Annotated in this window: 56 protein-coding genes (2 of these 56 running past the window's edge); 15 read left to right on the forward strand and 41 right to left on the reverse strand. The window is 71.9% G+C overall.

Annotated elements, in window-relative coordinates; genetic code table 11:
* Positions 1-630, reverse strand: partial view of a DUF11 domain-containing protein gene (locus DEI81_RS06880; RefSeq protein ID WP_181435339.1) — the 5' portion only. The gene continues 1,314 nt to the left of window position 1, outside the view; only the first 630 of its 1,944 coding nucleotides appear in the window; the start codon lies at positions 628-630; the stop codon falls past the left edge of the window.
* A 137-nt stretch (positions 631-767) separates the two neighbouring features.
* Positions 768-2,420, reverse strand: coding sequence for a glycoside hydrolase family 13 protein (locus DEI81_RS06885; protein WP_111009785.1), 1,653 nt, complete (start codon positions 2,418-2,420; stop codon positions 768-770).
* Positions 2,421-2,637: 217 nt separating this feature from the next.
* On the opposite strand from DEI81_RS06885, the gene DEI81_RS06890 reads away from it, so the two are divergent.
* From DEI81_RS06890 to DEI81_RS06905, 4 genes are all read left to right on the forward strand, one after another.
* On the forward strand, positions 2,638-3,147 hold the full coding sequence (locus tag DEI81_RS06890) for a MarR family winged helix-turn-helix transcriptional regulator (protein WP_111009786.1): 510 nt from the start codon (positions 2,638-2,640) through the stop codon (positions 3,145-3,147).
* 110 nt (positions 3,148-3,257) lie between these two features.
* The gene (locus tag DEI81_RS06895) at positions 3,258-3,782 is read left to right on the forward strand and encodes a Dps family protein (RefSeq protein ID WP_111009787.1); all 525 of its coding nucleotides are present in this window, start codon (positions 3,258-3,260) and stop codon (positions 3,780-3,782) included.
* 159 nt (positions 3,783-3,941) lie between these two features.
* Positions 3,942-4,742, forward strand: coding sequence for an SDR family NAD(P)-dependent oxidoreductase (locus DEI81_RS06900; RefSeq protein ID WP_111009788.1), 801 nt, complete (start codon positions 3,942-3,944; stop codon positions 4,740-4,742).
* A 14-nt stretch (positions 4,743-4,756) separates the two neighbouring features.
* Positions 4,757-5,950, forward strand: a complete 1,194-nt coding sequence (locus tag DEI81_RS06905; protein ID WP_111009789.1) for an NAD(P)/FAD-dependent oxidoreductase — start codon at positions 4,757-4,759, stop codon at positions 5,948-5,950.
* Between the two features lie 28 nt (positions 5,951-5,978).
* On the opposite strand, the gene DEI81_RS06910 is transcribed toward DEI81_RS06905, so the two are convergent.
* Entirely contained in the window at positions 5,979-7,073 is a 1,095-nt protein-coding gene (locus DEI81_RS06910; protein ID WP_146244037.1) for an alpha/beta fold hydrolase, read from the reverse strand.
* Positions 7,074-7,197: 124 nt separating this feature from the next.
* A complete protein-coding gene (locus DEI81_RS06915; RefSeq protein ID WP_111009791.1) occupies positions 7,198-8,067 on the reverse strand; it encodes an SMP-30/gluconolactonase/LRE family protein in 870 nt (289 codons plus the stop codon).
* Between the two features lie 68 nt (positions 8,068-8,135).
* Between DEI81_RS06915 and DEI81_RS06920 the strand changes: the two genes are divergently transcribed.
* Positions 8,136-8,762, forward strand: a complete 627-nt coding sequence (locus DEI81_RS06920) for a TMEM175 family protein (protein ID WP_181434591.1) — start codon at positions 8,136-8,138, stop codon at positions 8,760-8,762.
* 21 nt (positions 8,763-8,783) lie between these two features.
* Here the strand turns inward: DEI81_RS06920 and DEI81_RS06925 are convergent, their stop codons facing one another.
* Entirely contained in the window at positions 8,784-9,950 is a 1,167-nt protein-coding gene (locus tag DEI81_RS06925) for an RtcB family protein (protein ID WP_111009793.1), read from the reverse strand.
* A gap of 447 nt (positions 9,951-10,397) precedes the next feature.
* On the opposite strand from DEI81_RS06925, the gene DEI81_RS06930 reads away from it, so the two are divergent.
* Both DEI81_RS06930 and DEI81_RS06935 read left to right on the forward strand, forming a co-directional pair.
* A complete protein-coding gene (locus tag DEI81_RS06930; RefSeq protein ID WP_111009794.1) occupies positions 10,398-12,215 on the forward strand; it encodes a glycoside hydrolase family 15 protein in 1,818 nt (605 codons plus the stop codon).
* Positions 12,212-12,850 carry a DUF1992 domain-containing protein gene (locus DEI81_RS06935; RefSeq protein WP_111009795.1) on the forward strand — a complete coding sequence of 213 codons (639 nt, stop codon included), beginning with the start codon at positions 12,212-12,214 and terminating at the stop codon, positions 12,848-12,850. Before DEI81_RS06930 ends, DEI81_RS06935 begins: the two co-directional genes overlap by 4 nt.
* Positions 12,851-12,856: 6 nt before the next feature.
* On the opposite strand, the gene DEI81_RS06940 is transcribed toward DEI81_RS06935, so the two are convergent.
* Positions 12,857-13,867: an aldo/keto reductase family protein gene (locus DEI81_RS06940; RefSeq protein WP_111009796.1), complete on the reverse strand. Its 1,011-nt coding sequence runs from the start codon at positions 13,865-13,867 to the stop codon at positions 12,857-12,859.
* Between the two features lie 162 nt (positions 13,868-14,029).
* On the opposite strand from DEI81_RS06940, the gene DEI81_RS06945 reads away from it, so the two are divergent.
* Together DEI81_RS06945 and DEI81_RS06950 are read left to right on the forward strand one after the other, a co-directional pair.
* Positions 14,030-16,480: a phosphoketolase gene (locus tag DEI81_RS06945; RefSeq protein WP_111009902.1), complete on the forward strand. Its 2,451-nt coding sequence runs from the start codon at positions 14,030-14,032 to the stop codon at positions 16,478-16,480.
* 11 nt (positions 16,481-16,491) lie between these two features.
* Complete coding sequence (locus tag DEI81_RS06950) at positions 16,492-16,779, forward strand: DUF3253 domain-containing protein (RefSeq protein ID WP_220035641.1); 288 nt, start codon at positions 16,492-16,494, stop codon at positions 16,777-16,779.
* A gap of 237 nt (positions 16,780-17,016) precedes the next feature.
* On the opposite strand, the gene DEI81_RS06955 is transcribed toward DEI81_RS06950, so the two are convergent.
* The 8 genes from DEI81_RS06955 to DEI81_RS06990 all read right to left on the reverse strand — a co-directional run bounded on the left by DEI81_RS06955 (position 17,017) and on the right by DEI81_RS06990 (position 26,496).
* Positions 17,017-17,817, reverse strand: coding sequence for an SDR family oxidoreductase (locus DEI81_RS06955; RefSeq protein ID WP_111009797.1), 801 nt, complete (start codon positions 17,815-17,817; stop codon positions 17,017-17,019).
* A gap of 98 nt (positions 17,818-17,915) precedes the next feature.
* Positions 17,916-19,256, reverse strand: coding sequence for an ABC transporter substrate-binding protein (locus tag DEI81_RS06960; RefSeq protein ID WP_111009798.1), 1,341 nt, complete (start codon positions 19,254-19,256; stop codon positions 17,916-17,918).
* A 256-nt stretch (positions 19,257-19,512) separates the two neighbouring features.
* Positions 19,513-20,475, reverse strand: a complete 963-nt coding sequence (gene rarD, locus DEI81_RS06965; RefSeq protein ID WP_258368541.1) for an EamA family transporter RarD — start codon at positions 20,473-20,475, stop codon at positions 19,513-19,515.
* A 194-nt stretch (positions 20,476-20,669) separates the two neighbouring features.
* Positions 20,670-20,966 carry a co-chaperone GroES gene (gene groES / locus DEI81_RS06970; RefSeq protein WP_111009800.1) on the reverse strand — a complete coding sequence of 99 codons (297 nt, stop codon included), beginning with the start codon at positions 20,964-20,966 and terminating at the stop codon, positions 20,670-20,672.
* A 118-nt stretch (positions 20,967-21,084) separates the two neighbouring features.
* Entirely contained in the window at positions 21,085-22,086 is a 1,002-nt protein-coding gene (locus DEI81_RS06975) for an NAD(P)-dependent oxidoreductase (protein WP_111009904.1), read from the reverse strand.
* 139 nt (positions 22,087-22,225) lie between these two features.
* Complete coding sequence (locus tag DEI81_RS06980) at positions 22,226-23,965, reverse strand: alkaline phosphatase family protein (protein ID WP_258368542.1); 1,740 nt, start codon at positions 23,963-23,965, stop codon at positions 22,226-22,228.
* Between the two features lie 36 nt (positions 23,966-24,001).
* Entirely contained in the window at positions 24,002-25,321 is a 1,320-nt protein-coding gene (gene efeB, locus DEI81_RS06985; protein ID WP_111009802.1) for an iron uptake transporter deferrochelatase/peroxidase subunit, read from the reverse strand.
* Positions 25,318-26,496: an EfeM/EfeO family lipoprotein gene (locus DEI81_RS06990; RefSeq protein ID WP_111009803.1), complete on the reverse strand. Its 1,179-nt coding sequence runs from the start codon at positions 26,494-26,496 to the stop codon at positions 25,318-25,320. Before DEI81_RS06990 ends, efeB begins: the two co-directional genes overlap by 4 nt.
* A gap of 213 nt (positions 26,497-26,709) precedes the next feature.
* On the opposite strand from DEI81_RS06990, the gene DEI81_RS06995 reads away from it, so the two are divergent.
* Positions 26,710-27,900: a class I SAM-dependent methyltransferase gene (locus DEI81_RS06995; RefSeq protein ID WP_111009804.1), complete on the forward strand. Its 1,191-nt coding sequence runs from the start codon at positions 26,710-26,712 to the stop codon at positions 27,898-27,900.
* A 124-nt stretch (positions 27,901-28,024) separates the two neighbouring features.
* Here DEI81_RS06995 and DEI81_RS16655 read toward each other — a convergent pair whose 3' ends face one another.
* The 10 genes from DEI81_RS16655 to glmS form a co-directional block, all read right to left on the reverse strand.
* Positions 28,025-28,564: a DUF4190 domain-containing protein gene (locus DEI81_RS16655; protein WP_111009805.1), complete on the reverse strand. Its 540-nt coding sequence runs from the start codon at positions 28,562-28,564 to the stop codon at positions 28,025-28,027.
* Between the two features lie 291 nt (positions 28,565-28,855).
* Positions 28,856-29,917 (reverse strand): tRNA (adenosine(37)-N6)-threonylcarbamoyltransferase complex transferase subunit TsaD, encoded by a 1,062-nt coding sequence (gene tsaD / locus DEI81_RS07005; RefSeq protein WP_111009806.1) that lies wholly within the window; start codon positions 29,915-29,917, stop codon positions 28,856-28,858.
* Positions 29,914-30,405 (reverse strand): ribosomal protein S18-alanine N-acetyltransferase, encoded by a 492-nt coding sequence (gene rimI, locus DEI81_RS07010; protein ID WP_258368543.1) that lies wholly within the window; start codon positions 30,403-30,405, stop codon positions 29,914-29,916. The genes tsaD and rimI overlap by 4 nt, the downstream gene beginning before the upstream one ends.
* Complete coding sequence (gene tsaB / locus DEI81_RS07015; RefSeq protein WP_111009807.1) at positions 30,402-31,070, reverse strand: tRNA (adenosine(37)-N6)-threonylcarbamoyltransferase complex dimerization subunit type 1 TsaB; 669 nt, start codon at positions 31,068-31,070, stop codon at positions 30,402-30,404. The genes rimI and tsaB overlap by 4 nt, the downstream gene beginning before the upstream one ends.
* A gap of 148 nt (positions 31,071-31,218) precedes the next feature.
* Entirely contained in the window at positions 31,219-31,905 is a 687-nt protein-coding gene (locus DEI81_RS07020) for an SGNH/GDSL hydrolase family protein (RefSeq protein ID WP_111009808.1), read from the reverse strand.
* Between the two features lie 84 nt (positions 31,906-31,989).
* Positions 31,990-32,466 (reverse strand): tRNA (adenosine(37)-N6)-threonylcarbamoyltransferase complex ATPase subunit type 1 TsaE, encoded by a 477-nt coding sequence (gene tsaE, locus DEI81_RS07025; protein WP_111009906.1) that lies wholly within the window; start codon positions 32,464-32,466, stop codon positions 31,990-31,992.
* 38 nt (positions 32,467-32,504) lie between these two features.
* A complete protein-coding gene (alr, locus tag DEI81_RS07030; RefSeq protein ID WP_111009809.1) occupies positions 32,505-33,683 on the reverse strand; it encodes an alanine racemase in 1,179 nt (392 codons plus the stop codon).
* On the reverse strand, positions 33,680-34,765 hold the full coding sequence (gene alr, locus DEI81_RS07035) for an alanine racemase (RefSeq protein ID WP_111009907.1): 1,086 nt from the start codon (positions 34,763-34,765) through the stop codon (positions 33,680-33,682). The genes alr (DEI81_RS07030) and alr (DEI81_RS07035) overlap by 4 nt, the downstream gene beginning before the upstream one ends.
* Before the next feature lie 96 nt (positions 34,766-34,861).
* Positions 34,862-35,230 (reverse strand): holo-ACP synthase, encoded by a 369-nt coding sequence (locus tag DEI81_RS07040; RefSeq protein WP_111009810.1) that lies wholly within the window; start codon positions 35,228-35,230, stop codon positions 34,862-34,864.
* A 4-nt stretch (positions 35,231-35,234) separates the two neighbouring features.
* Positions 35,235-37,082: a glutamine--fructose-6-phosphate transaminase (isomerizing) gene (glmS, locus tag DEI81_RS07045; protein ID WP_111009811.1), complete on the reverse strand. Its 1,848-nt coding sequence runs from the start codon at positions 37,080-37,082 to the stop codon at positions 35,235-35,237.
* 120 nt (positions 37,083-37,202) lie between these two features.
* Here glmS and DEI81_RS07050 point away from each other — a divergent pair, with 120 nt between their 5' ends.
* Positions 37,203-37,685 carry a glutathione peroxidase gene (locus DEI81_RS07050; protein WP_111009812.1) on the forward strand — a complete coding sequence of 161 codons (483 nt, stop codon included), beginning with the start codon at positions 37,203-37,205 and terminating at the stop codon, positions 37,683-37,685.
* 58 nt (positions 37,686-37,743) lie between these two features.
* On the opposite strand, the gene DEI81_RS07055 is transcribed toward DEI81_RS07050, so the two are convergent.
* Positions 37,744-38,802: an aldo/keto reductase gene (locus DEI81_RS07055; RefSeq protein WP_111009813.1), complete on the reverse strand. Its 1,059-nt coding sequence runs from the start codon at positions 38,800-38,802 to the stop codon at positions 37,744-37,746.
* A gap of 58 nt (positions 38,803-38,860) precedes the next feature.
* Positions 38,861-39,238 carry a DUF6338 family protein gene (locus tag DEI81_RS07060; protein WP_111009814.1) on the reverse strand — a complete coding sequence of 126 codons (378 nt, stop codon included), beginning with the start codon at positions 39,236-39,238 and terminating at the stop codon, positions 38,861-38,863.
* A gap of 74 nt (positions 39,239-39,312) precedes the next feature.
* Between DEI81_RS07060 and coaA the strand changes: the two genes are divergently transcribed.
* Positions 39,313-40,260 carry a type I pantothenate kinase gene (gene coaA / locus DEI81_RS07065; RefSeq protein WP_111009815.1) on the forward strand — a complete coding sequence of 316 codons (948 nt, stop codon included), beginning with the start codon at positions 39,313-39,315 and terminating at the stop codon, positions 40,258-40,260.
* An 18-nt stretch (positions 40,261-40,278) separates the two neighbouring features.
* Here the strand turns inward: coaA and glmM are convergent, their stop codons facing one another.
* The 5 genes from glmM to truA all read right to left on the reverse strand — a co-directional run bounded on the left by glmM (position 40,279) and on the right by truA (position 44,563).
* On the reverse strand, positions 40,279-41,652 hold the full coding sequence (gene glmM / locus DEI81_RS07070) for a phosphoglucosamine mutase (RefSeq protein WP_111009816.1): 1,374 nt from the start codon (positions 41,650-41,652) through the stop codon (positions 40,279-40,281).
* Between the two features lie 22 nt (positions 41,653-41,674).
* Complete coding sequence (rpsI, locus tag DEI81_RS07075; protein ID WP_111009817.1) at positions 41,675-42,160, reverse strand: 30S ribosomal protein S9; 486 nt, start codon at positions 42,158-42,160, stop codon at positions 41,675-41,677.
* Positions 42,161-42,198: 38 nt separating this feature from the next.
* Positions 42,199-42,645, reverse strand: a complete 447-nt coding sequence (rplM, locus tag DEI81_RS07080; protein ID WP_111009818.1) for a 50S ribosomal protein L13 — start codon at positions 42,643-42,645, stop codon at positions 42,199-42,201.
* A gap of 179 nt (positions 42,646-42,824) precedes the next feature.
* A complete protein-coding gene (locus DEI81_RS07085) occupies positions 42,825-43,571 on the reverse strand; it encodes an MBL fold metallo-hydrolase (protein WP_111009819.1) in 747 nt (248 codons plus the stop codon).
* Positions 43,568-44,563: a tRNA pseudouridine(38-40) synthase TruA gene (truA, locus tag DEI81_RS07090; RefSeq protein WP_258368544.1), complete on the reverse strand. Its 996-nt coding sequence runs from the start codon at positions 44,561-44,563 to the stop codon at positions 43,568-43,570. The genes DEI81_RS07085 and truA overlap by 4 nt, the downstream gene beginning before the upstream one ends.
* 87 nt (positions 44,564-44,650) lie before the next feature.
* Here truA and DEI81_RS07095 point away from each other — a divergent pair, with 87 nt between their 5' ends.
* Entirely contained in the window at positions 44,651-45,652 is a 1,002-nt protein-coding gene (locus DEI81_RS07095) for an ATP-binding cassette domain-containing protein (protein WP_111009821.1), read from the forward strand.
* Positions 45,649-46,470: an ABC transporter permease gene (locus tag DEI81_RS07100; protein WP_111009822.1), complete on the forward strand. Its 822-nt coding sequence runs from the start codon at positions 45,649-45,651 to the stop codon at positions 46,468-46,470. Before DEI81_RS07095 ends, DEI81_RS07100 begins: the two co-directional genes overlap by 4 nt.
* Here DEI81_RS07100 and DEI81_RS07105 read toward each other — a convergent pair.
* From DEI81_RS07105 to infA, 7 genes are all read right to left on the reverse strand, one after another.
* Positions 46,452-49,712 carry a BTAD domain-containing putative transcriptional regulator gene (locus DEI81_RS07105; protein ID WP_111009823.1) on the reverse strand — a complete coding sequence of 1,087 codons (3,261 nt, stop codon included), beginning with the start codon at positions 49,710-49,712 and terminating at the stop codon, positions 46,452-46,454. The two genes, DEI81_RS07100 and DEI81_RS07105, sit on opposite strands and share 19 nt — an antisense overlap.
* A 93-nt stretch (positions 49,713-49,805) precedes the next feature.
* The gene (gene rplQ, locus DEI81_RS07110) at positions 49,806-50,477 is read right to left on the reverse strand and encodes a 50S ribosomal protein L17 (protein ID WP_111009824.1); all 672 of its coding nucleotides are present in this window, start codon (positions 50,475-50,477) and stop codon (positions 49,806-49,808) included.
* A 62-nt stretch (positions 50,478-50,539) separates the two neighbouring features.
* Positions 50,540-51,532, reverse strand: coding sequence for a DNA-directed RNA polymerase subunit alpha (locus tag DEI81_RS07115; protein ID WP_111009825.1), 993 nt, complete (start codon positions 51,530-51,532; stop codon positions 50,540-50,542).
* A 187-nt stretch (positions 51,533-51,719) separates the two neighbouring features.
* Positions 51,720-52,118, reverse strand: coding sequence for a 30S ribosomal protein S11 (rpsK, locus tag DEI81_RS07120; RefSeq protein WP_055950867.1), 399 nt, complete (start codon positions 52,116-52,118; stop codon positions 51,720-51,722).
* 9 nt (positions 52,119-52,127) lie between these two features.
* Positions 52,128-52,502: a 30S ribosomal protein S13 gene (rpsM, locus tag DEI81_RS07125; RefSeq protein WP_111009826.1), complete on the reverse strand. Its 375-nt coding sequence runs from the start codon at positions 52,500-52,502 to the stop codon at positions 52,128-52,130.
* Between the two features lie 203 nt (positions 52,503-52,705).
* Positions 52,706-52,822, reverse strand: a complete 117-nt coding sequence (gene rpmJ / locus DEI81_RS07130) for a 50S ribosomal protein L36 (RefSeq protein WP_066517823.1) — start codon at positions 52,820-52,822, stop codon at positions 52,706-52,708.
* Positions 52,823-52,889: 67 nt separating this feature from the next.
* Positions 52,890-53,111 carry a translation initiation factor IF-1 gene (gene infA, locus DEI81_RS07135; protein ID WP_017885509.1) on the reverse strand — a complete coding sequence of 74 codons (222 nt, stop codon included), beginning with the start codon at positions 53,109-53,111 and terminating at the stop codon, positions 52,890-52,892.
* Between the two features lie 398 nt (positions 53,112-53,509).
* On the opposite strand from infA, the gene DEI81_RS07140 reads away from it, so the two are divergent.
* Positions 53,510-54,817 (forward strand): LCP family protein, encoded by a 1,308-nt coding sequence (locus DEI81_RS07140; RefSeq protein ID WP_258368546.1) that lies wholly within the window; start codon positions 53,510-53,512, stop codon positions 54,815-54,817.
* A 286-nt stretch (positions 54,818-55,103) separates the two neighbouring features.
* On the opposite strand, the gene map is transcribed toward DEI81_RS07140, so the two are convergent.
* The 3 genes in view from map to secY are tightly spaced (at most 2 nt apart) and all read right to left on the reverse strand, a layout consistent with a single transcriptional unit that may run on beyond the window.
* Positions 55,104-55,937 (reverse strand): type I methionyl aminopeptidase, encoded by an 834-nt coding sequence (gene map, locus DEI81_RS07145; protein ID WP_111009828.1) that lies wholly within the window; start codon positions 55,935-55,937, stop codon positions 55,104-55,106.
* Between the two features lie 2 nt (positions 55,938-55,939).
* Positions 55,940-56,533, reverse strand: a complete 594-nt coding sequence (locus DEI81_RS07150; protein ID WP_181435195.1) for an adenylate kinase — start codon at positions 56,531-56,533, stop codon at positions 55,940-55,942.
* Positions 56,530-57,249, reverse strand: partial view of a preprotein translocase subunit SecY gene (secY, locus tag DEI81_RS07155; RefSeq protein ID WP_111009829.1) — the 3' portion only. 603 nt of this gene lie beyond the right edge of the window; 720 of the gene's 1,323 nt are visible here — the last part of the coding sequence; the start codon falls outside the window, past its right edge — the gene reads right to left on this strand; the stop codon is at positions 56,530-56,532. The genes DEI81_RS07150 and secY overlap by 4 nt, the downstream gene beginning before the upstream one ends.

Genomic DNA, 57,249 nt, shown 5'->3' on the forward strand with positions numbered 1-57,249 from the left:
GTAGCCGTCCGTGCCATTCCCCGAGCCACGGAGCACGACGTGGTCGGGCTGGGGACCGGGGCCGGACCCGTTGAACGGACGTGAGAAGTTGCCGCGCAGGTCGAACCCGACGCCGACGAACGCCCCGGGCATGCCCGCGACGTCGCAGGTGCCGTAGTGGCCCGAGTCGTCGTAGCAGCTGTACCCGAGCGCCGCGCCGGGTCGCCCGACCCCCGGCGCGACGGCACCGTCCGACAGCGACATGAGCAGGCCGTCCGCCCCGGTGCCGCCGTGCATCGCGTACCGGAACTCGATCTCGAGCCCGAGGTCCGACGCGAACACGTCGTCGGTGGCCCAGGAGCCCGCCTCGCTCCGCACGGCGTCCGTGAGTCGCAGCCAGCCGTCCCCGACCTCGGCGTCGCCGGACAGCGTCCCGCCGTCGGCCGAGTCGAAGTCGGTGTGGAACGGGAACGCGAGCTCGGCTGCGTGGGCGCTCGTCACGGGGAGCATGGCCCCGGCGCTCAGCGCGGAGAGTGCCAGGGCTCCGCAGGCGATGCGCCGCAGTCGCCGCAGCGCCGCGGCGCGGGGTACGGCGCCCGGCGTCCCGGGTCGTGCTGGTGTCGGTGGATGTGCTCGTGGTGCTGATGTCATGCCGCCCATGCTGGGGACCGGAGTCGCTCCCCCGAGGCCGGAGCGGACCGGTTGTGGAGGCCGCGCCCGGGCCTCCCGGCTGTGGACGGCGGACCGACGGGCCGCCCACCGCACGCACTGGACGGTCCGCCGTCAGCTCACGCGGTGAGCCACACCGTGCTCTCGCCCGGCAACAGCCCGTCCTCGATCGGGCACGACGCCACGACGACGGCGCCCTCGGGCAGCGGCACGGGGTCGGTGCCGAAGTTCGTGACCGAGCGCCATCCGTCGGCGCGCGCGAACCCGACCACCCGGTCCGGCGTCTCGAGCCACGTCAGGTCCTCGCCGCCGCGGTGCGTCCGACGGAACGCGAGCGCCGCGCGGTACAGCTCCAATGTGCTGCCGTCGACGCCGTCCTCGGCCTCGACGCTCCACGTCCCGAAGTCGGCGGGCTGCGGCAGGTGTGCCCCGTCCGGCCCGAACCCGAACGAGGAGCCGGACCGGGTCCACGGGATCGGCACGCGGCAGCCGTCACGGCCCTTGTCCGTGTGCTCCGAGCGCGCCCACTTCGGGTCCTGCAGGCGGTCGTGCGGGATGTCCGCGACCTCGTGGAGGCCGAGCTCCTCGCCCTGGTACACGTACGCGGACCCGGGCAGCGCGAGCACGAGGAGGGACGCGGCACGGGCACGACGGAGCCCGCGGTCGCGGTCGAGCACCGGCTCCCTGCCGTCGCTCATGAGCCAGGCGCCCGAGTCCGCACCGTCCGGGAGCCCGTACCGCGTGGCGTGCCGCACGACGTCGTGGTTCGACAGCACCCAGGTGCTCGAGGCCCCGGACTGGCTCGCCTGCGCGAGGTTCTCGTCGATGATCGCGCGGAAGGCCTCGGGGTCGAACGGGGCCTCGAGCAGGTCGAAGTTGAACGCCTGCCCGAGTTCCGTCGGTCGGGCGTAGAGCACGCGACGGCGGGCGGGTACCCACGCCTCGGCGATCGCGCTCCGCGGCGGGTCGTACTCGTCGAGCACCCGTCGCCAGGACCCGAGGATCTCGTGCACCTCGTCGCGGTCGTAGAGCGGGTCGCTGCCGTCGAGGGGCAGGTGGTCCTGGTCGCTCGGCCGGAACGGCTCCGACAGGTCCTTGGCCATGGCGTGCGCGACGTCGACGCGGAAGCCGTCGACCCCGCGGTCCGACCAGAAGCGGAGCGTCTGCTCGAAGTCGGCGCGGACCTCCGGGTTCGACCAGTCGAGGTCGGGCTGCTCCCGCGCGAACAGGTGCAGGTACCACTGGCCGTCGGCGACCCGGGTCCACGCGGAGCCGCCGAAGTTCGAGACCCAGTCGGACGGCGGCTCCGCGCCGTCGGGACCGGAGCCGTCGCGGAACACGTAGCGGGCCCGGGCGGCGGAGCCCCGTGGGGACTCGAGTGCCTCCTGGAACCACACGTGCAGGTCGGAGGTGTGGTTCGGGACGACGTCGACGATGATCCGGATCCCGGCGGCGTGCGCGGCCGCGACCAGGGCGTCGAAGTCGGCGAGCGTCCCGAGCTTCGGGTCGACGTCGCGGTAGTCGGCCACGTCGTAGCCGCCGTCCGCGAGGGCGGACGGGTAGAACGGGCTGAGCCAGATCGCGTCGACGCCGAGCTCCCGCAGGTACGGCACCCGGTCGGTCACCCCGGCGATGTCACCGACGCCGTCGCCGTCGACGTCGGCGAAGCTCCGTGGGTACACCTGGTAGACGACGGCTTGGCGCCACCAGTCCGGGTCGTGGAGGGACGGGGTCGGCTGGTCGGTCCCGGGGACCGGTGGCTGGGTGGACACGGAAGCGTCGTTCCTCTCGCGGCGGGTTCGGTGCGTCCGTCACGCTACGCGGCGGTGGCTCGGAGGGATCGCGGACCCGAGAGAGGGCCGCATCCCGAGCGCGAGCTGGCCGTTGCCCGCCACGCCCAGCCACTGCGCGCACCACCGCCCGAGTGGTTCCTGTACGTCCCGGCGTTCGCTAGCCGGTCTAGCAAGTAGGCAGGTTAGGGTGGTGTGCATGAGCACGCAGGAGGTCACCGAGCCGTCCGGGTACTGGTACCCCGACGACGATGCGACCCAGCGGGGCGTCGATGTGCTGAACGCCCTGCGCCGCTACCGCGGGGCCGAGACGGCGATGCGTCGCCGGACCCGTGACGCGATGGGCATGGGCGAGACGGACCTCCTGGCCGTCCGGTTCCTGCTGCAGGCGCAGCGGGCGGACCGCACCATCAGCCCGAAGGACCTCGCCGCCTACCTCAAGATCTCGTCGGCGTCGACGACGATCCTGGTCGACCGCCTCGTCAGGAGCGGCCACGTCCGGCGTGAGCCGCACCCGACCGACCGTCGTGCACTCGTCATCGTCCCGACGACCAACACGGACACCGAGGTCCGCGCGACGCTCGGTCGCATGCACCGGCGGATGATGCACATCGCGGAGTCCCTCACGGCGGACGAGGCCCGGGTCGTCATGACCTTCCTCGAGGACGTCCGTGCGGCGGTCGACATGGTCGACCCGCACGAGGACTGACCGCCCGGCCGACCGGTCACGGGGGACGCTTGTCCGGACGTCGGCTGAGCGTCGACCATGCCGCACCGGGTAGACCGGGAACCGTCACCGAACCTCGGAACGGAGCCATCATGCACGCATCGGACAAGCTCGCCGGCAATCTCCAGAAGGTCCTCGTGGACCTCATCGACCTGCACGTCCAGGGCAAGCAGGCCCACTGGAACGTGCTCGGACACAACTTCCGGGACCTCCACCTCCAGCTCGACGAGATCGTCACGGAGGCACGTGAGTTCTCCGACACCGTGGCGGAGCGCATGCGCGCCCTCTACGCCACGCCCGACGGTCGCTCGAAGACCGTCGGCGCCACCTCGAGCCTCGACGAGTTCCCGGAGGGCGAGGTCTCGACCCACGACGTCGTCGACATGATCACCCTGCGCCTCTACCAGGCCGTGGGGACCATGCGCGACGTGCACGACGAGGTCGACGAGGAAGACCCGTCGACCGCGGACATCCTGCACGCGATCATCGACCGACTCGAGCAGCTCGCGTGGATGGTCAGCGCCGAGAACCGCACGCCGAAGCAGACGCTGTCGGCGGCGACGACCGCTCCGAACGCCGAGAGCGTCGAGAGCGCGCAGTCGACCAGCCTGAGCTGAGCCGACCCCTCTCCGGGTCACCCGCGCATCCGGGTCACCCGCCCATCCGGGCCACCCGCCCATCCGGGCCACGGCGCACCGGCGACCGGCCGCGGCGGCATCCGCCGACGCGGCCGTCGTCGTGCGCGCACGCAGAACGACAGACAGGAGCACCACCCCATGGACCTCGGCATCTCGGGCCGCATCGCGCTCGTCTTCGGCGCGGACTCCGGCATCGGCTGGCAGACGGCCAAGCTCCTGCTCAGCGAGGGCGCCACCGTCGTGATCACCGACCTCGACCAGGCCGCCCTCGACGACTCGGCCGCGAAGCTCGAGGCCCACCCGGGCCGGCTCTTCGCGTTCGCCGCGGACGTCACCGACAGCGCGAGCCTCACCCGCCTCCACGACCAGGTCCGCGAGTCCGTCGGCGTGATCGACATCCTCGTGCAGTCCTCGGGGGTCACGGGCGCCCAGGGCATGTTCCACGAGATCGACGAGCAGGGTTGGCTGTCGACCATCGACATCGATCTCATGGGCCCGGTGCGGATCACGCGCGAGTTCATCGGTGACCTGCGCGACGGTGGCTGGGGCCGGATCGTCTACGTGACGAGCGAGGACGCCCTCCAGCCCTACGACGACGAGCTGCCGTACTGCGCGGCGAAGGCCGGCGTGCTCTCGTTCGCCAAGGGACTGTCCCGGAGCTACGCGAAGGAGGGGCTGCTCGTCAACACGGTCTCCCCCGCCTTCATCCACACCCCGATGACGGACGCCATGATGACGAAGCGGGCCGAGCAGACGGGCCAGGGCTTCGACGAAGCGATCGAGTCGTTCCTCGACGAGGAGCGCCCCTACCTCGAGCTGCACCGCCGCGGCGAGCCCGACGAGGTCGCGAGCGTCATCGCGTTCCTCTGCAGCGACCGCGCCTCGTTCGTGAACGGGTCCAACTACCGGGTCGACGCCGGCTCGGTCGCCACCATCTGACCGGGAGACACACGATGACCGACCACCGCTACCTCGTGATCGGCGGGGGCATGGTCGCCGACGCCGCCGCCAAGGGCATCCGCGAGATCGACGAGCAGGGCTCGATCGGCATCCTCAGCACCGACGTGGACACCCCCTACGCCCGCCCCGCGCTGTCGAAGAAACTCTGGACCGATCCGGACTTCAGCTGGGACAAGGTCGACCTGCACACGGCCGACGCGACCGGCGCCGAGATCCACCTGCGCACGACGGTGGTCGCGATCGACCGTACGGCGAAGACGGTGACGACCGATGACGGACAGCGGTTCGGGTACGAGCGGCTGCTCATCGCGACCGGCGGAACACCCACGCCGCTGCCGATCGAGCACGACGACGGCGTGATCGACTACCGGAGCGCCGAGGACTACCGACGACTGCGGGGGTTCGCGGACCAGCACGCCCACGTCATCGTCGTCGGCGGCTCGTACATCGGCACGGAACTCGCCGCGGCGCTCGTGCAGAACGGCGCGACCGTGACGCTCGTGCACCCCGACGACGTGCTCGGCGGCTCCATGTTCCCGGCGGACCTCGCGGCGGCGTTCGAGCGCCGGTACCGCGACGCCGGTGTCGATCTCGTCGGCGGCCGCAGGGTCACCGACGGGCACGGGACCGACGACGGCGTGATCGTCACACTCGACGACGGCCGCGAGCTCCGCGCCGACGCGGTCGTCTCCGGGCTCGGGATCACGCCGAACGTCGACCTGGCACGGGATGCGGGCCTCCCGGTCGACGACGGCATCGTGGTCTCGGCGACGCTCGTGACGGAGGACCCGGACGTCTTCGCCGCGGGCGACGTGGCCGAGTACCCGGACCTGGTGCTCGGCCGCCGCCGCGTCGAGCACGTCGACAACGCGCAGGAACAGGGCCGGCAGGCGGGCCGGAACCTCGCGGGTGCCGACGAGCCGTACACCCACACGCCCTACTACTACTCGAACGTGTTCGACATCGGGTACGAGGCCGTCGGCCGCGTCCAGGCGACGCTCCGCACGGTCGAGGACTGGGCGGCCCCGCTCGAACAGGGCGTCGTGTACTACCTCGACGGGGACGTGACCCGCGGCGTGCTCCTGTGGAACGTGCAGGGGCAGCGTGACGCGGCGCGCCAGGTGCTCGCCGAGGCGGAAGCGCTCACCCCCGACATGCTGCCGGGCCGGATCCCCACCGGGGGCTGAGCCGGGAGGCCCAGCCTCCGTCCGTCGCTCAGGCCGCGTCCTCGACGCGCTCGGGCCCACGGACCGGCGTCGACCGCTCGTCGCCGTCGGCGCGGCGCTCGGCGCCGTCCTCCGACCCCGCGGCGAGCTCGCCGTCCGCGATCACCTGCTCGCCGTCGCCGACCGGTTCGTCGTCGTGGACGGTGGCGCGAGCGTCCTCGGTCTTCCCGGCCGCGACCAGGTCGTCCCCGCGGACCACGCCGACGAGTTCACGGAGGCGCGCGACGAGGACGTGCCACGCCTCCGCAGGGCGCAGTCGGTCGAGGTCCGACCTCGTGGTCGTGTCCGCCACCGCGGTGAGCGACGCCACCCCGCGGTCCGGCAGGTCCCCGCGCACGTGCGCCACGGCGAGCGCCGCGACGACGTCCGCCTGCGCGTGCACGACGGCGTGGGCGCCGCCCGTGACCTCACGGAGGACCGCGTACGGGAACACCCGCCCGAGCCGCCGCACCCAGTCGCGCGGGACGAGGGCGTCGTGCTCACCGCGGACGACGAGCACCCGGGCCTGCACGGCGTCCGCCCGACGCTCGATGGGGTACGCGAGCATGCGGGGCAGGACCGCCCGGAACCAGTGCCAGCCGCACAACGCGTACGCGGTGAGGGCGTGCCAGCGGATCGCGGCCGGCTCGTGGACGACCGAGCGGGCGAACCGCACCATCGACTCGCTCACCGTGCGCGCAGCGCTGTCGACGACCGGGCTGATCAGGACGACGTCGCCGAGGTCGGGCCGGCGGGCCGCCACCTCCGTGACGACCTGCGCCCCCATCGAGTGCCCGACGAGGACCGGGTCGACGAGCCCGAGCGCGTCGATGACGGCCTCGACCGCGTCGGCGTACCGCTCGATCGAGACGGTCCCGCGGAACCGTCGGACCCCGGCGAACCCGGGCAGGTCGAGGGCGTGCACCGGGCCGAACGCGTTGAGGTTCGAGGCGAGCCGCTCGCGGTGGGTCGCCGCGACGCCGAGGCCCGCGACGAGCACGAACGCACGGTCCCCGGGGGCGCCGATCGTGCTCACGCGGACGGTGGTGCCGTCGACCGGGACGCGACTGACGGTGACGGTGGCGTTCGGCAGGGCGTCGGACACGTGGACCTCCGGGTGCTCGCTCGGGCGGATGACCGACGATAACGGCCGCACCCCCGAACGGGTGGCGCGACGGGCCGGGAGGCGCGGGATGCGGCCGTCCCGTCCCTCCCGCCACCCTGCGCGGTCAGCCCGCGAAGCGGTGGGCCGGGATCCCGTGCACCCGCGTCGGCACCGCGAGGACGGCGCCGGAGAGCGGCGCCTGCTCGAGCTGCTCCTCCGTGAGGTTCTCGCGAGCGGTGCCGATGAACAGCGTGCTCATGTCCACGCCCCCGAACGCGACCGAGGTGACGTTCGGGGCGGGCAGGTCGACGACCTCCAGGCGTTCGCCGTCGGGCGAGTAGCGCTCCACGCGCCCCTCGCCGTAGATCGCGCCCCAGAAGCAGCCCTCGTCGTCGCGCACCAGGCCGTCGTGCGCGGCACCACTGACGAAGGGCTCCAGGTCGCCGAGTTCGCCGTCCGGCCCGTAGGAGCCGCGGAAGATCGTGGAGACCGCGGTGTCCGTGACGTACATGACGCTGCCGTCCGGCGACCACTCCATCCCGTTCGTCGTGCCGAACCCGCCTCGGAGCACGCGTACGGTGCCGTCCGGGTCGATCGCGTAGAGGGCCGCGTCGCCGTCGCCCTGGAGGTCCATGCTCCCCACGAGGAACCGGCCGAAGGGATCGCATTTGCCCTCGTTGAACCGCATGTCCGGTTTGGCGTGCTCGACGGTCGCGAGCTCACGGTCGATCGCACCGTCGGCGTCGGTCAGGACCACGCGGTCCCCGAGCGCCGCGACGAACCCCCCGGAGGCACGGGGCTGGAACGACGCGAGCGGCGGCGGCAGCGGGACCGAGGACACCACGACGCCGTCCGCGGTCGCGGTGTGCAGGGTGCCGAGCGGGATGTCGGTCCAGTGCAGGCGCTGGCCGTCCGGGTCCCAGACGATGCTCTCGACGAGCGCTGCCTTCGCATCGGTGAACACGCGGACGGGACCGGTCGTGGCGGTGGACATGCACCCCGGTCTACCCGGGCCGCGCTGAGGACGCACCCCGGACGTGACGCGTGCTCCATACTCATCCCGTGGATGCGCAGCGCGAGTCGGAGACCGAGCGACTCGTGGTGTTCACCGACGCGGTCGCGGCGATCGCGATCACGCTGCTCGTGCTGCCGCTCGTCGACATCGTGCCCGAGGCCGCGCACCGGGACGGCGACGTCGGCGCGCTGCTCCGCGAGCACGTGCCGCAGTTCGGCGGGTTCGTGCTCAGCTTCGCGGTCATCGCGCGGTTCTGGTGGTCCCACCACGAACTGTTCCGCACCGTCACACGCCTGAGCCGGGCGGTCGTGCGGTGGAACCTCGTGTGGACGTTCGCGATCGTCGCGCTGCCCCTGCCGACGGCGATCATCACCGCGTACCGGCCGAGCCCCCTCACCGTGGAGCTCTACGTCGGCACGCTCGTGCTCGCCACCGCGGCGCTCGCCGGGATCGCGCGGGCGTTCCTCCGCCGCGATGACCTGACCGACCGCGAGCGCACCGCCGCCCGCCAGCAGCTCCTCGGTTCGGCCGTGAGCGCCGGCCTGTTGCTCCTGGCCGCCGTGGTGGGGAGCCTCGTGCCCGCCGTCAACTTCTTCGCGCTCCTGCTGCTGTTCGCCTCCGGGCCGGTCGAGCGGGTGCTCCGCCGACGCTGGACGAGCGCCACGCCGGGGTGACCCGGCGCGGCGCTCGGGGCGTCAGTCGCCCTTGACGTTGACGAGCTGCCGCAGCGTGTGACGGATCGTCACGAGGTCGGCGGCGTCCGCCATCACCTGGTCGATCGGCTTGTAGGCCGCCGGGATCTCGTCGAGGAACGCATCCGTGTCCCGGAACTCGATCCCCGCCATCGCCGCGCGGAGCTGCTCGTGCGTGAAGGTGCGCCGAGCCGCGGACCGCGAGTAGGACCTCCCGGCTCCGTGCGGTGACGACGCGAGCGACTGCGCGTTGCCGCGCCCCTCGACCACGTACGAGGCCGTGCCCATGGACCCCGGCACGAGTCCGAGCTGCCCCTCGCGCGCCGAGATCGCACCCTTCCGCGACACCCACACGTCCTTGCCCCAGTGCCGCTCCTGCTGCGTGAAGTTGTGGTGGCAGTTGATGCGCTCCTGCTCGTCCACCACCACCCCCATGACCTCGCTGAGCTGGCGGACGACGCGGTCCATCATCTCCTCGCGGTTGAGCAGGGCGTAGTGCTGCGCCCACCGGAGCTCGGCGATGTACCGGTCGAACTCCGGCGTCCCCTCGACCAGGTACGCGAGGTCGGCATCGGGCAGCTGGATCCACCAGCGCTCCATGAGCCGCTTCGCGACCGCGATGTGCCGCTGGGCGATCTTGTTGCCGACACCACGGCTGCCCGAGTGCAGGAACAGCCAGACGCGGTCGGTCTCGTCGACGCTCACCTCGATGAAGTGGTTGCCGCTCCCGAGCGTGCCGAGCTGCTCGCGCCATCCGCCGAGGGCTCGCGCCGGGTCGAACCCCGCGGCGTCGGCGAGCGCCTCGAGCTCCGCGATGCGGGGCGCGGCCGTCGCGACGACCTTCCGGTTCGCGGCCCCGGCCGACAGCGGGACCGCCCGCTCGATCTGCTCGCGGAGCGGGCGCAGGTCGGTCGGCAGGTCGGCGCGGTCGAACTGGGTCCGGACGGCGATCATGCCGCAGCCGATGTCCACGCCGACGGCGGCGGGCATGACCGCGCGGAGCGTCGGGATGACGGAGCCCACGGTCGCGCCGAGCCCCAGGTGCGCGTCGGGCATGAGCGCCACGTGCGGGAACACGAAGGGCATCGCGGCCGTGGTCCGTGCCTGCTGCTCGGTCGTCTCCTCGAGGAGACTCGCCCACGAGAGCAATCGGTCGTTGATCTTCTGCATCGTTCCGCCTTCCGTCGGATCGGGATGGTGACGGTCCGGGGCGGACCGGCACCGTCCCTCCCGACCGACACGGTGGTCGGTGACCGATCTGGTCGACGGGAGACGGGTGCGCAAGACGCCCTGGGCCTGGTGGGCACGGGCGTCGGAGGACGACCGTGCCTACACGGGATAGCTGCTGGTGGGCCGCTGCTCGAGCGCACGCCACATGAGCGGCACGAGCTGCTGCTCGTTCCGCTTCCGGGGCTGCTGTTCGACGCGCACGGCGGTCCTCCAGTCGGGTGCCCAGGGCGGGCACGGAGCACCGACCATAGTGCGACACGCCCGAGCTGCACAACCGCGACACGCCCGGGAGGCCCGGCGCGGGTCGCACCGGTCGGTGTGGGCCCGTGGACCGGAGGTGGGAACGGCAGCCGGACTGCTCGCAGTCGAGGGGAGCAGAGTAGGAGGATGCCCGAGCGCACTCCGGACACCCCGGACTCCTCCGACAACGCCGAACGCACCGACGGCTACGCCCCCCTCCGCTCCTACGCGGCCATCGGCGACGGCCGCACCGTGGCGCTCGTCGGCCGCGACGGCCGGATCGACTGGTTGCCGGTGCCGTCCATGGACTCCCCCGCTCCCTTCGCGAGCATCCTCGATGCCGAGCACGGCGGGCACATCGCGTTGAAGCCGACCGGCCCGGCGCACATGGAGCGCCGCTATCTGCCCGGCACGAACGTGCTCTGCACGACGTGGACCACCGCCGACGGCGAGGCCACGGTCACGGATGCCATGGCCACCGGCGTGGCCGGACGACTGCCCTGGGCCCAACTCGGGCGCTGCGTGCAGGGCGTCCGCGGCGCGGTCGAGTTCGAGTGGGCGGTCCAGCCGGGCACGCTCCTCGGGCAGGCCCGACCGGAACGACTCGACACGGTGAACGGCTCGATCGTGGCGGTGGACGGCGTGAGCATCGCCATCGTCGAGCTCGGGTTCGAGCCCGTGCACGAGGACGGCCCGCGGTTCTCCGGACGGTTCCGGACGTCCGAGGGCTCGAAGTCGATCCTGTCGGTCATCGGGACGCTCGACGAGCCGCTGTTCATCCCGGACCCGCACGAGACGATGCGCGGTGTCGACCGCACCATCCACAACTGGGAGACCTGGTCGAAGGAGTTCGCGTACGACGGCCCCTGGGCGGACGCCGTGCACCGCAGTGCCCTCGCGCTCAAGCTGCTCATCTTCGCGCCGACGGGGTCGATCGCAGCCGCGGCCACCACGTCGCTGCCCGAGGACGACCGCGGCGACAAGAACTGGGACTACCGGTTCGCCTGGGTGCGCGACCTCGCCTACTCGGTCCGCGCACTGACGCGGTTCGGGCTCCGCGAGGAGACGCACGCCGCCGTCTCGTGGCTCATGCGGACCATCGCGGACAACGGCGACGGCATGCCGATCTTCTACCGGCTCTCCGGCGCGCGGTCGGACGGCGTCGTGGAACGTGACGTGCCCGGCTGGCGCGGCATCGGTCCAGTGACCGAGGGCAACCGCGCAGCGGACCAGCTCCAGCTCGGCGTCTGGGGCGACGTGTTCGACGTCATGCGGCAGTACGTCGCGCAGGGGAACGTCCTCGACCGGCAGACGGCGCACGTGCTCGAACGGCTCGCGGACGAGGCCTGCCACAAGTGGGTCGAGGAGGACTCCGGGATGTGGGAGCTCCAGGAGGCCCACCACTACACGACGAGCAAGATCGGCTGCTGGCAGGCACTCGACGCGGCGATCGAACTGCACGACAAGGGGCAGATCGGCGGCCCGCGCGACAAGTGGGTGGAGAACCGCGAGCTCATCGAGCAGTGGGTGGCTGAGCACGGCTGGAACGAGGAACTCGGTCACTACGTCATGCACCCCGACACCGATGCCCTCGACGCGTCGATCCTGCTGCACGCCTCGTCGTCGTTCGACCGGGGACCGCGGATGTCCGCGACGATCGACGCCATCCGGGAGCAGCTGTCGGTCGGACCGCTCGTCTACCGCTACTCCGGGCTCGAGGACGAGGAGTCGCCGTTCGTGGCCTGCTCGTTCTGGCTCGCGTCGGCGTTGGCCTGCGTGGGACGTGACGACGAAGCCAGGGCGCTCATGGACGACATGGTCGCGCAGGGGAACGACGTCGGGCTGTTCGCCGAGATGATCAGCGCCGACACGGGGGAGTTCATGGGGAACCTGCCGCAGGGCCTGTCCCACCTCGCGCTCATCAACGCGGCGATCACGATCGAGGAGATGGCCCGCGAAGGATGACGAACGACCCCGACGCCCGGATGGACCGGCTGCGGAAAGCGGCCCGGTACCGGTTCGCGCAGTACGCCGAGGAGCAGGCGCGCGAGACGGAGGCATCGGGCACGCCCGCATCGCGATCGCTCGACCCCGACGAGGTCCGTGCCGAGCGACGGCTCCGGGGTGCCCGGGACATGGTCGCGCACGCCAACGCGCTCATCGAGGAGGGTGACGAACGTGGGGTGTTCGAGCACAACCCGCTGCGCGGCAAGCCCCTGCCGGACAACGACGGCCGGCACGACCCCGACTGGTGGATCCGGCGCTACGTCGAACGCGAGGAGCTGACCGGCCTCGGACCGCCGGCGCTCGCCCTCCGGAAGGAGGACGCGGAACTCGACGCCCGGCTCGACGAGGAGTCGAGCGAGCGACGCGTCCGCGAGATCGTCGAGGACTTCGACGCGCGGGTCGTCGAGGCACGGCGGCAGCTCATGGGCGGCCCGCCGGTCGTCACGCCGGTCCGGGACGTCGACGTCGAGATCGAGCGGTGGCGCGACCGCCGGGAGGCCCGACACGCGGTCGAGCGCGCCGCAGCGGCCGAGCAGGCCGCCGCCGATGCGGAGGAACGGCAGCGGCGGCGTCGATGGTGGCGCCGCCGCTGACCGCTCCTAGGCCTCGCGCGTCTTCGGCGAGCTGTCGTTCGTCTTCGCCGGGTCGCGCTCGACGACGTCGCCGAGGACCTCGTCGATGCGGGCGAGGGCTTCTGCCGGGATCCGGACACCGGCCGCGCCGGCGTTGTCGTGCACCTGTTCGGGACGGGACGCCCCGATGATGGCGGACGCGACGTTGTCGTTCTGCAGGGTCCACGCCACGGCGAGCTGCGCCATGGACAGGCTCAGCTCCTGCGCGATCGGCTGCAACTGCTGTACCCGCTCGAGCACGTCGTCGCGCATCCAGCGCGAGATCATCTGCGCGCCGCCCTTCTCGTCCGTCGCCCGCGATCCCTCGGGGAGCGGCTGGCCCGGCTGGTACTTGCCCGTCAGGACACCCTGGGCGATGGGCGACCAGACGATCTGCGAGATGCCGAGCTGCTCCGACGTGGGGACGACCTCGCCCTCGATCACGCGCCAGAGCATCGAGTACTGCGGCTGGTTCGAGATGAGCTGGACCCCGAGCTGCTTCGCGAGCGCGTGGCCCTTCTCGATCTGCTCGGACGTCCACTCGGAGACGCCGATGTACAGGACCTTGCCCTGCCGGACGATGTCCGCGAAGGCCTGCATGGTCTCCTCGAGCGGGGTCTCGTGGTCGAAGCGGTGCGCCTGGTACAGGTCGACGTAGTCGGTCTGGAGCCGCTGCAGCGAACCGTCGATCGACTCGAGGATGTGCTTGCGCGACAGACCGGTGTCGTTGTGTCCCTTGGGCCCGGTCGGCCCGAAGACCTTCGTGGCGATCTCGAGGGACTGCCGCCGCTCGCCCTTCAGGGCCTCGCCGAGGACGGTCTCGGCACCCGTGTTCGCGTACACGTCCGCGGTGTCGAAGGTCGAGATGCCCACGTCGAGTGCCGCCCGCACGCAGGCGATGGCCGCGTCGTTCTCGACCTGCGATGCGTGGGTGAGCCAGTTGCCGTAGGTGATCTCCGAGACCTTGAGTCCCGAGTCGCCGAGGTAGCGGTGTTCCATGTGTCGTTCCTCCCGGGCCGCGTCGGTGCGGCGCCGGGGTCGACGGTAGTCCCGACCCGGGACCGAGCGCACCGGCGTCTCCGGTCCTGTGGACGGGGGCGACCTGTGCACGTGCGTCCGGTCCTGTGGACGGTGACGCTCGAGCGGCCTACGGTGGGGGCCATGTCGCACAGCGCCTCGACCTCTGACCGGCTCCTCGCGATCGACGCGTGGTGGCGCGCCGCGAACTACCTCACCGTCGGGCAGATCTACCTGCTCGACGACCCGCTGCTCACCCGCCCGCTCCGCCGCGAGGACATCAAGCCCCGGCTGCTCGGACACTGGGGCACCTCGCCCGCGCTGAGCCTCGTGTACGCACACCTCAACGCGCTCATCAGCGAGCGCGGACACGACGTGCTGTACGTGTGCGGGCCCGGGCACGGCGGTCCGGCGATGGACGCGAACGCGTGGCTCGACGGCACGTGGAGCGAGCTCTACCCCGACATCACACCGGACGTCGACGGTCTGCGGCAGTTCTTCAAGCAGTTCTCGTTCCCGGGCGGCATCCCGTCCCACGCGGCCCCGGAGACGCCCGGCTCGATCAACGAGGGTGGGGAGCTGGGGTACTCGCTGTCGCACGCCTACGGCGCGGCCCTGGACAACCCCGACCTCGTGGTCGCCTGCGTGATCGGCGACGGTGAGGCCGAGACGGGTCCGCTCGCGGCGTCCTGGCAGGCACACACCTTCCTCGACCCGGTCAAGGACGGCGCGGTCCTGCCGATCCTCAACCTCAACGGCTACAAGATCGCCAACCCGACCGTGCTCGCTCGGATCCCGGACGAGGACCTCGTCGCCTTCTTCCGCGGGCTCGGGTACGCGCCGATCATCGTCGACTCCGCCCGGGTCGACGACGACCCGTTCGCCGTGCACGCCCTGTTCGACGCCGCACTGCGACGTGCGTTCGGACAGATCGAGGACCTCCAGGCGGCGGCTCGCGGTGGCTCGGGCACCGAGCGCCCGCGGTGGCCCCTCATCGTCCTCCGGACGCCGAAGGGCTGGACGGGGCCGAAGGAGGTCGACGGCCAGCGGGTCGAGGGCACCTTCCGTGCGCACCAGGTCCCGCTGCCGGGCGTCCGCGACTCCGACGACCACCGCCGGCAGCTCGAGGAGTGGATGCGGTCCTACCGCCCCGAGGAACTGTTCGACGAGCAGGGCCAGCCCATCGGGATCCTCGGCACGATCCGCCCCGAGGGCGACAAGCGCATGAGCGCGACCCCCCACGCGAACGGCGGCCGGCTCCGGGTGGCGCTCGACCTGCCGGACCTCGAGCCCTACGCGGTGGACGTCCCCGACGACCGCACGACCAACACGTCCGCCACCGGGACGCTCGGCCCCTGGCTCCGGGATCTCATCCGCCGCAACCCGTCGAACTTCCGGCTGTTCGGCCCGGACGAGACGATCTCGAACAAGCTCGACGCGGTGTTCGAGACGACGGACCGCGTCTGGCGCGCCGAGCTCGAACCGGACGACGCGCACCTCGCCCTCGAGGGCCGGGTGACCGAGGTCCTGTCCGAGCACACGCTCGAGGGGCTGCTCGAGGGGTACGTGCTCACCGGCCGGCACGGCATGTTCAACACGTACGAGGCCTTCGCGCACATCATCGACTCGATGGTCGGCCAGTACCTCAAGTGGCTCGAGTCCTCCGCGGACATCGACTGGCGTGTCCCGGTCTCGAACCTGACGATCCTGCTGTCCTCGCACGTGTGGCGGCAGGACCACAACGGGTTCTCACACCAGGACCCCGGGTTCCTCGACGTCGTCGCCTCGAAGCAGCAGGACCTCGTCCGCGTCAAGTTCCCGCCGGACGCGAACTCGCTGCTCGCCGTCGCCCGCCACGCGTTCGAGACCACCGAGCGCGTCGAGGTGATCGTCGCGGGCAAGAACCTCGAGCCCGACTGGCTCCCGATCGACGAGGCCGTCGCGCACGTCGCCGCCGGCGTCGGGGTCTGGCACTGGGCGGGCACCGTCGCGGAGGGCGCCACGCCGAACCTCGTCATGGCCTCCGCCGGTGACGTCCCGACACTCGAGACCATCGCCGCGATCGACCTCATCCGAGCGAACGCGCCGGAGGTGGCGATCCGCATGGTGAACGTCGTGGACCTCCTCGCGCTCGGGGACCCGCGGAACCACGAGCACCCGATCAGCGACGACGACTACGACGCCCTGTTCCTGCCCGGCACGCCCGTGGTCTTCGCGTTCCACGGCTACCCCGCACTCGTCCACCAGATGACGTACAACCGGCACGGCCACGACGACATGCACGTGCACGGCTACATGGAGCGCGGCACCACGACCTCGCCGTTCGACATGGTCATGCTCAACGACATGGACCGCTTCGCGCTCGCCGCGGACGCCCTGTCCCACGTGGACGCCGACCGGTACGCCGGTCTCATGCAGGCCTGCCAGGAGGCCCGGGACGCGGCACGTCGGTTCGCCTACGAGCGCGGTGAGGACCACCCGGCGGTCGCCGGCTGGCAGTTCAACGGCTGGCCGCAGGACGACCCCGACGGACACCGTCAGGGCGTCGTCGGCGGGGTGCAGCAGGGTGCGGACTCGTCGGACGACAACCACTGAGGCGTGCAGTCGTGGGCGACGACCAGCGGACCGTCGGGGACGGCGTCCTGACCGACACCGATCACGCCCTCGAGGCGACGATCGCCCATCTGCTCGACACGCGCGCCGCCACGTCGAGCACCTGCCCGTCGGAGGCGGCACGGGCACTCGGCGGCGATGACTGGCGCAGCCTGATGGAGCCGACGCGGCAGGCCGCGCGCCGCATGGTCGCCCGCGGGGAGGTCGAGATCACCCAGCGCGGGTCCGTGATCGATCCCGACCACATCCACGGTCCGATCCGGATCCGCCGGCCGCGCTGACGCCGTTCATCCGCATCGCCTTCCTTCGGCGATCGATCCGCGGCGTTCGAGCGCCGAGCGGCTCGCCAGCGGGCGGCTGACCACGACCGTCGGATGGCGGTCGCGATCAGCCAGGGACGTGCCGCCGAGGAGTCGGAGGAACCGCCATGGTCGATCCCGTCGACGTCCTCAGCGTGAGGCCGCACGGGCGGCGTGCGCCGACAGCAGCGCGGCTCCGCCGCCCGGCGTCGAGGCGACTCAGGCGTGACGCCAGTCGTCCGACTGCAGGTGCGACCCGGCCTGCGGCCCCATCTGGAGCATGCCCCCGTCCACCGCGTACGAGGCACCGGTCACGTACGACGCGAGCGGCGACGCCAGGAACGCGACGACCGCGGCGATCTCGCGCGCATCCCCGGGGCGTCCGAGCGGCACCCCCGGCCGGTCGATGGGGTGCGGGTCGGTGTCCTCGTTACCCGTCATCTGCGTCGCGATCTCGCCGGGCGCCACGGCGTTCACGGTGATCCCGTGGCGCCCGAGCTCGAGCGCCACCGTCTTGAGCAGGCCTCCGAGGCCGTGCTTCGCGGCGTCGTACGCGGCGGACCCGACGCGTGGCTGGTGCTCGTGCACGCTCGTGATGCCGATGATGCGACCGCCACGACCGGCCTCGACCATGCGTCGGGCCGCGTGCTGGATGCACACGAAGGCGCCGTCGAGGTCCGTCGCGACGGTGTGCCGCCACTGGTCGAGGGTCATCTCGAGGAACGGTGCGTTGTCGCCGGTGCCGGCATCGTTGACGAACACGTCCACGCCGCCGAGTTCCTCCGCGAGTCGGTCGATGACCTGCCCGCAGCGCTGCAGGTCCGTCACGTCGATCTGCATGACGACCGCGCGGCGTCCGTGGGCGCGGACCTCGGCGGCGGTGTCCTCCGCGCCGCGGAGGTCCTCGAGGTACGTGATGCCGACGTCCATCCCGGCCTCGGCGAGCGCCACCGCGGTGGCCCTCCCGATCCCCGACTCGGCTCCGGTGACGATGGCGGTGGTGGGCTGGGAGTCACTCATGCCGCGGACGGTACCCCCAGCCGCCGGACCGTGCATCCAGCGACGACGCAGGGCGGCCCCGGTGCCCCGGGACCGCCCTGCGATCAGACGGACGTGACCTACTTGGTCGAGCCCTGGATGGCGCTCTGGTAGACCGGCTTGTTGTCCTGGTCGTACTTGTAGATGCCGATGTAGGCGCTCGATGGGTCGTTGTCGGCGTTGAACGGCCCGACGCCGGACGGTCCGGTGTACTGGATCTTCGTGCCGGCGTCGACGAGCTTCTTGCAGTCGGCGAAGGTCGAGCACTTCGTCCCGCCCTTGGCACCGGAGACCGAGGCCATGTGCGCCTGGATGGTACCGGCGTCGGTGCCCTTGCCCTCCTCTGCCGCGAGCGCGGTGAGCACCATGGCGTCGTACGACTCGGCGGCGTAGGCGAAGTCGTGGAGGTCCTTGCCCTCGTTCGTCTTGTACCACGTCGTCAACTTCGTCTTGAACGCGGCCTTCGGGTCCGAACCGGGGATCGTGCCCTGACCGTTGAGGAGCGTCTTCGGGTCGAAGTCCTTCGAGTAGTCCGCCGTGTTGCCATCGGACATGTACGTCTTCGACATGTCCCAGCCCTGCGAGACGAGCTCGGGCACGATCGACTTCGTCTCGTCGAACGAGAGGATGACGATCGCGTCCGGCTTGGCGGCCAACGCGGCGGTCACCTCGGACGAGAACGTCGTCTGTCCGGGCGGGAACTCCTGCCCCTTGCCCTTCCCGCCGTAGACCACGCTGCCGCCCGCGGCCTCGACAGCCTTCTGCACGGTGTTCCGCAGGCCGGTGCCGTAGGCGTCGTTGAAGACGAGGAACGCGATCTTGGCGTTGCCGTCGCCGACGACGAGCTGTCCGAGCGCGGAGCCCTGCACCGTGTCCGGCGGCGCGGTCCGGTAGTAGTACGACGAGTAGCCGGACAGGTCGGTCGCCGTGTTCGCCGGCGAGATCTCGATCGTGCAGTTGCTCGTGATCTGGTCGACCACGTTCAGGGTCACGGACGACGACTCGGCGCCGAGGACCACGGGGACCTTGGCCGCGATGAGCTTCTGGGCCGCGGACGACGACACCGTCATGTCGGTGCTGTCACCCGAGTCGGTGGCGGTCGAGATCTTCACGTCCTTGCCGATGACACCGCCAGCGGCGTTGATGTCATCGATCGCGAGTCCTGCACCGGCGATCGCGGGCGGCCCGAGGTAGGCGAGGCTGCCGGTCAGGGGCAGCAGCGTGCCGTACTCCAACGCGTCCTGGCTGGGCTTCGACGGCGCCTTGCAGCTGGCCGCCGGGTCCTTGCCCGACGACGACGACGCCGACGCCGCACCGGATGCGCCACCACTGCCGGCGCTCTCCGTCGAACACGCGGCGAGCAGGATGGCGGCTGCTCCCGCGATCGCGAACGCCTTGGCGGCGCTGCTGGTTCTGATCATCCGTGATGCCCTTTCTCTGAGCGGCCGCGACCGCTTCGATCGTCGAGCAGCTGTGCGTCCGCTGGGATGCGAGCAAACGTAGGGTTCGATTGTTTCGGCCGTGTGGCGGTCTCGTCAGGGTGGTGTTTCGTTGCTGAACCGTGACCGAACCTGTGGGAACGAACGGGAACGGCGATGCGGACCCAGCGGGTGCACAGTGCAGCCGCTGCTCGCGCTCGGCCCGGAGGCCCGTCGGAGCGTCAGCCTGTCGGCGCGCTCAGATCACGGGGTCGACGCGGACAGGGTCGCCGACGGGGCGCCGGGCTCGGCGCCCCGCGAGCAGACCGTCGGTCGACAGGACGACGAGCGCCACCCAGACCAGCGCGAACCCGACCCACCGTTCCGGCGACATCGGCTCGTGCTGCAGCCAGACGCCGACCACGAGCTGGAGGACCGGGGTCAGGTACTGCGTCAGGCCGAGCGTCGACAGGCTGAGCCGGCGTGCGGACGACGCGAACAGCAGCAGCGGCACCGCGGTCGCCGGCCCAGCCGCGATGGTGATGAGCGCGTGCACCCAGCCGTTCGCCGTGAGGGTGATCTCCCCACGGGACGCGGTGGCGACGACGACGAGGCCGATCACCGCGACGGGGGTCAGCCACATGGTCTCGATGGTGAGGCCGCTGACCGCGTCGACGACCCCGCTCACGCGCTTCTTGACGAGCCCGTAGAGCCCGAACGAGAACGCGAGGGCGAGCGAGATCCACGGCATCCGGCCGTACCCGACGGCCACGATCACCACCGCCACGACGCTGATGCCCACCGCCGCCCACTGTGCGGCGCGGAGGCGTTCCCCCAGCAGCACGACGCCGAGGAAGATCGTCACGAGCGGGTTGATGAAGTACCCCAGGGCCGCCTCGACGGTGTGACCGGTGGTCGTGGCGACGACGTACACGGTCCAGTTGACGACGATGAGGAACGCGGCGAGCGCCATCACGCCCATGACCCGCGGTTGTCGGAGCAGCGCGACCAGGCGACCCCACGCGCGGAGCACCGCCGTCAGGACGGCGCAGAACACCAGTGCGAAGAGGATCCGCCACGCGACGATCTCGGTGGCTCCCGCCGGTGCCATGGCCACGAACAGCAGCGGCATGAGGCCCCAGAGCCCGTACGCGGCCAGGGCCTGGACGACGCCGACGGCCGCTTCCGATCGGGGTTCGGCGGACGCGGGTCGTGCTGGCACGCGTCCGATCCTAGGCACCGGCGACACCGTGGTCGCCCGGCTGGCGCGTTCCCGGGCGACGGAACCGCCGTCGTCCGACGGGACGCGCGCCAGGCTGACGTGCGGACGCCGGGTGCCCGGGCCGGGACAGCAGCAGGCCCCGACGGTCGGAACCGACGGGGCCTGCTGGAGCTGGTCCTGCTGCTGGTGCTGTCCTAGCGGACGACGACGGCGAGCACGTCGCGCGCGGACAGGACCAGGAGGTCCTCGCCCGAGTACTTGACCTCGGTTCCGCCGTACTTCGAGTAGATGACCTTGTCGCCGACCGCGACGTCGAGCGGCACACGGTTGCCGTTGTCGTCGATGCGACCCGGGCCGACGGCCACGACCTCGCCCTCCTGGGGCTTCTCCTTCGCCGTGTCCGGGATGACGAGACCGGACGCAGTGGTCTGCTCCGCCTCGACCTGACGGATGACGATGCGATCTTCGAGCGGCTTGATGCTGACAGCCACGGCTGACCTCTTCTTTCTCGGTACTGAAGAAAAACTGGGGCTGGCACTCCCCCGGGGGCAGTGCCAACCCCAACTGTAGGGGGTGGTCTGGCACTCGGTCAATCCGAGTGCCAAGAGCCTACCGCCGGCCGGCGGCGAGCGTCCGGACGACCTCGGGCACGGAGCCGCCGAGGTCGACCTGGCCGTGGTCCGCGAGCCACACGAGGGCGTCGGCGAGGGCCTCCAGGGAGGTCCAGCCCGGCGCGTACCCGAGCTCCGTCGCGGCCCGGTCGATGCTCATCGCGTGGCTTCGGCGCACGTGCTCGAACGTCGTGTCGGCGTGCTCCGGCGTGGTGGACGCGCGGAACGCCTCCCACGAGGCCGGACGGAGATCCGCGGTGCGCCCGAACCAGCTCGCGACGCCCTCGGCGAGCCCGCGGACGCTCATCGCCCGCGGCGACACGACGTTGTAGACACGGCCGGCGGCCACGTCCGGCCGCTCGATGGCGAGCGCGAACGCCTGGGCGACGTCGTCGGCGTGCACGTGGTGCAGCGTCTCGAGCCCGAGGTCCGGCACGGTGAGCGGCTCCCCCGTGGCGAGGCGTTCCCAGACGGTCGCGTCGAGGTTCCCGAGCGGCGTGATGACGGGCCACCCGGGGCCGGTGATGTGGCCGGCGCGGAGCACGGTGGCGGGGAGCCCGTCGGCGCGGGCGGACTCGGCGAGCAGCAGGTCCTCGATCGCCGCCTTCCGGGTGCCGTACTCGCCGATCGGCCCCCGCGGGTCGTCCTCCGAGGTGGGGACGACGAGCGACGGACCGTGCACCCAGATCGTGCCGCAGTGCACGAGGTGCCCGGCGCGCCCGCGGAGCGCCTCGACGAGACCCCGGGCGTCGTCCTCGGTGAAGCTCGTCAGGTCGACGACGACGTCGGCCCCGAGGTCGGCCACGGCGCGTGGGAACCCCTCGGGGTCGCCCTCGCGGTCGAGCACGACCCGCTCCACGTCGTCCCACGTGGCGTCCGCCACGTAGGGGGCGCGGTGCCCGCGACTGATGGCGACCACGTGGTGTCCGCTCCGGACGAGGCGGGGCACGAGGAAGCTCCCGATGTGACCGGTGGCTCCGATGACGGCGACGTTGCTCATGTCCTCCATCGTGCTCCTCCGCGCGGGACCGCGAGCGGCCGCGGCCCCGGACCGACGACGAACGGGAGGCACGGTGCGGGCTTGCACCGTGCCTCCCGGCCGTCAGGCGGTCACGTCCCCCCGCCGACGCGCGGCGGCGTCAGTGGTGGTGGTGGTGGTGGTGCCCACCGCCCCAGCCCGGCTTCCCCGGCTTTCCCGGCTTCCCCGGCCCGTGCGGCGGGGCCGGCGTGTGCGTCGGGACGGTCGACACGACCTTCGCGACGGCGCCGGTGGTGGTGTCCAGCAGGACCTCGCGCTGCTGCGGGTGCGCGAAGTCGAACATGCCGGCGAGCGATCCACCGCGACGGTCGAACGAGGCGTCCCCGATGTGGCCGAGGCCCCAGTTGTCCTCGATGAACGCCGTGGTCGACGTCTGCTCGATCCGGGTGTGGTCGACCGCGTTCTGCTTGGCGAAGGGCGAGATGACGAGGTACGGCAGGCGCTGCGAGGGGCCGCAGCGGTCCTGGTACCCCCCGGCGACCGCGGCACGGGCGTTCGTGCAGATCGTGCTGTCGGTCGCCGTGTCCTTCGACCCGTTGAGGATCGTCGGGGCCTGGTGGTCGTACCAGCCGTCCGAGTCGTCGTAGTTGATGACGATCGCGGTCGAGGACCACGCCTTCGACTGCTCGATGGCGTTGATCTCGCGCGTCAGGAACTGCTGCTCGTCGATCGGGTCGGAGTAGCCCGGGTGGCCGTCCTGCGCCTCGGGGGCCTTGAGGAACGACACGGCGGGGACGTTGTCCTGCGCGAGCGCGGTGGTGAACGCCGACAGGTCGTACTCGTGGTTCGCCTGGTCGCTGTGCCCGATCATCGCGTCGCTCGTCGGCGGCAGGTGGTGGGGGTTCGACGTCGACTTGTAGTACGCGAACGGGTTGTGGTGCGGCGAGTAGTCCTTCGCCGCGGTCCCGCCGACGTTCGCGGTGGTGGCGTCGCACTTGGCGTACGTGCCGGAGCCCGCGTACTTCGTGGTCGGCGTGAAACCGCCCTGGAACCAGCCCCACGTGACGCCCTTGGCGTTGAGCAGGTCACCGATGTTCTTGCCCTGCATCGCGACGAGGTTCGACGTCGACGTGTGGTCGCTGTCGGAGCAGTCGTCGTAGGCGGGGTCCGGGTCACCGATCACGGTGCCCACACCGTCCGCGTTCGCCGAGGCGACCGCGGTGGAGCCCTTGACCACGGCGCCGGTCAGGGAGTCGACCGCCACGCCGCCGTGCGTCTGGCCGCTCACGAGGTTCAGCGCACCGGGGGTGGACGGCCCGAAGGTCGTGTCCCAGGCGTTGTCGCTCATGGCGTAGTTCTGGGCGTAGTTCCACAGACCCGTGACGGTGTTGCCGTCGTAGTAGTCCATGGCCAGGCCCGGGCTGCCGTACTCGCCCGTGCAGGTGTCGGTCGAGGTGTTCTGGACGAAGGCGTCCATCTTCCCGCCGTCCTCGGCCTTCTGCTCGGCGGCGTACCCGTGGTTCTGGTCGCAGGTGAGCGCCTGGGACGGGGTGAGCCGGCTCGGCGCGTAGAGGTTCGGGTTCCCCGTCAGCGTGCCCGAGGTGACGAGGTCGTTCACCCTCGGCGTGCCCTTGGCGGCGGCGAAGGTCGTGCCGTCGGTGTTCGTCGCGTTCGGGTAGGTCGCGAAGTAGTGGTCGAACGAGACGTTCTCGTCGAACAACACCACGAGGTGCTTGATGGGCGTGCTCGTGCGCGACGACGAGGCCGGTTGGTTCGTGGCCGATGCCGTGAGCGGCGCGATGGCGATGGCCCCCACGGTCACGGCGGCCACGGCGGTCGCTCCGGCGGCGAGTACGAGTCGCCCCTTCGTCGACCGCATGAGCGCGGATGGTCGGATCACTGGTGTCCCCTGTCTGATGGTGTGTGGAACAGTGCGTCAACTGAGCAGTGGTCGTCCCAGCCAGTCGTCCGCGTGGCGGACTCCCGGGAGGGCGAAGAAGTAGCCGCCGCCGACGGGCGAGATGTAGTCGACGAGCGGTTCGTCGGCGAGGCGCTTCTGGACCGTGACGAACTGCCGTTCGAGGTCCGCCTGGAAGCACGTGAACAGCAGCCCCATGTCGAGGTTCCCGTTCGCGTCGGTGCCGGCGTCGTAGTTGTAGGGGCGACGGAGCATCTGCTGGCGCTTCGCCGCGGCCGTGCGGGGGTTCGCCAGCCGGATGTGCGCGTCGAGCTGGATGACGTCGCCCGTCGGGTCGTCCGCGTAGTCCGGGTCGTCGAACTCGTGCGTTCGGGTGAGCGGGGCGCCGGAGTCGCGGTGGCGGCCGATCATCGTCTCCTGCTCGTGCAGGGACACGCGGTCCCAGAACTCGACGAGCATCCGGATCGTCCGCACGACGTGGTAGCTGCCGCCGGTCACCCAGTCCGGCTCGACGACGCCGTCCTCGATCCGGCCGGCCCGGGTCCACACGAGGTCGTCCATGGCCGTCCGGTCGCTCGTCGACGGGTTGGCGGTGCCGTCCTTGAACCCCAGCAGGTTCCGCGGCGTGCCACTCGGCCGCGGCGGGGACACGAAGCCGTCCTGTCGCCACCGCACCTGCATCGCACCGCGCGTCGCCCGCGTGACGTCCCGGAGCGCGTGCACGACCGTGTCGGTGTTGTTCGCGCACACCTGCAGGAGCAGGTCGCCGTCGCAGATCGCCCGGTCGAGCGCGTCGTTCGGGAAGTCCTCCATGGTCCGCAGGCGCGCGGGCTTCCGGTCCGCGATGCCGTACCGGTCGTCGAACAGCGACGCCCCGACACTCGTGGTGACCGTCAGACCGTCGGCGGGCACGTCCGGTCCGAGCACGCCCGAGTCCGACGGCGGTGCCGTGATCCCGACGTCGGTCGGCTGTCCGCCGCGGGTGAGGAACCGCGAGCGCTCCGTGATCGTGCGCAGCAGGTCGCGCAGCTCGGACCGGGAGGCCGCGGTCACGTCGAGCGCCACGAAGGCCGCCGACCGCTGGGCCGGTGTGGTGATGCCCGCCTGGTGGGCGCCGTGGAACGCGTACGACGCCGCGGCACCACCGTCGGTCGCGGTGTCGCTCGCCGGGTTCCCGGCGCTCGCCGCGGTCGTGTCGGCCACGGCCGGGAGGCCCGGTGCCAGGGCCGCGGTCATGGTCGCCGCCGCCCCGGCGCCGGCTCCGGCCGCTCCCGCCAGGAACCCACGGCGGGAGGGACGGCGTGCCGCGGCGTGCGGGCACTGGGGCTGGTCGGTCACGAGGTCCTCCGGATGTCGCAGATCGCCGCGACGGGCGCGAGCAGTTCGAGTGCGCGGTCGATGGACGCGTCGAGGTCCTCCCGCTGCGTGGTCGTGAGGTCGGCGAGCGGCGTCCACGTGCCGTCGGCGTGGCGGCCCTCGTCGACGCGCGCCGTGAGCGCGGCGAGTGCCGCATCGGTCGCGGCGAGGTGCGGGTACCGGGTGCGGAGGATCCCCCTGATCGGGTCGAGGGCCCGCTCCGTGCCGGCGACGTTCGCGGCGATGGTGGCCAGGTTCGTGTGGCTGCCGGCGTCGGTCGCGCCCGTGGCCTCGAACTGCAGCGCGTTCTCGAGGATCTCGTGTGCGCGGAGCCCGATGTCGAGCGGGTCGATGCGGGCGGTCGGGAACGTGGCCTCGAGGTGCTGGACGGCCGCGACGAGCGCGTCGGCGACCGGAGCGCTCGCGGACACCGGTGCGCCGGACCAGAGCAGGGCCTCCAGGCGGTGGAACCCGGTGAGGTCCGGGTCGTCGAGCGCGGTCCGCCCCGATGCGGGAGTGCCGTCGATGGCCGTGTCAGCGTCGCCGAACGCCCCGTAGGCGGCGCCGAGCTGCCCGTACTCCGTGTGCCCGGTCAGCCAGTCCCGCTCGGCGGCCGCGCGGTCGCCGGCGTGCACGTCGGCGGCGACCCGCCGGACGTCGGCCTCGAGCACGGGCAGTCGACCCTCGATCCAGTCGCCGTACGCCTTCGCGGCGGGGATGAGGTCGTTCCGGGTGACGGGCACGACCCCGGGCGTCGCGCCGGTCACGTGCGCCGCACCGTGGAGGTGGACGACGGGACCCACCACCGCGTCGGCGTCGGCCGGCAGGCAGCGGAACCGGTAGGCGCCCGAGCCGAGGCGCACGCGGTAGGTCTGGGACGCGCCGGCACCGAGCCCCTCGGCGTCGAGGTACACGGCCCCGGACCGGGGGTCCTCGAGCTGCACCTCGACGCCCGCGACCGAGGTGTTCGTGATGCGGAGCGTCTGCGTGCCGCCCGCGGGGTCGGTCCATCCCGTCCCGCAGACGTCGGTGCCCGCGGCGACGTCGTAGTGCCCGGGGACGGCGCGCGTCGGCAGGAGGTGCGGCACGACGATGCCGGCCGTCACGACGAGTGCGACGACGAGCCCGACGACCCCGTACGCGAACCGATTCGACACCCGAGCCCCTTCCGCTCCCGGCCCCGTGGAGCAGCACGGGACGCCCTGATCGGACCCCCGTCCGGGGGGATCCGCGGAACACCGTAAGCCCGCTCCGAGGCCGGGTTTCCCCTGCGTTCACCGTCGTCACCGACTGTTCAGACAGCCGTCCGCCGACGGTCACGGAAGTGGGGGCTTGCCGAACCGTCGTGCGGGAACTGGGAGGATCGGGGCATGGACGCCGCCGACCTCGCACAGCTGCTCACGCCCGAGGGCATGGCGCTCCTCGATCGCGTCCCAGGTCTCGCGGAGGGCGACGACGTCGTCCGTGCCGTGTCGCGCCTCCGCGCCGAGGGCCACGATCCCCGGCTCGTCGCGACGGTCCTGACGCAGGCGCGACTCCGTCAGCGGGCCCGCTCGAAGTTCGGCGACTTCGCGGGCCGGATGCTGTTCACCGAGGCCGGTCTCGAGCAGGCGACGCGCCTCCGCGTCGCGGCACAGCACGCCGGCCGGTTCGCCGCCGCCGGGATCACACGCGTCGCCGACCTCGGGTGCGGCATCGGCGGGGACGCGCTCGCGCTCGCGGCGCTCGACCTGGAGGTCGTCGCCGTCGACCGCGACGAGGTCACCGCCGCGATCGCCACGCACAACCTGGCACCGTGGCCCGCGGCCCGGGTCGAGCTCGGGGACGCGGCCCGCTTCGACGTCGGCCGGGTCGACGGCGTGTGGCTCGATCCGGCACGGCGCACCGCGGGACACAGCGACACACGACGGCTGGAGGACCCGGACGACTGGTCCCCGTCGCTCGACACGGTGTTCGCCGCGGCGACGCAGCTGCCCACCGGGGTCAAGCTCGGGCCGGGCGTCGACCGCGACCTCGTCCCCGACACGGCCGAGGCACAGTGGACGAGCGTCGACCGCGAGGTCGTCGAACTCGCGCTGTGGTTCGGTCCCCTCGCACGGCCGAACGTCCAGCGGGCCGCGACCGTCATCGGGGTGCACGGTGTCGCCGAGCTCACGGGACCGGCCGACGCCGAGGACGTCGAGGTCGGCCCGCTGGGCGAGTACCTCGTCGAGCCGGACGGCGCGGTCATCCGAGCTCGGCTCATCGGAGATCTCGGGCGGCGACTCGGCGGCCGGATGCTCTCGTCGGGCATCGCCTACCTGAGCACGGACGCCCCCGTCGACACCCCGTTCGCGCAGGTGTTCCGCGTCCGCGACGTCCTGCCCCTCGACCCGAAGCGGATCGGGGCTCGGCTCGCCGCGGACGGCGTCGGCCGGGTGGAGATCAAGAAGCGCGGTGTCGACGTGGACCCCGCGCAGTTCCGTCGGCGGTTGCGCCTCCAGGGCGGGTCCGGGCAGGCGACGCTCGTCCTCACCCGCCTGGAGGGACGGCACGCGGCCGTCCTGTGCGATCGCCCCTGACGCCGGTCCTGCCCGGCCCCATCCGCCGAGATCGCACAACACGCCGCTCACCTTCGAAGGTGAGCGGCGTGTTGTGCGATCTCGGTGAGGACCGCCGTCGGCGGGCGGGCGGGACGGCCCGGGATCAGGTGTTCGGGTAGTTCGAGTAGTCGCCGTTGTGCGACGCGACGAACGCGAAGAAGATGACGATGAACACGATGTAGGCGACCCACAGCGCCGTGATCACGTAGCCCACGATGAGCCCCGTGAGCGCGAGCGGGCGCCCCTGCTCCCCCGTGCGCTTGATCTGGTGCAGGCTGATGTGCCCGAACACCACCCCGAGGGGCGCCACCACGAAGCCGAACACGATGGCGAGGATCGAGAACAGGTTCCAGCTCGACGACGCCTGCGGGTACCCCGACCCGGGCTGCCCGTAGGGATTGGGCTGGCCGTACTGCGGCTGGCCGTACGGCTGCTGCCCGTAGGGATTGGGCTGGCCGTACTGCGCCTGCCCGTACGGCTGCTGCCCGTGCTGACCCTGCTGTCCGTACGGCGACTGCTGCCCGTGCTGCGGCTGTCCGAACTGCGGCTGTCCGTACCCGTGGTGTCCGGACGGTGTCTGTCCGGACGGCGCCTGGCCGGACGGCGTCTGTCCGTACTGCGGCTGGTCGTTCTGGTCGGACACGTGTTCCCCTCCTCGTCGCCCACGGTGCGGGCGTCCCGCCGATCCTCCCACAGGGCGCGTGCGCACGACCGGCCGCCAGCACCCCCGGAGCGGGGGAGGCACGGCCAGCGGACGCGCGATGCCGCGCCGCCGCGGTCGTCAGGCCTGCACCGTCGTCCGACCTGCACCCCCGTCAGACCTGCACCCCCGTCAGACCTGTACCGTCGTCGGGCCTGCACCGTCGTCAGACCTGCACGGTCGTCGGGCCTGCACCGTCGTCAGACCTGCACGGTCGTCGGGCCTGCACCGTCGTCAGACCTGCACGGTCGTCACGGGCAACGTCGAGTCCGCCGCGATCCCCAGGTCGCTCGGGGCGTGCCCGGACGCCACGAGCTGCGCCCCGATCGCGGCGATCATCGCGCCGTTGTCGGTGCAGAGGTCGAGCGGCGGGATCCGGAGCGTGACGCCGGCGGCCGCGCACCGTTCCTCGGCCACGGCCCGGAGCCGCCGGTTCGCGACGACACCCCCGCCGAGCAGGAGCCGGTCGACGCCGGTGTCCCGGCACGCGGCGAGCGCCTTCGTCAGGAGCACGTCGACGACGGCCTCGCGGAAGCTCGCGGCGACGTCGGCGACGGGGACGTCGCGCCCGTCGTCGCGGCAGCGCTCGACCCAGCGGGCGACCGCGGTCTTGAGGCCGGAGAACGAGAAGTCGTACCGGTGGGCCGCCATGTCCTTCGGCAGGGTGAGGCCGCGGGGGAACCGGATCGCGGAGGGGTCGCCATCGGCGGCGGCTCGGTCGATCTCGGGCCCGCCCGGGTACGGCAGCCCGAGCAGCCGTGCGACCTTGTCGAACGCCTCACCGGCAGCGTCGTCGATCGTCTCACCGAGGAGCTCGACGTCGTCGACGAGGTCCCGCACGAGCAGGAGCGACGTGTGGCCGCCGGACACCAGCAGTGCGACCGTCGGCAGTTCGATCTCGGTGCCGTCGGCACGCAGGACGTCCGCCCCGACGTGGCCGACCAGGTGGTTCACGCCGTAGAGCGGCTTGCCGGTCGCGACCGCGAGCGCCTTCGCCGCGCCGACCCCCACCATGAGGGCACCGGCCAACCCGGGTCCCGCGGTCACGGCGACGGCGTCGAGCTCGTCGAGCCGCACGCCCGCGGCGTCGAGTGCCTGCTCGAGCGTCGGGGTCATGGCCTCGAGGTGGGCGCGCGCCGCGACCTCGGGCACGACCCCGCCGTAGCGGGCGTGTTCCTCCATGCTCGACGCGATGACGTTCGCGAGCAGGGTGCGGCCCCGCACGATGCCGACGCCGGTCTCGTCGCAGCTCGTCTCGATCCCGAGGACCAGCGGGCCGTCCGTCGTCGTGCTCATGCCGTGCCTCCCGTCGTTCGGTCCCGGACCGAGCCCCGCATGACCAGCGCGTCGACGTCGTCGGGTTGGTAGTACCGCGGCCGCGTGCCGATGGCCTCGAAGCCGAACGAGCGGTACATGGCCTGCGCGACGGGATTGTCAGCACGGACCTCGAGGAACACCTCGCGCACGTCGCGGCGGGCGGCCTCGTCGAGCAGCTCGCGGAACAGCGCTCGCCCGAGGCCCTGCCCGCGGTGGTCGGCGGCCACGGCGATCGTCTGGACGTCACCGTCGTGTCCTCCGGGCAACGACGAGAACCCGGCGTACCCGACCAGGACCGGCTCCGGTGCCTCGTCGGTCGTCTCGGCCACGACGTAGTGGCCGTAGGGCGAGCGGAACTCCTCCCTCATCTGCGCGGTCGACCACGCGTCGGTCGGGAAGGAGGTCCGCTCGAGCCGCATGACCGCGTCGAGGTCGTCGGGCCGTGCGGCCCGGATCCGCCAGCTCACGAGCGCACCCGCTTCGGCGCACCCGGCATGGTCACGTCCGGGTCCCGGAGGTACAGCGGCTCGTCGTCGGCGAACGGTGTGCCGACCGCCAGGCGTTCGGCGGCGAGCAGTCCGAGGCGCCCGGCCGGGATCGTCACCGCGGTGACGCGGCGCAGGTCGGCGGCGTCACCGAGCACGGCGTCGAGGTCGTCCGGGCGCGCGAGCCCGGGCCCGGCGGTCCGCACCGGGAGCGGTCGGGAGGCACGGTGCCGGTCCGACCGGTCGGTCGCCGCCGCCTCGCTGCCGCCCGCGTAGACGCTCCAGTAGACCTCGCGTCGGCGCGCGTCGGTCAGGACGACGAGCGGGCCGCCGTCGGCCTCGGCCGCGGCGACGGCGTCGTGGCTCACGACCGGGAGGAACGGCACCGATCGCGCGACGGCGAACGTCCGCGCCGCGGCGATCCCGACCCGGAGGCCCGTGAACGGCCCGGGACCCATGCCCGCGACCACGCCCGTGACCTCCGCAGGGGTGACGCCGGCGATCGACAGGACGTCGGCCAGGAAGGGCCCGACGACCTCGGCGTGCCGCCGGGTGTCCTCGGTGCTCCGCTCGGCGAGCACGGTCCGGGCGGCCGGGTCGACGAGGGCGACGGCCGTTCCGGCGGACGTGTCGATGGTCAGGAGCACCGGACCATCGTACGGTCGTGGCGGGGACGCGGGGTGGCCCACCCGCGCCTCCCCGGCGCACGCGGGGACGGGGTCGAGCTGTCGGACGAGCTGGACGACCGCGGGCGCACCGTCGCCGGCCGGTGCACGGCACCGGCCGGCGGGTTGCTCAGTTGCTGATGCCGGCCGCGGCGAGGTCGTCCGCGATCGCGCCCCCGAGGACCCGCTGGCCCTCGACGGTCGGGTGCTCGCTGTCCCCCTGGAGGAGTTGCGGCTGTCCGGCGAGCGGCTGCCCGACGTCGACGAACGTCCCGCCGGCGGCGGTCACCGCGGCCTGCAGGGCGTCCGAGCTCTCCGCGACCACCGGGTCCGCGGGCCCGGGCTGGTTCCAGAGGGTGCTCAGCCCGACGATCCGGGCATTCGGCAGTGCGCCGTGGATGCGCGCCACGGTCCTCCAGGCTCCCCTGGCGATCGCAGCGGCGCTCTGGCCCTGGTCGTTGTCGGACGCCTGGATGACGACGAGGTCGGGGTGCGCCGCGACGGCCTGCCCGACGAGCCCGTTGAAGTCCGTCCCACAGTCGCCGACCCGGACGAACCCGGCACCGCTGCACGCGAGGTTCGTCACGTCGACGTGCTCGTCCGCCGCCTCCAGGGCGGGCCACGCCTGGTCCGGGCTGGCGAGGCCGTAGCCGGCCATGATCGAGTCGCCGATCATCACGACGTGCGGTCGCGTCGCGTTCGCCGCGGACGGCGCCGTCGAGTCGGCCGCTTCCGCGAACGCGGTCTGCCCGACGAGGCCGGATGACGCGGCCACACCGAGGATGGACACGAGGATTGCTTTCGGGAGCATCTTCATGGCGGCGACGGTAGCGGTGTGACCGGATCGTGACCTGTGCGCCCGGGGGACGGATGGTGCGCAGCCGACCCGGGGCGCACAGCGTCAGACGGTGACGCCGTCCCAGCGCGGGCCCACGGCGCGGACCACCACGTGGCGCGGTTCGTCCGGGACGTCGTCCGGGTCGACGTCGTCCGCGTCGATCCCGCCCGCACCGTCGCCGGGCAGCGCAGCACCACTCGCCCGCTCGATCTCGACCTCGAGCACGTCCGCGCTGATGCCGTCCACCATGCCCCGCCCCCACTCGACGACGACGACCGAGCCGTCCCAGTCGAGGTCGAGGTCGTCGAGTTCGACCGGGTCGGACAGCCGGTACGCGTCGACGTGCACGAGGTCGACGCCCCGGGCCGTCGGGTGGGTCCGGGCGAGCACGAAGGTCGGGCTCGACACCTGACCCCGTGCGCCCATGGCGGCGCCGAGGCCGCGGGTCAGGGTCGTCTTGCCCGCGCCCAGGGGCCCCGTCAGCACGACGAGGTCCCCCGCACGGAGCACCGCTGCGAGCCGGGCTCCGAGCGCCTCCATGGCCCCGGTGCCGTCGACCACGACGTCGAGCAGCACGGTCACGGTCGGCCACCCGCACTGCGGTTCAGGACGGCGGCGCGCTGGCTGAACTCCTCGGCGTGCCGCCCGGAGTAGCGCCGTGGCACGCGTCCGCCGATCCGGCAGGCGAGCTCCTCGCCGATCGTGTCGAGCCCCGCGGCCCACTCGAGGATCGTCGACTCGCCGCGCTCGCCCGGGCCGAACAACACGACCGTGTCGCCCACACGGACGTCGTCGTCCCCGACGTCGACGAGGAACTGGTCCATCGCCACCCGGCCCGCGATCGGGTAGCGGACGCCGCCGATCGTGACCTCGACCCGTCCCTGGGCGCGCCGGGGCACGCCGTCCGCGTAGCCGACGGGCACGAGGGCGAGCGTGGTCTCGGCGGCGGTCCGGTAGGTGTAGTCGTACGAGACACCCGTGCCGACGGGGACCCGCTTGACCTTCGCGACCGACGCCGTGAGCGTCATCACGGGGGTGAGCCCGAGGTCCGCCGCGGTGACGCCGTCCGCGCCGGGGATGCCGTACGTGTTCGCCCCCATGCGGACCATGTCGTGCCGGAACTCGGGCCGTTCGAGGCCGGCGAGGCTGGCGGCGACGTGCCGGATCGGCAGCTCGAGCCCGAGTCCCGCGGCGGCGTCGACCGCCTCGGTGAACACGGCGACCGCCGCGGCGTCGTCGTCGTCGGACGCCTCCGCGAGGTGCGTGTACGCGGCGACGGCCTCGATCGCACCGGCGCGCTGGGCGTCACGGGCACGTTCGACGAGCGCAGGCCACCGGTCCGGCGTCGCGCCGTCGCGGTGGAGGCCCGTGTCGACGCCGAGGTGCACGCGCGCCGGCCGCTGGGTCACGGCCGCGACGATCCGGTCGAGCTCGGCCACGTTCGACACCCCGAGGTCGACACCGGAGTCCACGGCGTCCCGGGGGTCGAGGTCCGGGTCGTGCTGCCACGCGAACAACCGGACGTCCTCGCCGACACCGACCGAGCGCAGCCGCAGGGCCGCCTCGACCGTGAGCACCCCGAGCCAGCGGACGCCCGCGTCGACCGCGGTGAGCGCGAGGGGCACCATGCCGTGTCCGTACCCGTCGGCCTTGAGGACCACCATGACCTCGACCGGGTCCATCCACGACCGCAGGAGGTCGATGTTGGCCCGGTACGCATCGAGGTCGACGACGGCCTCGCGGAGCGGCGCGCTCACATGGTCCTCCTCGCCAGGAGGGGGCCGAGTCGTGCGACCACCTCGTAGTTGATCGTGCCGATGGCGGCCGCCCACTCCTCGACGGACGGCACCCCGGTGGCCGGGTCGCCCCAGAGGACGACCTCGTCGCCCGCCGCGACCTCCGCGTCGCCGACGTCGATGTGCATCGCGTTCATCGCCACGCGGCCGACCACCGGGAAGCGTCGGCCGCCGATCGACACCGACACCCGGTTGCCGAAGCCACGGTCGAAGCCGTCCGCGTAGCCGAGTCCGATGATCGCGAGCGTCGTCTCGCGCTCGGTGCGGTGGGTGTAGCCGTACGAGACACCGTGCCCCGCCGGCACCCGGATCGTCCGGAGGACCGACGCCGTGACCGTCATCGCCGGGCGGAGTCCGAGCTCGGCGGACGTCCGGTCCGCGAACGGGCTCAGGCCGTACAGGGACAGGCCGATCCGGGCCAGGTCGCGTCGCGTCTCGGGCACCGCGATCGACGCCGCGCTCGCCGCGAGGTGGACGACCTCGGGCACGATCCCGTGGGCGGCGAGCGCCGAGAGCGCCCGGTCGAGGGCGGCGTCCTGGGCGAGGTCGTCCTCGCGGGACGCGTTGGCCAGGTGCGACATGACGCCCTCCACCCGTGTCCGCGGCAGCGCCGCGGCAGCGGCGAAGAGCTCGGGCCACTCGGACTCGACGGCGCCGTTGCGGCTCAGGCCGGTGTCGAGGACGAGGTGGACCGCTGGCACCTCCGCGCCGGCCGCCGCGGCGAGCTGCTCGACCGACGAGACGGCTGGCGTGATGCCCTCGGATGCGGCGCGCACGAAGTCCTCGTCCGGGGCGTGCAGCCACGCGAGGATCCGGACGTCGATGCCCGCGCGCCGGAGCGCGAGGGCCTCGTCGACGTCCGCGACGCCGAGCCACTCCGCGCCCGCGTCGACGAAGGCGCGTGCCGCCTCGACGGCGCCGTGCCCGTACCCGTCGGCCTTGACGACCGCGATCACGCCCGCCGGTGCCACCCGCTCGGCGAGCGTCGCGTAGTTGGCGATCAGGGCCTCCCGGTCGACGGTGACGCCGGTGAACGCGCTCACCGGGTCACCACCACGGACGGGAGGCACGGTTCGGCCCCGGCGTGCTGGGTCGGCCGCGCGCTCCCGCGCGGCCTCCACGTATGGTCGGTCAACTCCTCAGTTCCCTTCGATGACGACGAACGCCGTCGCGATCGGTCCATCGTGCGACAGTGACAGATGGACGGCCGTCACGCCACGCGCGTCGGCCACCGCCTGGGCCCCCGCGTGCAGGGTCAGCGACGGTGCACGCTGGTCGTCCGCGACGACCTCGAGTTCCTGCCAGCTCAGTCCCGCACTCGTGCCGAACGCCTTGATCAGGGCTTCCTTGGCCGCGAAGCGGGCGGCGAGCGAGGCGGTGGGGCGGGGCTCGCCGTCCCGCAGCAGCTCCGCCGGCGTGAACAGGCGACGTCGGAGCGCGGGCGTGCGCTCGAGGACCCCGGCGAACCGACCGAGGTCCACGACGTCGACACCGATGCCGATGATCACGGGACTACTCGACGGTCACCGACTTGGCGAGGTTGCGGGGCTGGTCCACGTCGAGCCCCTTGGCCGCCGCCAGCTCCATCCCGAACATGTGCAGCGGCGCGACCGCCAGGAGCGGCTCGAACAGCGGCGTCGCCAGCGGGATGCGCAGGACCTCGTCGGCGTAGGGCAGGACGGCCGCGTCGCCCTCTTCCGCGATCGCGATGACCCGCGCCCCACGGGCCCGGATCTCCTGGATGTTCGAGACGACCTTCGGGTGGAGCGACCGCTCGTCGCGGGGGCTCGGCACGATGACGAACACGATCTGCCCCGGTTCGATGAGCGCGATCGGGCCGTGCTTGAGCTCGCCCGCGGCGAAGCCCTCGGCGTGGATGTACGCGAGTTCCTTGAGCTTGAGCGCCCCCTCGAGGGCGATGGGGTAGCCGACGTGGCGCCCGAGGAACAACACGCTCCGGGTGTCCGCCATCCAGCGCGCGAGCTCGGTCACCGAGGCGGCGTCCTCGATCGTCTGCTGCAGCTTCGCCGGGAGCGCGTCGAGCTCCGCGACCTGCGCCGCGACCTGCTCCGGCGTGAGCGTGCCCCGGAGCGTCGCGAGGTGCAGGCCGAGCAGGTACAGCGCGACACCCTGCGCCAGGAACGCCTTCGTCGAGGCCACGGCGACCTCGGGGCCCGCGTGCGTGTACAGCACGGCGTCGGACTCGCGCGGGATCGTCGCGCCCTGGGTGTTGCAGATGGACAGCGTGCGGGCACCCTGCTCACGGGCGTACTTGACCGCCATCAGGGTGTCCATGGTCTCGCCGGACTGGCTGATCGACACGACGAGGGTCCGCTCGTCGAGGACCGGGTCGCGGTACCGGAACTCGTGCGCGAGCTCGACCTCGACCGGGACCCGCGCCCACTGCTCGATCGCGTACTTGCCGAGGATCCCGGCGTACGCCGCGGTGCCACAGGCGATCACGATGACGCGGTCGACCTGGGCGAGGCGGTCCGCGATCGGCTCGAGGTCCGTCAGGGTCACGGCGCCGTCGTGCACGCGGCCGAGCAGCGTGTTCGCGACCGCCTCGGGCTCCTCGCTGATCTCCTTCGCCATGAAGCTCGACCAGCCGCCCTTCTCGGCTGCGGACGCGTCCCACGACACCTCGAACTCGCTCGCGGTCGCGGGCGTGCCGTCGAACCCGATCACCGTCACGGCGTCGGGCCGGATCGTGACGATCTCGTCCTGCCCGATCGCCAGCGCGCGCTTGGTGTGCGACACGAAGGCCGCGACGTCCGAGCCGAGGAAGTTCTCGCCGTCGCCCAGGCCGACCACCAGGGGCGAGTTGCGGCGGGCGCCGACCACGACGTCCGGCTCGTCCGCGTGCACGACGAGCAGCGTGAAGGCGCCGTCGAGTCGGGCGACCGTCCGCCGCATCGCCTCGGTCAGGTCGTGGCCGGCACGGAACTCCCGCGCGACCAGGTGCGCCGCGACCTCGCTGTCCGTCTCGCTGTGGAACGTCACACCCTCGGCCAGGAGCTCGTCCTTGAGCAGGGCGAAGTTCTCGATGATGCCGTTGTGGATGAGCGCCAACTTGCCACCGTCGGCCAGGTGCGGGTGGGCGTTGCCATCGGTCGGGCCGCCGTGCGTCGCCCATCGCGTGTGGCCGATGCCCGTGCGGCCGTCCGTCATCGGGTCGGCCTGCAGGTCGTCCTTGAGGACCTGCAGCTTGCCGGCCCGCTTGCGCGACTCGAGGTCGCCCGCGGCGTCGATCACGGCGACGCCCGCGGAGTCGTACCCCCGGTACTCGAGCCGACCCAGTCCGCCGAGGAGGACCTCCAGACTGCTGCCGTTGCCGACGTACCCGACGATGCCACACATGCGCTCGATCCTATGGGGTGCGCGGCCGGGAGCCCGCCGCACGGGCGTCGCGCGATCGCCCTGCCGGTCGCCGGTCCGGGGACACGCACGGCGCCCAGCTGCCGGGTCTAGCTTCGGCCCGTGACCCTCACCGACATCCCGATCACCACGCTCCAGGGCGAGCAGACCACCTTCGGCGCGTTCACCGACAAGGTCGTCCTCGTGGTGAACGTGGCCTCCCGATGCGGCCTCGCGCCGCAGTACGAGCAGCTCGAGGAACTCCAGCGCCGGTACGGCGACCGTGGGTTCACCGTCCTCGGGTTCCCGAGCAACCAGTTCCTGCAGGAGCTCGGGTCGTCCGAGGCCATCGAGGAGTACTGCAGCACCACCTGGGGCGTCACGTTCCCGATGTCCGAGAAGGTCAAGGTGAACGGCCGCGGCGCCCATCCGCTGTACCAGGAGCTCAAGCAGACCCCGGACGCGAACGGCAAGGCCGGACGGGTGACGTGGAACTTCGAGAAGTTCGTCGTGACGCCGGACGGCGCCGTCCACCGGTTCCGGCCCACGACTGTGCCGGACGACCCGGCGATCGTCGCCGTGATCGAGGCCGCGCTCCCCGCCTGAGCCTGCGGGCGAGGCCCCGCACGCTCGGTGGCGTGCGGGGCCTCGGACCGACCGGCGGTCAGTCCTGGTGCAGGTGTCGCCCGATGAGGCTGAGGTCGGCCGCGCTCGACCGACCGTCCGCCGTGTTCGCCTGGTGCCAGTACGGGTACTGCAGCGGGGTCGCACTCGCGTCGTCGAGGCGGGCGATCTCGTCCGCGGAGAGCTGGACGTCTGCCGCTCCGAGGCTGTCGGTGAGCTGCTCCTCGGTCCGCGCGCCGACGATCGCCGAGGTGACGCCCGGCTTCGCGAGCGTCCAGGCCAGGCCGACCTGCGTCGCGGTGACGCCCCGCTGCTCGGCGATGTCGACGAGCACCTCGATCGTGTCGTACAGGCGGTCCTCGTCGTCGATGGGCGGCTCGGTCCAGCCCTCGAAGCGCCGCGAACCCTCGGGCACGTCCTGACCGCGACGGTACTTGCCGGTGAGCAGCCCGCCCGCGAGCGGACTCCAGACGAGGATGCCGATGCCCTGGTCGAGCGTGATCGGCACGAGCTCGTTCTCGGCGTCGCGGGACTGCAGCGAGTAGTAGATCTGCTGGCTCGCGAAGTGCTCCAGGTGGTGCTTGTCGGAGGCCCACATCGCCTTCATGAGGTGCCATCCGGAGAAGTTCGACGCACCGATGTACCGCACCTTGCCCGACCGGACGAGGTCGTCCAGCGCGCTCAGCGTCTCCTCGAGGGGCGTCGAGCCGTCCCAGCCGTGCAGCTGGTAGAGGTCGATGTGGTCGGTACCGAGCCGACGGAGGCTGTCCTCGGCGGCCTTGACGATGTGGTGACGGGACAGCCCGCCGTCGTTCGGCCCGGGGCCCATGCCCCCGCGGACCTTCGTGGCGATGAGCACGTCCTCGCGCGCGCTGCCGAGCGCCTGGCCGAGGATCTCCTCGGACGCGCCGTCGGAGTAGACGTCGGCCGTGTCGATGAGGTTGACGCCCGCGTCGCGCGCGATGTCGATCTGCCGGCGAGCCCCATCGACGTCGATGTGGCCGACCGGACTCGCCCAGCCGGTGCCGGCGAACCCCATCGTGCCGAGGCTGATCGTGGAGACCTGCAGTCCCGTGTTGCCCAGATGACGGTATTCCATGCGGCCGACCCTACTCAGACAACAGACAGCAGTACGCCCAGGAGAGCGACGCGCTCGGTCACTTCGACGAGGCCTGGGGCGGGAACTGCTCCTGTATGAAGACGTCTCGTGGCTGCGGATAGGTGGACACGAAGCTGGCCCCGCTCATCCAGCCGCCGACGCGCTGTCCGTCGGGGAGCGATATGCGGATCCACTTGTCGCCCTGTCGCCGGGCGGCCTTGTCCCAGGCAGTGGGCGTGCTCTCGTAGGCGGTCTGCCGCCGCGGCAGCTTGAGCCAGCTCGGCCACCACTGCACGGTCGGCGCCTCGAGACGGAGTTCCGCGTGGAGGCCCAGGGCCAGTGCGGTGGGGACGACGACCGCCATCACGAGGATCGCGACGCCGGCGAGCGCCGGCTGTGCGCTCAGGGTCTCCCGCGGTGCTGTGATCCGGTCCACCCGCCGTGGACAGCACGTCGTCCACACCGCGTCGGCTCGGAGACTGCACCATCCTCTCGTCTACCCTCGTCCTCATGGCCAACGCCCACGCGGAGACCGTCGCCCACCCGACGCCCTTCGTCGAGATCGACCGCCCCGAGTGGTCCGCCCTCGCACCCTCCCAGCACCTCGCGCTCACCGAGACCGAGATCGTCCAGCTCCGCGGGCTCGGCGACCGGCTCGACATGGACGAGGTGCAACAGGTCTACCTCCCGCTGTCCCGGCTGCTCAACCTCTACGCGGCGGGCGCCCGGAGCCTCCACGCGGCCACGAGCGGGTTCCTCGGCGAGCGAGCGTCACGCACGCCCTTCGTGATCGGCGTCGCGGGGTCCGTCGCGGTGGGCAAGTCCACCGTCGCGCGGCTGCTCCGCGAGCTGACGAAGCGCTGGGAGGACACCCCGCGGGTCGAACTCGTGACGACGGACGGCTTCCTCTACCCGAACGCGGAGCTCGAGCGCCGCGGGATCATGGACCGCAAGGGGTTCCCCGAGTCCTACGATCGCCGCGCCCTGCTGCGCTTCGTCAGCCAGGTCAAGAGTGGTGCGGCCGAGGTCCGCGCCCCGTTCTACTCACATCTGCAGTACGACATCGTGCCCGACGCCGAGATCGTCGTCCGCCAGCCCGACGTGCTCATCGTCGAGGGGCTCACGGTGCTCGCACCACCCGTCAACGGCGGCCTGGCACTGTCGGACCTCTTCGACTTCACGATCTACGTCGACGCGAAGACCCGCGACATCGAGTCCTGGTACGTCGACCGCTTCCTCGCCCTGCAGCAGGCGGCCTTCGCGGACCCGAACTCGTTCTTCCACCGCTTCGCGACGCTCTCCCACGAGGACGCCGTCCGCACCGCGACGGACGTCTGGCGGAGCATCAACGAGCCGAACCTCCTCGAGAACGTCCTGCCGACGCGATCCCGGGCGACGCTCGTGCTCAAGAAGGGCGCAGACCACTCCGTCTCGAGCGTGCTGCTCCGCAAGATCTGACGCACCACCCGGCCGTGATCAGGCCGCGTCGAGTCCGAGCCGGTCGTGCACGACCGCGGCGAGTTCGTTGGCGACGCGCTCCGCGGTCGCCTGGTCCGCCGCCTCGACCATCACCCGGACCACGGGTTCGGTGCCCGACGGCCGGAGCAGGACCCGCCCGGTGTCACCGAGCGCTGCCTCGGCGCCCGCGATGGCGCGCTGGACACCGGCGTCGTCGAGGCCGTGCCGGTCGACACCGCGCACGTTGACGAGCACCTGCGGGAACACGGTCATGCACGCGGCCAGTTCGGCCAGGGTCTTGCCCGTGCGGGCCATCTCGGCGACCAGGTGGAGCCCGGTCAGGATGCCGTCGCCGGTCGTGGCGAACTCGTTGAAGATGATGTGGCCCGACTGCTCGCCGCCGAGCGAGTACCCGCCCTCGACCATCTTCTCGAGCACGTACCGGTCGCCCACGGCGGTCTCGAGCACCGCGATGTCGTTCTCGGCCATCGCCCGGCGGAGACCGAGGTTGCTCATGACCGTGGCCACGAGCGTGTCGTCCTGCAACCGGCCGCGCTCCTTGAGGGACAGCGCGAGGATCGCCATGATCTGGTCGCCGTCGATCGCGTTGCCCTCGGCGTCGACCGCCAGACACCGGTCGGCGTCGCCGTCGTGGGCGATCCCGACGTCGGCGCCGGCCTCGAGCACGGCGCGGGCGAGGTTGTCGATGTGGGTCGACCCGACGCCGTCGTTGATGTTGACGCCGTCCGGGTCGGCACCGATGAGGGTGATCCGCGCGCCGGCGTTGACGAACACCTCGGGCGACACCGCGGCCGCGGCCCCGTTCGCACAGTCGAGGACGACGTGGATGCCGTCGAGCCGCGCGGGCAGGGTGCTCAGCAGGTGGACGACGTAGCGGTCCTCGGCGTCGGCGAAGCGGGTGATCCGCCCGACGTCGGCGCCGGTGGGCACCGGGACCTCGGCGCTCCCGATCGCTGCCTCGATGCGGTCCTCGACCTCGTCGGGGAGCTTCCGGCCGCCGGCGGCGAAGAACTTGATCCCGTTGTCGGGCGCCGGGTTGTGGGACGCGGAGACCATCACGCCGAAGTCCGCGTCGATGTCGGCGACGAGGAACGCCGCCGCGGGGGTGGGGATGACCCCGGCGTCGAGGACGTCGACGCCGGCGCTCGCCAGGCCGGCCGCGACGGCCGCGCCCAGGAACTCCCCGGAGACGCGCGGATCGCGCGCCAGGACCGCGATGGGACGCGGCCGACCGGACGCACGACGTGCGTCCGCGTGGTGTCCGTGCGTGAGCACGGCCGCGCTCGCCTGGGCGAGGCCCAGTGCGAGCGCGGCCGTCAGCTCGCCGTTGGCGAGACCACGAACACCGTCCGTTCCGAACAGACGTGGCACGGTGATGCCGTCCGAAGCGCGATCAGCGCTTCGAGAACTGCGACGCCTTACGGGCCTTCTTGAGACCGGCCTTCTTGCGCTCGATGACGCGGGCGTCACGGGTGAGGAAGCCCGCCTTCTTGAGCGTGGCGCGGTTGTTCTCGCGGTCGATCTCGTTGAGCGCCCGGGCGATCGCCAGACGCAGCGCGCCGGCCTGGCCCGAGGGGCCTCCACCGGTGATGCGGGCGGTGACGTCGTACGAACCGATGAGCTCGAGGACCTTGAACGGGTCGTTGATGAGCTGCTGGTGGAGCTTGTTCGGGAAGTAGTCCTCGAGCGAGCGGCCGTTCACCGAGAACGTGCCGGCGCCGGGGACGAGGCGCACGCGGGCGATGGCCTCCTTGCGGCGACCGACGGCCGCGCCCGAGACGTTGAGGATCTGACGAGGAGCCGCCTCCGAGGTCGCCGGGGCGCTCTCGGTGCTGAAGCTCGACGGGGTCTGGTCGATGGAGTCTGCGATCTGAGCCATGAGTGTGGAGTCCTGTGTCTTCTGCTGCGTGGCCGTCGTTACTGCGCGACCTGGTCGAGGGTGTACGGCGTCGGCTGCTGGGCGACGTGCGGGTGCTCGGGACCGGCGTAGACCTTGAGCTTCTTGAGCTGGGCGCGGCCGAGGCTGTTCTTCGGGAGCATGCCGCGGATCGCCTTCTCGACGGCGCGGGTCGGGTGCTTCTCGAGCATCTCCGGGTAGGTCGTGGCGGTGATGCCGCCCGGGTAGCCGGAGTGCCGGTAGTACGTCTTCTGCGCCAGCTTCGAGCCGGTCAGGGCGACCTTCTCGGCGTTGACGATGATGACGAAGTCACCCATGTCCATGTGCGGAGCGAAGGTGGCCTTGTGCTTGCCGCGCAGGAGCGCCGCGGCGTGCGAGGCGAGGCGGCCGAGGACGACGTCGGTGGCGTCGATGACGAGCCACTTCGGCTGGACGTCCGCGGGCTTCGGTGAGAACGTGCGAGTCACAGGTGTGCTGCTTTCGTGTCGAGGTGAGGTGTCCGTGAATCCCACTCCGGTGGGGTGTTCCGCGGGGCGACGCCCGGCGAACGCTCCGGTGGAGGGCTCAACTTCGGGTCCGACGCACGAGGCGCAGACCAATCGACGACACTACCGGAGCGTGGCGGTACCGTCAAACCTCGACGGACTCAGTGCCCGATCGGGACCCAGCGGTCACCGACCCGGTGCACGGCGGGCCCGTGGCCCGGCAGCACGATCCCCGGCAGGGGCAGCGCCGCGGCCGACTCCACAGCGGTGGCCGTGTCCGCGGTGAACAGGGCCCGGATCATCCGCGGCCGCGGCGACCACGACCGGGGCTGCACGTCGTGGTGCGTGACGACCGCGTCGCCGGTGACGAGCGCGTCCGCGGCGGGCAACAGGTACGCCGTCGACCCGAGCGTGTGCCCGGGGGCCGGCAGGGGTGCGATGGCCCGCTCGTCGAAGTCGCGAGCCGTGAACGCGCGGACCGGGGGCACGGTCACGGGATCGAGGCCGCCCGAGCGGACGGCACGGGCGGCCCAGCCGAGCACCCGCGGCGCCACGATCCGGCCACCGATGTCGCCGAGCGTCGCCTGGTCCCGCTCGGGCCCGCGCACGGCCGCGACCTCGTCGGCGTGGGCCAGCACGGTCGCGCCGGGGTGGGCCTCCAGGATCGCGGGGAGGCCACCGATGTGGTCGACGTGCCCGTGCGTGACGTACACCCGGCGCAGGTCGGCCGGGTCGTGTCCCGCGTACCGGATGGTGTCGAGCACGAGTCCGGCGTCGGCGGGGTACCCGGCGTCGACGAGGGCGACCCCGTCCTCCTCGGCGAGCACGACCCAGTTCGACACGGGTCCCTCGACGAACACCACGCCCGGTGCGACCGCGACGACGGCCCGGGGCCTGCGCCGGCTCACGCGCGTCGCTCCGCGACCGCACCCGACCCTGCGGGGCCTTCCGGGACGGCGGTGGGCGCGGCGGTGCTGATGGCCACCTCTCGAGCCTGGTCGGCCTCCGACCGGTGCCCGTCCTGGTCGCGGCGGGCCCGGGTCTGCTCCGCGCGGGCCGCGAGCTCGTCGTCGGGCGGGTAGCCGACCTCGGTGAGGACGAGCCCCTTCGCCGGGGCGACCGTGAACGCGCTCGTGCGCACCGCCTCCTCGCGCAGCTCCGCCAGCCGGTGCGGCGCGAGCCGCCCCTCGCCGACCGCGAGCGACGCACCCACCATCGCCCGCACCATGCTGTGGCAGAACGCGTCGGCCTGGAGGGACGCCACGAGCACGCCGTCCGGCTCACGGTGCCATCGGAACTCCTGGAGCGTTCGGATGGTGGTGGCGCCCTCCCGCGGCTTGCAGAACGTGGCGAAGTCGTGCAGGCCGAGCAGCGTCAGGGCGCCCGTCTCCATCGCGCCCTCGTCGAGGCGCGTGGGGTACCACAGCGTGTGGCCGCGGCGGAGCGGGTCCCGCGGTGCCCCGAGGTCCGCGACGCGGTACGCGTACCGTCGCCAGACCGGGGAGAACCGGGCGTCGAACCCCGGCGGCGCGACCGCGACGGCCGTCACCACGACGTCACTGTCGAGCCCCGCGATGCCGTTCAGGCGGTGCAGGAGGGCGTCCGTCGGCAGCCGCTGGGGTCGGCCGGCCGCACCGCGGTGCGGTCGAGCGAGGCTCCCCCACTGTTCGGGGGTGAGGTCACAGTGGGCGACCTGCCCCGTCGCGTGCACGCCCGCGTCCGTCCGGCCCGCCACCGTGAGGCGGGGCGCCGGACCGGAGCGCCGGAACACGGTCTCGAGCGCGGACTCGAGTTCGCCCTGCACCGTCCGGAGGGTCGGCTGCCGAGCCCATCCGGCGAACCCGCTGCCGTCGTAGGCGATGTCGAGCCGGAGACGCACGGAGCCGGCCTCGTCTGTCACGGAACGAGGGTACCGGCGTCAGCACCACGTCAGTGCCACGTCAGCGCCCGCCCGGAGCATGGGCACCGTCGAACGAAAGGACACCCCATGAACGACCAGGCGACGCTCGCCGTCGAGGCGACCGGCCTCGTCAAGACGTTCGGGCAGAACCGTGCGGTGGACGGCGTCGACCTGCGGGTCGAGGCGGGCACCGTGTACGGCGTGCTCGGGCCGAACGGCGCGGGCAAGACCACCACCATCAGCATGCTCGCCACGCTGCTCAAGCCCGACGCGGGCGAGGCACGCATCTTCGGACACGACGTGCGGCACGAGGCCCAGGCGGTCCGACGGCTCATCGGCGTGACCGGGCAGTACGCCTCCGTCGACGAGACGCTCAGCGCGACCGAGAACCTCGTCATCTTCTCCCGACTGCTCGGCCTCGGTCGGGCCGAGTCGCGGGCGAAGGCCTCGGACCTCCTCGAGCGCTTCGGACTGACCGAGGCCGCGAAGCGCCCGCTCAAGGCGTTCTCCGGCGGGATGCGGCGGCGGCTCGACCTCGCCGCGAGCCTCATCGCGCAACCGCCACTCATCTTCCTCGACGAGCCGACCACCGGGCTGGACCCCCGGACGCGTGCGCAGATGTGGGACACGATCCGCGAGCTCGTCGCGACCGGATCGACCGTGCTCCTCACCACGCAGTACCTCGACGAGGCCGACCAGCTCGCCGACCGCATCGCCGTCATCGACCGTGGACGCGTCGTCGCCGAGGGCACGGCGGACGACCTCAAGGCATCGGTGGGCACCGCCTCCCTGCAGCTCCGGCTCGCGGACGCCGCCCGGCTCGGTGCGGCGCAGGCGATCGTCGAGCGGATCCTCGGGGCCGGCGCCGCCGTCTCACCCGAGGGCGCCCGCATCACCGCACCGATGGCCGACCCGGACCGCGTCGCGGACCTGCTCGTCGCGCTCCGCGACTCGGGCGTCTCCCTCGCCGAGATGAGCGTGCAGAAGCCGACGCTCGACGAGGTCTTCCTCACCATCACCGGGCGGAGCGTCGCGCAGGACGACCCGACCGACGACACCGACCGCGTCCTCGAAGGGACCCTCGCATGACCGCCATCACCAGCACACGCCGCACCGTCACCCCGCGCCCCGGCGTCGGCGGTTCCGGACTCGGGGCCACGGTCCGACAGTCGCTCACCATGGCGTACCGCGGGCTCATCAAGGTGCGTCGGACGCCGGAGCAGCTCTTCGACGTCACGCTCATGCCGATCATCTTCACCGTGATGTTCACGTACATCTTCGGCGGGGCCATCGCCGGCGGCGTGACGGCCTACCTCCCGATCATCATCCCGGGCATCCTCGTCCAGACGAACATCACCTCGTCGATCGTCACGGGCGTCCAGCTCCGCGAGGACATGGACAAGGGCGTGTTCGACCGGTTCAAGTCGCTGCCCATCGCCCGCATCGCCCCGCTCGCCGGAGCGCTGCTCGCCGACACGGTCCGCTACGCGATCGCGACGACCATCACGTTCGTCGTCGGGTTCTGCATGGGCCTGCGTCCCGAGGGCGGCTTGGGGTCGGTCGTCGCCGCGGGACTCCTCGTCGTCGTGGTCGCCTGGGCGATCAGCTGGGTGTTCGCGTTCTTCGGCGTCGTCGCGCGCACCGCGTCGAGCGTCTCGGGCATCTCGAACATGGTCCTGTTCCCGCTGACGTTCCTGTCGAACGCGTTCGTCCCCGCCGACACGCTGCCGTCCTGGCTCCGGTGGTTCAGCGAGGTGAACCCGATCTCGCACCTCATCACCGCCGTGCGCGACCTCGTCAACCACGGGCAGGTGGGCAGCGACCTCGTGCTCTCGCTCGTCGGCGCCGCGGTCGTCGTCGCGGTCTTCGCCCCCTTGACCGTCCGCGCCTACATGCGGAAGGCCTGAGCCTCCGCCCGCCGCGGGACGCGGACCTGTTCGAGCAGCGCTCGGGCCCGCGCGACGGCCTCGGCCCGGTCCAGACCGGCCGAGGCCGTCTCGGCGTCCGCGAGGGCGGCCCGTCCCGTCCACCGCGCGAGCACGTCCCGGACGCGCTCGTACCGGAGCACGGCGAGGTCCTGCCGCGCTCCCACGCGCACGGCGGTCCCCCAGATCGCCGCGACGAGACCCGGTTCGACGCGCTGCGTGGTGGCCCCCCACAGGGCAACCGCGATGAGCGCGTCGCCGATCACCGGCAGGTCGAGCCACCACGCGCCGATGCGGATCGCGACGAGCGCGCCGACCTTGGCCACCCGGGCCGCCTCCGTCGCCCTGCCGTCGTCCGGGAGGCGCGGTGCACCCCCGTCCCGCTCGCGGGCCTCCAGGTCGACAGCGATGCGCGCCGCGGCGACCATGAGCGTCCACTGCGGTGCCTGCTTCATGTGGTCACGGACGTACGCGAAGCCGCGGTCGTACTCCTCCAGCGCGGTCTGCACGTCGCCCTCGGCGCGGGCGGCCTCCGCCCGGACGGCGAACGCGAGCGTCCGGAACTGGAGTCCGTCGTCGTCGAGTCGGGCGCCCGGTCGGGGCAGGTCGAGGTCGACCGCGACGGCGCGCGCCCGGTCCGGCTGACCGGCAGCGGCGGCAGCCAGGCCCATCGACCAGCTGATCTCGGCGAGGTCGTCGTCCGCGCCGAACCACTGCAGTCGCTCCCGTGCCCGATCCGCGGCGACCAGTGCCTCCTCGGGGTGCCCGGTCTGGGTGAGGAGCTGCACGCGGGACACGTCGGCCGTTCCCGCCGTCCAGAGGTCGCCGTGGGCGCTCGCGAGCGCCTCCGCCCGGCGGGCGTAGCGGAGCGCGTCCGCCACGTCGCCCGCGTTCTCGGCCAGGGGCGCACTGATCGTCAGGGCGAAGCACGCGACCTCGGGATCGTCGTCGTCGCGGAGGCGGGCGAGGGCCGCCATCGCGAGGTCGGTGCGTCCGATCGCGGTGAAGAGCTCCGCCTGCGCATCCGCCAGGCGGACTCCGGTCGGACCGTGCTGCCGACGCAGTCGGCGCAAGGCGGACACGGCGACGGCGGCCGTCCGGAGGTCGGTGAACGCCGACGACGCCCCCATGACGGTGAGGGCCACGACGGTGGGCAGGAGCAGGTCGGGGTCGGGCGCGCCGCCCGCCAGCGCCGCGACGACGTCGGGCGCGATCGCCACGACCTCCCCGTGCACGCCCCGGAGTGACCAGTAGGTCCCGAGCGCTGCGGCGATCGGCGCGATCGCCCTGTGGTCGCCCCGGCCGAGCGACCACCGCAGGAGCGCGACGAGGTTGTCGACCTCGCGTTCGACCTCGCGGAACACGCGGCGCTGGCCGGGACCGGCGAGGAGCACGTTCCGAGCGAGGGCGTGGGCCGCGCCCCACCGGATCATCACCGTGCGCACGTCCTCGGTCGTACCCCGCTCGGTGAGCCGCGCGGCACCGAACTCCCGGACCGTCTCGAGCAACCGGTAGCGTGCGGGCTCGCCCTCGCGCTCCGTCAACTGGACGAGCGACTGCTCGACGAGTTCCGCGAGGTCGTCGAGCGCCGTGTCGACCCGGTCCGGGCGCACGACGGCCTCGACCGCCTCCACCGCGACGCCGTCCGGGAACAGCGCCAAGCGGGTCAACAGGTCCTGGGCGCCGTCGTCGAGGAGCCGCCAGCTCCACTCGATCACGGCGAGCAGCGTCCGATGCCGTTCGGGCGCGGTCCGATCGCCTCCGCGGAGCAGGGCGAATCGGTCGTCGAGCCGTCGCTCGATCTCGTCGACACTCATGCCGCGGACGCGTGCCGCCGCCAGCTCGATCGCGAGCGGCGAGCCGTCGAGCCGGGCGCAGATCCGACGGACCGCATCGACCGGCAACACGGCGCCGGGCCGGGCGGCCCGGGCACGCTCGGTGAACAGCCGGACGGCGGCGCCGTCGGCCTCGACCGGCAGGGGCGGGAGTGGTGCGACCACCTCGCCCGGCACCGCGAGCGGGGCACGTGACGTCGTGAGCACGCGGAGGCCCGGGACCTCGCCGAGCAGGTCGACGACGAGTGCGGCGACCTCCCCGACGACGTGTTCGCAGTTGTCGAGCACGAGCAAGGTCGGCGCTTCCCCGAGAGCCCGGAGGACCCGTGACCGGAGGTCCGCGAGCACGACGTCCCGGAGTGACCGTCCGGCGCGGAGTTCCGCGATCCCGAGCACCGCGCCGAGCGCGGGGACGATGTCCGCGCCGTCCGTGAGCGAGGCGAGCTCGAGGACGACGACGGCGACGTCGGGCGCGGTGCGCCCCGCGACCTCCTGCGCGAGCCGGGTCTTGCCGAGGCCTCCGGCACCGAGGACCGTGACCAGCCGCTCCTCCTCGACGAGCCGCTCGACGGCCTCCACCTCGGCGTCCCGGCCGATGAGCGTGGTCGGGGATCGGCGCAGACCGAGGCGCCGCACGGACCGGGCCGACGTCGACGTCGCTCGGAGGATCTCGATGTTGAGCCGCACCAGGTCCGCCGACGGGTCCGCGCCGAGCTCCTCGGCCAGGCGATCGCGGTGTCCTGCGAACACCGTGAGGGCCTCGGCGCCCCGTCCTGCCGCGACGAGTGCCCGCATGTGCCCCGCGACCGCAGCCTCGTCGAACGGGTGGGCCACGACCTCCTGCTCCCACAGCCGCGCCGCGCCGTCGGGGTCGTCGCACGCCGAGAGCGCCTGGGCCAGGGCGCGCCGCAGGGTCCGCTGCACGGTCGCCGCCCGGTCCGCGAGCTCCTCGGCGACCGGTCCCTCGAGGTCCGCACCCGGCTCACCGCGCCACGTGGCCAGCACGGCCGATGCCCGGCGGGCCGCGCCGGCTGGATCGGTCCGGAGTTCGTCGGAGATCCGCCCGGCGACCTGCTCGGCCCGTCCCAGGTCGAGCGCCGACGGGTCCAGGGCCAACCGGTAGCCGGTGCCCGTCGACGCAACGACGCCCTCGACGGTCGACCGCCGTACCCGCGACACCAGGGTCTGCAGCGCGGCGCGCGCCCCCTTCGGCGGGGTGTCGCCCCAGAGCTCGTCGATGAGCGTCTCGGTCGTGGCGGTGTTGCCCCGGGCGAGCACGAGGACCGCGATGAACGTCCGGGCGAGCGCGCCGGGCAGCGGATCGAGGTCCCCTGCCGGGGACTCGACGAGCACCGGGCCGAGGACGGCGACGCGTGGCTGACCGGTCACGCGTCGAGTCTAGGGACCGGGGGCCCCACCGACGACGGAGGGCCTCCGCAGCGATCGCTGCGGAGGCCCTCCGTGTGGTGTGCTGGCGAGGACCTACTCGGTCTCGTCGGCCTTGCTGGCGGCGTCCGCCTCGACCTCGGCGGCCGCGTCGGTCGTCTCCTCGGCGGCGACGGGCTCGGACTCCGCGACGGCGTCCGTGCTCTCGGCCTCAGCGGCGTCGGTCGCGGTCACGTCGGTCGCGGTCGCCTCGGTCGCGGTCGCCTCGGTCGTCTCCGCGGCGACGGCGGCGTCGTCGGTGGTCTCCTCGGTGGCGGCCTCCTCGGCGGCGGTCGTCGACACGGCCCCAGCTGCGGCCGAACCGGACGCACGGTTCGAGCGACGGTTCACCGGAGCGGGCGTGCCCGAGACGGGCTCGAGCACGAGCTCGATCGACGCGAGGGGCGCGTTGTCGCCCTTGCGGAAGCCGAGCTTGGTGATCCGGGTGTAACCGCCCTGGCGGTCGGCCATCTGCGGCGCGATCTCCGTGAAGAGCGTGTGCACGACGGACTTGTCCCGGATGATGCTGATCACCTTGCGGCGGGCGTGCAGGTCGCCACGCTTCGCGAACGTCACGAGACGCTCCGCGACGGGACGGAGGCGCTTGGCCTTCGTCTCGGTCGTGGTGATGCGGCCGTGCGTGAACAGCGCGTTCGCGAGGTTGCTCAGGAGCAGGCGCTCGTGCGCGGGACCGCCTCCGAGGCGGGGGCCCTTGGTGGGCTTGGGCATGTCAGTTCTCCAGTGGTGGGAAGGGGGTGGGTGTGCTGCGCTCCGTCAGGAGCGGCACGGGATCAGTTGGACTCGTCCTCGTCGTACCCGCTGTAGAAGTGGGCGCCGTCGAATCCGGGAACGGTGTCCTTGAGGGACAGGCCGAGCTCGGTGAGCTTGTCCTTGACCTCGTCCACCGACTTCTGACCGAAGTTGCGGATGTTCATGAGCTGCGTCTCCGAGAGGGCGACGAGCTCGCTCACCGTGTTGATGCCCTCGCGCTTGAGGCAGTTGTAGCTGCGGACCGACAGGTCGAGGTCCTCGATCGGGGTCTGCAGCTCGTTCGAGAGCACCGCGTCGACCGGCGCGGGGCCGATCTCGATGCCCTCGGCCGCCGTGTTGAGCTCGCGGGCGAGCCCGAACAGCTCGACCAGCGTGCGGCCGGCGGAGGCGATGGCGTCGCGAGGCGTGATCGCCGGCTTCGACTCGACGTCGACGACCAGACGGTCGAAGTCCGTGCGCTCACCGGCACGGGTCGCCTCGACCCGGTAGGTGACCTTGAGGACCGGCGAGTAGATCGAGTCGATCGGGATCTGACCGGCCTCGCTGAACTCGGAGCGGTTCTGGGTCGCCGAGACGTACCCACGACCGCGCTCGATCGTGAGCTCCAGCTCGAACCGGGCGGTGTCGTTCAGCGTGGCGATGACGAGGTCCGAGTTGTGGATCTCGACACCGGCCGGAGCCGAGATGTCCGCCGCCGTGACCTGGCCCGCGCCCTGCTTGCGGAGGTACGCCGTGATGGGCTCGTCGTGCTCGCTCGAGACGACCAGGTTCTTGATGTTGAGGATGATCTCGGTGACGTCCTCCTTGACACCCGGCACGGTGCTGAACTCGTGCAGCACACCGTCGATGCGGATGCTGGTGACGGCGGCACCGGGGATCGAGGACAGGAGCGTGCGGCGCAGCGAGTTGCCGAGGGTGTAGCCGAAGCCCGGCTCGAGCGGCTCGATGATGAACCGCGAGCGGAACTCGGAGATCGGCTCCTCGGTCAGGGTGGGGCGCTGTGCAATGAGCACTGTGGATTCCTTTCGGCGAAGTGTCCGCTATATGACACTTGGCGGTACGACGGGGCCCGAGGCCTCGCCGGGTCTGTTGAGTTGTGATCACGCGCACCGACGTGCGCGATCGAACGACCAGGAATGGCCGCGACCGGTCGACCCCGCTCGATGAGCGGGCGTCCGGTCGCGGCCGAGAGCTCCTAGCTCAGACGCGACGACGCTTCGGCGGGCGGCACCCGTTGTGCGCCTGCGGGGTGACGTCGTTGATCGAGCCCACCTCGAGGCCAGCGGCCTGGAGCGAGCGGATCGCGGTCTCGCGGCCCGAGCCCGGACCCTTGACGAAGACGTCGACCTTCTTGACGCCGTGCTCCTGCGCCTGGCGGGCGGCCGACTCGGCGGCGAGCTGCGCCGCGAACGGCGTGGACTTGCGCGAGCCCTTGAAGCCGACAGCACCGGACGAGGCCCAGCTCAGGACGGCGCCCGACGGGTCGGTGATGCTGACGATCGTGTTGTTGAACGTCGACTTGATGTGGGCCTGGCCCACGGCGATGTTCTTCTTCTCCTTGCGCCGCGGCTTGCGGGCAGCAGTCTTTGGGGTAGCCATGGTGATCTCCTATCGGGCCTTCTTCTTGCCTGCCACGGTGCGCTTCGGGCCCTTGCGGGTCCGCGCGTTGGTCTTGGTGCGCTGTCCACGCACCGGGAGACCACGACGGTGGCGGAGGCCCTCGTAGCTGCCGATCTCGACCTTGCGGCGGATGTCGGCGGCCACCTCACGGCGGAGGTCACCCTCGACCTTGAAGTTGCCCTCGATGAAGTCGCGGAGGGCGACGAGCTGGTCGTCGGTGAGGTCCTTGACGCGGATGTCGCCCGAGATACCGGTCTCGGCGAGCGCCTGGAGGGAACGGGTACGGCCGACGCCGTAGATGTACGTGAGTGCGATCTCCACGCGCTTCTCGCGCGGGATGTCGACGCCTGCTAGACGTGCCATGTCTGGCTGCTCCTGTTTTCGGTGGAGGTGTGGCGCAGTACCGGTGCTCGGGCCTCCGCCCCGAGGTGTCCCCGGTCGGTTCGTCGCCGATCGGTTCTGGCACTGCGTTGTCGATGTTCAGTTGTGCGTGCTGCTCAGCTGTTCGCTGTCGAGCCGGTGCGGGGCCTGGCGACCCCGCACGGCACCCGGCCGCTGCGGAGGGACTAGCCCTGGCGCTGCTTGTGGCGCGGGTTGCTCTTGCAGATCACCATGACGCGGCCCTTCCGGCGGATCACCTTGCAGTGCTCACAGATGGGCTTGACGCTGGGGTTGACCTTCATGTCGATTCCTCGATCTCGCTGGCTTCGTACCCGACGGGGCCGTCGGGCCGTTCCTTTCCGGCGAGGATCACTTGTAGCGGTAGACGATCCGGCCGCGAGTGAGGTCGTACGGGCTGAGCTCCACGATCACGCGGTCCTCCGGGAGGATGCGGATGTAGTGCTGACGCATCTTCCCCGAGATGTGCGCGAGGACCTTGTGTCCGTTGGTCAGCTCAACGCGGAACATCGCGTTGGGCAGAGCCTCGAGCACCGAGCCCTCGATCTCGATGACGCCGTCTTTCTTGGCCATAGCCTCACTGTCGCTTGGGTTGCTGTCGCTGGGAGTGATCCGAACCGGTCTGCGGGTTCGGCGTCCGGTCTGGCAGGATGTGCGGACCGGACCGGTGACCGCCGGAGCAGTCACCTGCGCCACGCCGAACGGCATGACACACCAAAGATCGATCTTATGTGGTAGCGGGACGATTGCCAAGTCCGGTCCGGTCTCGGCGCGTCCTGTTCGCGACCCGCGATCGCGCCGTCAGCGACCCCTCTTCAGGGGTTCTCCGGCGATTTCCAGGAGTGCGACAGGAGCACCATCGTACGGTTCTCCACGGGAGTGCCGCCGCGCACCTCCGCCCGGCGATGCTCCGCCACCCGCGATGCCGCCCATGCCCCGCGCTGATGCGCCCACCGAACGGAGTCCACCTCGTGTCCGACGCCCCGCTGCGCCGCCGTCGCGGTCGCCCCGGCATCGCCCGGCACGGACGGCTCCGTCGTCCGAACTCCTGGCGGACGCTGCTCACCGTCATCGCGTCCGTGCTCAGCGTCGCCCTCGTCAGCAGCGTCGCCGTCACGGCCTTCGCCGCGGTGACGCTCACGGGATCCGTCTCGACGGTCAAGCTCAGCGACGACGACCAGGCGAGTGCCAACAAGACCTCCATCACGGCGATGAAGGGCGGGGCGAACATCCTGCTCATCGGCAGCGACACCCGCGTGGGTCAGAAGGCGGAGTCGCTCGACACCGAGGGTGCGCGGAACGACGTCACGATCCTCATCCACATCTCCGCCGACCACACGCAGCTCACCGCCGTGAGCTTCCCCCGCGATCTCGTCGTGCCCCTCCCCGCCTGCACGAACCCGGACACGGGGACGTCCTACCCCGCGTCCTCCGCCGCGCAGATCAACACGGCGCTCGGCAACGGCGGTGTCTCGTGCGTCGTGGACACCGTCGAGAACCTGACCGGCGTCTCCATCCCGTACGCCGGTCTCATCACCTTCGACGGCGTCATCGAGATGTCGAACGCGGTCGGCGGTGTCTCGGTCTGCGTCGCGAACTCGATCAACGACGGCTACACGGGCCTCCATCTGTCGGCCGGGACGCACACGCTCCAGGGCACGCAGGCCCTCCAGTTCCTCCGGACCCGCCACGGCGTCGGCGACGGCAGCGACCTCGCGCGCATCAGCTCCCAGCAGGTGTTCCTGTCCGCCCTGCTCCGCAAGGTGACCTCGAACGGCACGCTGTCGAACCCCCTGACCCTGTACAAGCTCGCGCGCGCCGCGATCTCGAACATGACCTTGTCCGATGGTCTCGCCTCGGCCCAGACGCTCGTGTCACTCGCCACGACCCTCAAGAGCATGAGCACGGCGGACATGCTGTTCGTCCAGTACCCGGTGACCGACGATCCCTACGACGCGAACCGCGTGATCGTCTCCCAGAGCGACGCACACACGCTCAACGTCGCGCTGCAGAACGACACGAAGACGAGCCTCACCGACTCGAGCACCGGCCGTGCCTCCGAGGCCGAGAGCGGGACCGGCAGCGCGTCTTCCTCCGGCACCGGCAGCTCCGGGTCGTCGAGCAGCGGGACGTCGAGCAGCGGGACGTCGAGTGCACCCTCCTCCGGGTCCTCGGCGGGCAGTTCGGCATCGAGCACGCCGAGCGCGACTGCGACGCCGCTGCCCTCGACGATCACCGGACAGTCGGCCGCCGAGCAGACCTGCTCGGTCGGCAACTGACAGCGGTCGCAGGCCGGGCGGCCCGCTGGTCCGCCGCTGACTTGCGAACGATCGGGAGGCGCGGCGCAGCCCGCCCGCCCGGCTCGGGAGGCGTGACGTGCTCCCGCCTCGGATGAGACGAACCGGGGCGTCGAGTGGCCTGTGACGTCGCGTCGCCCACTGGTTCCCGCACTGCGGCTGGTTCACCCGCGCCGCTGGTTCCCGCACTGCGGCTGGTTCACCCGCGCCGCTGGTTCCCGCACTGCGGCTGGTTCACCCGCGCCGCTGGTTCCCGCACTGCGCTGGATCACGCGATGGGCTGCGGCTGCACCCCGAGCGGTGCCAGGGCGGCGGCGCCGCCGTCCGCTGCGGTGAGCACCCAGATGCCGTTTTCGTGCACCGCCACGCTGTGCTCCCAGTGCGCGGCGTCCGAGCCGTCGAGCGTGCGGACGGTCCAACCGTCCGCATCGGTGCTGCTGTCGATCGTGCCGGCGGTCACCATCGGCTCGATGGCCACCGCGAGCCCCGGACGGACCGCGGGACCCCCGCCCCGCACCCGGTAGTTGAACACCGGCGGATCTTCGTGCATCGAACGACCGATGCCGTGACCCGTGAAGTCCTCGACGATGCCCCAGGCGCCGGTCTCGTCGATCGCGTCCTCGATGCTCGCGCCGATCTCGTTGAGGTTCCGTGCCGTCGCGAGAGCCGCGATCCCCCGCCACATCGACCGCTCGGTGACGTCCGCGAGCATCGTCCGTGCCGCGGCCCGCTCCGGGTCTCCCCCGGGCACGACGACCGTCACGGCGCTGTCGCCGTTCCAGCCGTCAACCTCGGCGCCCGCGTCGATGGACACGATGTCGCCGGCTTCGATCACCCGTTCGCCGGGGATGCCGTGCACGATCTCGTCGTTGACGGAGACGCACAGGGTGTGCTGGTAACCGGGGACCAGCTGGAAGTTCGGGACGCCACCGCCCTCGAGGATGACACGCTCCGCGATCGCGTCGAGCTCACCGGTGGTGATGCCGACGCGCAGCGCCGACCGGACGGCGTCCAGTGCCTGGGCGGTCAGGAGCCCCGGCCGGACCATCGCCCGGAGTTCCTCCGACGACTTGTAGAGCGACGGGCGGCGGAACCGCGCCACGGTCAGGCGACGGCGCGGCCGAGGCCGCGGGTCGCGAGCGCGTCGGCGATGCGGTCACCGACCTCGTCGACACCGCCGAGACCGTCGACGTCGATGACGAGCCCCCGCTGTGCGTACACCGCCACGATGGGCTCCGTCTGCTCGAGGTAGACGTCCTGCCGGTGCCGGATGGCGTCCTCGGTGTCGTCGCTGCGACCCTGCTCGAGCGCACGCCTGCGGAGCCGGTCGACCAAGGCGTCCCGGTCGGCGACGAGCTGCACCACCGCGTCCAGGGCCTGCCCCTGCTCGGCGAGGAACCCGTCGAGGAACTCCACCTGCGCCGTCGTCCGGGGATAGCCATCGAGCAGGAACCCCGGCTCGGCGTCCGGCTGACGGAGCCGATCGGCGATGAGCTCGTTCGTGAGGCTGTCGGGCACGTAGTCGCCGGCGTCCAGGATCGCCTTGACCCTGATGCCCAGCGGCGTCTCGTCACGGACGTTCTGCCGGAAGATGTCGCCCGTCGAGATCGCCGGGATCCCGAAGGCCTCGGCGATCCGCCCTGCCTGGGTGCCCTTGCCCGCACCAGGCGGGCCCACGATGATCAGCCGCGCGCTCATCGGAGGAGTCCCTCGTAGTGGCGCTGCTGCAGCTGCGAGTCGATCTGCTTCACGGTCTCGAGGCCCACACCGACGATGATCAGCAGGCTGGCACCACCGAACGGGAAGTTCTGGTTGGCACCGAACCAGGCGAGTGCGGCGAGCGGGATGAGCGCGATGATGCCGAGGTAGAGAGCGCCGGGGAGCGTGACCCGTGTGAGCACGTAGTCCAGGTACTCCGCCGTCGGACGCCCGGCACGGATCCCCGGGATGAACCCGCCGTACTTCTTCATGTTGTCGGCGACCTCTTCCGGGTTGAACGTGATCGCGACGTAGAAGTACGTGAACCCGACGATGAGGAGGAAGTAGAGGACCATGTAGAAGGCGTTGTCGCCCGAGGTCAGGTTGTTCTGGATCCAGGTGACCCATGCCGCGGGCTCGGTCCCGTCGGACTTCTGGTTGAACTGTGCGACGAGCGCCGGCAGGTAGAGCAGCGACGACGCGAAGATGACGGGCACGACACCGGCCATGTTCACCTTGATCGGGATGTACGTGTTGTTGCCGCCGTAGGTGCGACGCCCGACCATGCGCTTGGCGTACTGCACCGGGATCCGGCGCTGCGACTGCTCCACGAACACGACCGCCATCATGATCACGAGTCCGACGAGGATCACGAAGAGGAAGAGCTCGAAGGACTGCGACTGCTCGATGGCCCAGAGCGCGGTCGGGAACTGGGC

This window comes from Curtobacterium sp. MCBD17_013 (assembly GCF_003234565.1).
Lineage (GTDB): Bacteria > Actinomycetota > Actinomycetes > Actinomycetales > Microbacteriaceae > Curtobacterium.

Coding starts and splice junctions, on each gene's coding strand:
- DEI81_RS06890 (WP_111009786.1), top strand. CDS start 2,638: ATGAGCACGCAGGAGGTCACCGAGCCGTCCGGGTACTGGTACCCCGAC.
- DEI81_RS06895 (WP_111009787.1), top strand. CDS start 3,258: ATGCACGCATCGGACAAGCTCGCCGGCAATCTCCAGAAGGTCCTCGTG.
- DEI81_RS06900 (WP_111009788.1), top strand. CDS start 3,942: ATGGACCTCGGCATCTCGGGCCGCATCGCGCTCGTCTTCGGCGCGGAC.
- DEI81_RS06905 (WP_111009789.1), top strand. CDS start 4,757: ATGACCGACCACCGCTACCTCGTGATCGGCGGGGGCATGGTCGCCGAC.
- DEI81_RS06915 (WP_111009791.1), bottom strand. CDS start 8,067: ATGTCCACCGCCACGACCGGTCCCGTCCGCGTGTTCACCGATGCGAAG.
- DEI81_RS06925 (WP_111009793.1), bottom strand. CDS start 9,950: ATGCAGAAGATCAACGACCGATTGCTCTCGTGGGCGAGTCTCCTCGAG.
- DEI81_RS06930 (WP_111009794.1), top strand. CDS start 10,398: ATGCCCGAGCGCACTCCGGACACCCCGGACTCCTCCGACAACGCCGAA.
- DEI81_RS06935 (WP_111009795.1), top strand. CDS start 12,212: ATGACGAACGACCCCGACGCCCGGATGGACCGGCTGCGGAAAGCGGCC.
- DEI81_RS06940 (WP_111009796.1), bottom strand. CDS start 13,867: ATGGAACACCGCTACCTCGGCGACTCGGGACTCAAGGTCTCGGAGATC.
- DEI81_RS06945 (WP_111009902.1), top strand. CDS start 14,030: ATGTCGCACAGCGCCTCGACCTCTGACCGGCTCCTCGCGATCGACGCG.
- DEI81_RS06955 (WP_111009797.1), bottom strand. CDS start 17,817: ATGAGTGACTCCCAGCCCACCACCGCCATCGTCACCGGAGCCGAGTCG.
- DEI81_RS06960 (WP_111009798.1), bottom strand. CDS start 19,256: ATGATCAGAACCAGCAGCGCCGCCAAGGCGTTCGCGATCGCGGGAGCA.
- DEI81_RS06975 (WP_111009904.1), bottom strand. CDS start 22,086: ATGAGCAACGTCGCCGTCATCGGAGCCACCGGTCACATCGGGAGCTTC.
- DEI81_RS06995 (WP_111009804.1), top strand. CDS start 26,710: ATGGACGCCGCCGACCTCGCACAGCTGCTCACGCCCGAGGGCATGGCG.
- tsaD (WP_111009806.1), bottom strand. CDS start 29,917: ATGAGCACGACGACGGACGGCCCGCTGGTCCTCGGGATCGAGACGAGC.
- DEI81_RS07020 (WP_111009808.1), bottom strand. CDS start 31,905: ATGAAGATGCTCCCGAAAGCAATCCTCGTGTCCATCCTCGGTGTGGCC.
- tsaE (WP_111009906.1), bottom strand. CDS start 32,466: ATGGAGGCGCTCGGAGCCCGGCTCGCAGCGGTGCTCCGTGCGGGGGAC.
- glmS (WP_111009811.1), bottom strand. CDS start 37,082: ATGTGTGGCATCGTCGGGTACGTCGGCAACGGCAGCAGTCTGGAGGTC.
- DEI81_RS07055 (WP_111009813.1), bottom strand. CDS start 38,802: ATGGAATACCGTCATCTGGGCAACACGGGACTGCAGGTCTCCACGATC.
- coaA (WP_111009815.1), top strand. CDS start 39,313: ATGGCCAACGCCCACGCGGAGACCGTCGCCCACCCGACGCCCTTCGTC.
- rpsI (WP_111009817.1), bottom strand. CDS start 42,160: ATGGCTCAGATCGCAGACTCCATCGACCAGACCCCGTCGAGCTTCAGC.
- DEI81_RS07095 (WP_111009821.1), top strand. CDS start 44,651: ATGAACGACCAGGCGACGCTCGCCGTCGAGGCGACCGGCCTCGTCAAG.
- DEI81_RS07100 (WP_111009822.1), top strand. CDS start 45,649: ATGACCGCCATCACCAGCACACGCCGCACCGTCACCCCGCGCCCCGGC.
- rplQ (WP_111009824.1), bottom strand. CDS start 50,477: ATGCCCAAGCCCACCAAGGGCCCCCGCCTCGGAGGCGGTCCCGCGCAC.
- rpsK (WP_055950867.1), bottom strand. CDS start 52,118: ATGGCTACCCCAAAGACTGCTGCCCGCAAGCCGCGGCGCAAGGAGAAG.
- rpsM (WP_111009826.1), bottom strand. CDS start 52,502: ATGGCACGTCTAGCAGGCGTCGACATCCCGCGCGAGAAGCGCGTGGAG.
- rpmJ (WP_066517823.1), bottom strand. CDS start 52,822: ATGAAGGTCAACCCCAGCGTCAAGCCCATCTGTGAGCACTGCAAGGTG.
- infA (WP_017885509.1), bottom strand. CDS start 53,111: ATGGCCAAGAAAGACGGCGTCATCGAGATCGAGGGCTCGGTGCTCGAG.
- DEI81_RS07150 (WP_181435195.1), bottom strand. CDS start 56,533: ATGAGCGCGCGGCTGATCATCGTGGGCCCGCCTGGTGCGGGCAAGGGC.